53 protein-coding genes (1 of these 53 only partly in view) are annotated in these 56,051 nt (G+C 71.6%); 31 read left to right on the top strand and 22 right to left on the bottom strand.

The annotated features are described in order from the left end of the window. Nucleotides 1–176, top strand: the end of a protein-coding gene (locus tag ABD205_RS04090) for an ABC transporter ATP-binding protein (protein ID WP_344044453.1). It extends 817 nt beyond the left edge of the window; only the last 176 of its 993 coding nucleotides appear in the window; the start codon falls outside the window, past its left edge; its stop codon occupies nt 174–176. Next, complete coding sequence (locus ABD205_RS04085) at nt 173–982, top strand: ABC transporter ATP-binding protein (RefSeq protein ID WP_344042673.1); 810 nt, start codon at nt 173–175, stop codon at nt 980–982. The genes ABD205_RS04090 and ABD205_RS04085 overlap by 4 nt, the downstream gene beginning before the upstream one ends. Nucleotides 983–1,223: 241 nt before the next feature. Here the strand turns inward: ABD205_RS04085 and ABD205_RS04080 are convergent, their stop codons facing one another. Together ABD205_RS04080 and ABD205_RS04075 are read right to left on the bottom strand one after the other, a co-directional pair. Continuing rightward, entirely contained in the window at nt 1,224–1,904 is a 681-nt protein-coding gene (locus tag ABD205_RS04080; protein WP_344042671.1) for an enoyl-CoA hydratase-related protein, read from the bottom strand. Nucleotides 1,905–2,086: 182 nt separating this feature from the next. Beyond that, on the bottom strand, nt 2,087–3,001 hold the full coding sequence (locus tag ABD205_RS04075; RefSeq protein WP_344042669.1) for a LysR family transcriptional regulator: 915 nt from the start codon (nt 2,999–3,001) through the stop codon (nt 2,087–2,089). Nucleotides 3,002–3,142: 141 nt separating this feature from the next. On the opposite strand from ABD205_RS04075, the gene ABD205_RS04070 reads away from it, so the two are divergent. Continuing rightward, nucleotides 3,143–4,261: a diaminopropionate ammonia-lyase gene (locus tag ABD205_RS04070; protein WP_344042667.1), complete on the top strand. Its 1,119-nt coding sequence runs from the start codon at nt 3,143–3,145 to the stop codon at nt 4,259–4,261. A gap of 100 nt (nt 4,262–4,361) precedes the next feature. Here the strand turns inward: ABD205_RS04070 and ABD205_RS04065 are convergent, their stop codons facing one another. Together ABD205_RS04065 and ABD205_RS04060 are read right to left on the bottom strand one after the other, a co-directional pair. Beyond that, complete coding sequence (locus tag ABD205_RS04065) at nt 4,362–5,075, bottom strand: hypothetical protein (protein ID WP_344042665.1); 714 nt, start codon at nt 5,073–5,075, stop codon at nt 4,362–4,364. 486 nt (nt 5,076–5,561) lie between these two features. Then, on the bottom strand, nt 5,562–6,182 hold the full coding sequence (locus ABD205_RS04060) for an ATP-grasp domain-containing protein (RefSeq protein ID WP_344042663.1): 621 nt from the start codon (nt 6,180–6,182) through the stop codon (nt 5,562–5,564). 116 nt (nt 6,183–6,298) lie between these two features. Here ABD205_RS04060 and ABD205_RS04055 point away from each other — a divergent pair, with 116 nt between their 5' ends. Next, a complete protein-coding gene (locus ABD205_RS04055) occupies nt 6,299–6,511 on the top strand; it encodes a hypothetical protein (RefSeq protein ID WP_344042661.1) in 213 nt (70 codons plus the stop codon). Nucleotides 6,512–6,517: 6 nt separating this feature from the next. Here ABD205_RS04055 and ABD205_RS04050 read toward each other — a convergent pair whose 3' ends face one another. Continuing rightward, a complete protein-coding gene (locus ABD205_RS04050; RefSeq protein ID WP_344042659.1) occupies nt 6,518–7,963 on the bottom strand; it encodes a sialidase family protein in 1,446 nt (481 codons plus the stop codon). Between the two features lie 327 nt (nt 7,964–8,290). After that, entirely contained in the window at nt 8,291–9,412 is a 1,122-nt protein-coding gene (locus ABD205_RS04045) for a flavin-containing monooxygenase (protein ID WP_344042657.1), read from the bottom strand. 315 nt (nt 9,413–9,727) lie between these two features. Between ABD205_RS04045 and ABD205_RS04040 the strand changes: the two genes are divergently transcribed. The 8 genes from ABD205_RS04040 to ABD205_RS04005 all read left to right on the top strand — a co-directional run bounded on the left by ABD205_RS04040 (nt 9,728) and on the right by ABD205_RS04005 (nt 22,086). Continuing rightward, nucleotides 9,728–11,209 (top strand): MFS transporter, encoded by a 1,482-nt coding sequence (locus tag ABD205_RS04040; RefSeq protein WP_344042655.1) that lies wholly within the window; start codon nt 9,728–9,730, stop codon nt 11,207–11,209. Between the two features lie 229 nt (nt 11,210–11,438). After that, nucleotides 11,439–14,678, top strand: a complete 3,240-nt coding sequence (locus ABD205_RS04035; protein ID WP_344042653.1) for an AfsR/SARP family transcriptional regulator — start codon at nt 11,439–11,441, stop codon at nt 14,676–14,678. Nucleotides 14,679–14,840: 162 nt separating this feature from the next. Next, on the top strand, nt 14,841–14,969 hold the full coding sequence (locus tag ABD205_RS04030) for a hypothetical protein (RefSeq protein WP_344042651.1): 129 nt from the start codon (nt 14,841–14,843) through the stop codon (nt 14,967–14,969). A gap of 110 nt (nt 14,970–15,079) precedes the next feature. After that, complete coding sequence (locus tag ABD205_RS04025; RefSeq protein ID WP_344042649.1) at nt 15,080–15,283, top strand: heavy-metal-associated domain-containing protein; 204 nt, start codon at nt 15,080–15,082, stop codon at nt 15,281–15,283. A 93-nt stretch (nt 15,284–15,376) separates the two neighbouring features. Beyond that, on the top strand, nt 15,377–16,840 hold the full coding sequence (locus tag ABD205_RS04020) for an MFS transporter (protein ID WP_344042648.1): 1,464 nt from the start codon (nt 15,377–15,379) through the stop codon (nt 16,838–16,840). Nucleotides 16,841–16,946: 106 nt separating this feature from the next. Beyond that, complete coding sequence (locus tag ABD205_RS04015; RefSeq protein ID WP_344042646.1) at nt 16,947–17,159, top strand: heavy-metal-associated domain-containing protein; 213 nt, start codon at nt 16,947–16,949, stop codon at nt 17,157–17,159. Nucleotides 17,160–17,193: 34 nt separating this feature from the next. After that, nucleotides 17,194–20,592 carry a heavy metal translocating P-type ATPase gene (locus tag ABD205_RS04010; RefSeq protein WP_344042644.1) on the top strand — a complete coding sequence of 1,133 codons (3,399 nt, stop codon included), beginning with the start codon at nt 17,194–17,196 and terminating at the stop codon, nt 20,590–20,592. A gap of 51 nt (nt 20,593–20,643) precedes the next feature. Continuing rightward, nucleotides 20,644–22,086, top strand: coding sequence for an alpha/beta fold hydrolase (locus tag ABD205_RS04005; protein WP_344042642.1), 1,443 nt, complete (start codon nt 20,644–20,646; stop codon nt 22,084–22,086). Nucleotides 22,087–22,221: 135 nt separating this feature from the next. Here ABD205_RS04005 and ABD205_RS04000 read toward each other — a convergent pair whose 3' ends face one another. The 3 genes from ABD205_RS04000 to ABD205_RS03990 all read right to left on the bottom strand — a co-directional run bounded on the left by ABD205_RS04000 (nt 22,222) and on the right by ABD205_RS03990 (nt 26,455). Next, nucleotides 22,222–23,202, bottom strand: a complete 981-nt coding sequence (locus ABD205_RS04000) for an NAD(P)-dependent alcohol dehydrogenase (protein ID WP_344042640.1) — start codon at nt 23,200–23,202, stop codon at nt 22,222–22,224. A 549-nt stretch (nt 23,203–23,751) separates the two neighbouring features. Then, nucleotides 23,752–25,044, bottom strand: a complete 1,293-nt coding sequence (locus ABD205_RS03995) for an MFS transporter (RefSeq protein WP_344042638.1) — start codon at nt 25,042–25,044, stop codon at nt 23,752–23,754. A gap of 37 nt (nt 25,045–25,081) precedes the next feature. Continuing rightward, nucleotides 25,082–26,455, bottom strand: a complete 1,374-nt coding sequence (locus ABD205_RS03990) for an NAD(P)-binding domain-containing protein (RefSeq protein ID WP_344042636.1) — start codon at nt 26,453–26,455, stop codon at nt 25,082–25,084. A 97-nt stretch (nt 26,456–26,552) separates the two neighbouring features. Between ABD205_RS03990 and ABD205_RS03985 the strand changes: the two genes are divergently transcribed. Genes ABD205_RS03985 through ABD205_RS03975 form a run of 3 tightly spaced genes read left to right on the top strand, consistent with a single transcriptional unit; the run spans nt 26,553 to nt 28,560 of the window. Continuing rightward, complete coding sequence (locus ABD205_RS03985) at nt 26,553–26,921, top strand: ArsR/SmtB family transcription factor (protein ID WP_344042634.1); 369 nt, start codon at nt 26,553–26,555, stop codon at nt 26,919–26,921. Continuing rightward, nucleotides 26,918–27,424, top strand: coding sequence for a GNAT family N-acetyltransferase (locus ABD205_RS03980; RefSeq protein ID WP_344042632.1), 507 nt, complete (start codon nt 26,918–26,920; stop codon nt 27,422–27,424). Before ABD205_RS03985 ends, ABD205_RS03980 begins: the two co-directional genes overlap by 4 nt. Nucleotides 27,425–27,459: 35 nt before the next feature. Then, the gene (locus ABD205_RS03975) at nt 27,460–28,560 is read left to right on the top strand and encodes an ArsO family NAD(P)H-dependent flavin-containing monooxygenase (protein WP_344042630.1); all 1,101 of its coding nucleotides are present in this window, start codon (nt 27,460–27,462) and stop codon (nt 28,558–28,560) included. A gap of 42 nt (nt 28,561–28,602) precedes the next feature. Here the strand turns inward: ABD205_RS03975 and ABD205_RS03970 are convergent, their stop codons facing one another. Further along, the gene (locus tag ABD205_RS03970) at nt 28,603–31,020 is read right to left on the bottom strand and encodes a heavy metal translocating P-type ATPase (RefSeq protein WP_344042628.1); all 2,418 of its coding nucleotides are present in this window, start codon (nt 31,018–31,020) and stop codon (nt 28,603–28,605) included. 116 nt (nt 31,021–31,136) lie between these two features. On the opposite strand from ABD205_RS03970, the gene ABD205_RS03965 reads away from it, so the two are divergent. After that, on the top strand, nt 31,137–31,559 hold the full coding sequence (locus ABD205_RS03965) for a pyridoxamine 5'-phosphate oxidase family protein (protein ID WP_344042626.1): 423 nt from the start codon (nt 31,137–31,139) through the stop codon (nt 31,557–31,559). A gap of 147 nt (nt 31,560–31,706) precedes the next feature. Further along, nucleotides 31,707–32,954, top strand: a complete 1,248-nt coding sequence (locus ABD205_RS03960; protein WP_344042624.1) for an MFS transporter — start codon at nt 31,707–31,709, stop codon at nt 32,952–32,954. A gap of 133 nt (nt 32,955–33,087) precedes the next feature. On the opposite strand, the gene ABD205_RS03955 is transcribed toward ABD205_RS03960, so the two are convergent. From ABD205_RS03955 to ABD205_RS03935, 5 genes are all read right to left on the bottom strand, one after another. Further along, on the bottom strand, nt 33,088–33,972 hold the full coding sequence (locus ABD205_RS03955; protein WP_344042622.1) for an alpha/beta fold hydrolase: 885 nt from the start codon (nt 33,970–33,972) through the stop codon (nt 33,088–33,090). Then, nucleotides 33,969–34,574 (bottom strand): TetR/AcrR family transcriptional regulator, encoded by a 606-nt coding sequence (locus ABD205_RS03950; protein WP_344042620.1) that lies wholly within the window; start codon nt 34,572–34,574, stop codon nt 33,969–33,971. Before ABD205_RS03950 ends, ABD205_RS03955 begins: the two co-directional genes overlap by 4 nt. A gap of 87 nt (nt 34,575–34,661) precedes the next feature. Continuing rightward, nucleotides 34,662–35,180 carry a hypothetical protein gene (locus ABD205_RS03945; RefSeq protein ID WP_344042618.1) on the bottom strand — a complete coding sequence of 173 codons (519 nt, stop codon included), beginning with the start codon at nt 35,178–35,180 and terminating at the stop codon, nt 34,662–34,664. A gap of 205 nt (nt 35,181–35,385) precedes the next feature. Next, entirely contained in the window at nt 35,386–36,672 is a 1,287-nt protein-coding gene (locus ABD205_RS03940; RefSeq protein ID WP_344042616.1) for an APC family permease, read from the bottom strand. 88 nt (nt 36,673–36,760) lie between these two features. Further along, nucleotides 36,761–36,976 carry a hypothetical protein gene (locus ABD205_RS03935; RefSeq protein ID WP_344042614.1) on the bottom strand — a complete coding sequence of 72 codons (216 nt, stop codon included), beginning with the start codon at nt 36,974–36,976 and terminating at the stop codon, nt 36,761–36,763. A 1,018-nt stretch (nt 36,977–37,994) separates the two neighbouring features. Here ABD205_RS03935 and ABD205_RS03930 point away from each other — a divergent pair. From ABD205_RS03930 to ABD205_RS03915, 4 genes are all read left to right on the top strand, one after another. Beyond that, the gene (locus ABD205_RS03930; protein WP_344042612.1) at nt 37,995–38,723 is read left to right on the top strand and encodes a gamma-glutamyl-gamma-aminobutyrate hydrolase family protein; all 729 of its coding nucleotides are present in this window, start codon (nt 37,995–37,997) and stop codon (nt 38,721–38,723) included. A gap of 60 nt (nt 38,724–38,783) precedes the next feature. Continuing rightward, on the top strand, nt 38,784–39,794 hold the full coding sequence (locus ABD205_RS03925; protein ID WP_344042610.1) for a phosphotransferase family protein: 1,011 nt from the start codon (nt 38,784–38,786) through the stop codon (nt 39,792–39,794). Between the two features lie 10 nt (nt 39,795–39,804). Further along, on the top strand, nt 39,805–40,713 hold the full coding sequence (locus tag ABD205_RS03920) for a TIGR03086 family metal-binding protein (protein WP_344042608.1): 909 nt from the start codon (nt 39,805–39,807) through the stop codon (nt 40,711–40,713). Nucleotides 40,714–40,789: 76 nt separating this feature from the next. Then, the gene (locus ABD205_RS03915; RefSeq protein ID WP_344042606.1) at nt 40,790–41,572 is read left to right on the top strand and encodes an alpha/beta fold hydrolase; all 783 of its coding nucleotides are present in this window, start codon (nt 40,790–40,792) and stop codon (nt 41,570–41,572) included. 14 nt (nt 41,573–41,586) lie between these two features. Here ABD205_RS03915 and ABD205_RS03910 read toward each other — a convergent pair whose 3' ends face one another. Further along, entirely contained in the window at nt 41,587–42,003 is a 417-nt protein-coding gene (locus tag ABD205_RS03910; RefSeq protein ID WP_344042604.1) for a hypothetical protein, read from the bottom strand. 56 nt (nt 42,004–42,059) lie between these two features. Beyond that, nucleotides 42,060–42,947: a LysR family transcriptional regulator gene (locus ABD205_RS03905; RefSeq protein ID WP_344044451.1), complete on the bottom strand. Its 888-nt coding sequence runs from the start codon at nt 42,945–42,947 to the stop codon at nt 42,060–42,062. Between the two features lie 70 nt (nt 42,948–43,017). Here ABD205_RS03905 and gabT point away from each other — a divergent pair, with 70 nt between their 5' ends. The 3 genes from gabT to ABD205_RS03890 are packed head-to-tail and all read left to right on the top strand — an operon-like array spanning nt 43,018 to nt 47,086. Then, entirely contained in the window at nt 43,018–44,361 is a 1,344-nt protein-coding gene (gene gabT / locus ABD205_RS03900; RefSeq protein WP_344042602.1) for a 4-aminobutyrate--2-oxoglutarate transaminase, read from the top strand. Continuing rightward, nucleotides 44,358–45,620: a Glu/Leu/Phe/Val family dehydrogenase gene (locus tag ABD205_RS03895; RefSeq protein ID WP_344042600.1), complete on the top strand. Its 1,263-nt coding sequence runs from the start codon at nt 44,358–44,360 to the stop codon at nt 45,618–45,620. The genes gabT and ABD205_RS03895 overlap by 4 nt, the downstream gene beginning before the upstream one ends. Continuing rightward, complete coding sequence (locus tag ABD205_RS03890; protein WP_344042598.1) at nt 45,617–47,086, top strand: NAD-dependent succinate-semialdehyde dehydrogenase; 1,470 nt, start codon at nt 45,617–45,619, stop codon at nt 47,084–47,086. Before ABD205_RS03895 ends, ABD205_RS03890 begins: the two co-directional genes overlap by 4 nt. A gap of 99 nt (nt 47,087–47,185) precedes the next feature. Here ABD205_RS03890 and ABD205_RS03885 read toward each other — a convergent pair whose 3' ends face one another. Beyond that, nucleotides 47,186–47,770, bottom strand: a complete 585-nt coding sequence (locus tag ABD205_RS03885; RefSeq protein ID WP_344042596.1) for an NUDIX hydrolase — start codon at nt 47,768–47,770, stop codon at nt 47,186–47,188. After that, entirely contained in the window at nt 47,767–48,300 is a 534-nt protein-coding gene (locus tag ABD205_RS03880) for a GNAT family N-acetyltransferase (protein ID WP_344042594.1), read from the bottom strand. Before ABD205_RS03880 ends, ABD205_RS03885 begins: the two co-directional genes overlap by 4 nt. Before the next feature lie 93 nt (nt 48,301–48,393). Here ABD205_RS03880 and ABD205_RS03875 point away from each other — a divergent pair, with 93 nt between their 5' ends. Together ABD205_RS03875 and ABD205_RS03870 are read left to right on the top strand one after the other, a co-directional pair. Further along, entirely contained in the window at nt 48,394–49,017 is a 624-nt protein-coding gene (locus tag ABD205_RS03875) for an ATP-dependent Clp protease proteolytic subunit (protein ID WP_344042592.1), read from the top strand. After that, the gene (locus tag ABD205_RS03870; RefSeq protein WP_344042590.1) at nt 49,014–49,616 is read left to right on the top strand and encodes a ClpP family protease; all 603 of its coding nucleotides are present in this window, start codon (nt 49,014–49,016) and stop codon (nt 49,614–49,616) included. Before ABD205_RS03875 ends, ABD205_RS03870 begins: the two co-directional genes overlap by 4 nt. Before the next feature lie 10 nt (nt 49,617–49,626). On the opposite strand, the gene ABD205_RS03865 is transcribed toward ABD205_RS03870, so the two are convergent. Further along, nucleotides 49,627–49,950 (bottom strand): helix-turn-helix domain-containing protein, encoded by a 324-nt coding sequence (locus ABD205_RS03865; RefSeq protein ID WP_344042588.1) that lies wholly within the window; start codon nt 49,948–49,950, stop codon nt 49,627–49,629. Between the two features lie 140 nt (nt 49,951–50,090). Between ABD205_RS03865 and ABD205_RS03860 the strand changes: the two genes are divergently transcribed. After that, complete coding sequence (locus tag ABD205_RS03860; RefSeq protein WP_344042586.1) at nt 50,091–50,435, top strand: VOC family protein; 345 nt, start codon at nt 50,091–50,093, stop codon at nt 50,433–50,435. Nucleotides 50,436–50,453: 18 nt separating this feature from the next. Here ABD205_RS03860 and ABD205_RS03855 read toward each other — a convergent pair whose 3' ends face one another. Next, on the bottom strand, nt 50,454–51,023 hold the full coding sequence (locus tag ABD205_RS03855; RefSeq protein WP_344042584.1) for a TetR/AcrR family transcriptional regulator: 570 nt from the start codon (nt 51,021–51,023) through the stop codon (nt 50,454–50,456). A gap of 106 nt (nt 51,024–51,129) precedes the next feature. Here ABD205_RS03855 and ABD205_RS03850 point away from each other — a divergent pair, with 106 nt between their 5' ends. Together ABD205_RS03850 and ABD205_RS03845 are read left to right on the top strand one after the other, a co-directional pair. After that, complete coding sequence (locus ABD205_RS03850; RefSeq protein WP_344042582.1) at nt 51,130–52,356, top strand: MFS transporter; 1,227 nt, start codon at nt 51,130–51,132, stop codon at nt 52,354–52,356. Nucleotides 52,357–52,376: 20 nt separating this feature from the next. After that, a complete protein-coding gene (locus tag ABD205_RS03845) occupies nt 52,377–53,264 on the top strand; it encodes an LLM class flavin-dependent oxidoreductase (protein ID WP_344042580.1) in 888 nt (295 codons plus the stop codon). A gap of 60 nt (nt 53,265–53,324) precedes the next feature. On the opposite strand, the gene ABD205_RS03840 is transcribed toward ABD205_RS03845, so the two are convergent. After that, the gene (locus ABD205_RS03840) at nt 53,325–54,263 is read right to left on the bottom strand and encodes an EamA family transporter (protein ID WP_344042578.1); all 939 of its coding nucleotides are present in this window, start codon (nt 54,261–54,263) and stop codon (nt 53,325–53,327) included. 41 nt (nt 54,264–54,304) lie between these two features. Between ABD205_RS03840 and ABD205_RS03835 the strand changes: the two genes are divergently transcribed. Next, complete coding sequence (locus ABD205_RS03835) at nt 54,305–54,793, top strand: MarR family winged helix-turn-helix transcriptional regulator (RefSeq protein ID WP_344042576.1); 489 nt, start codon at nt 54,305–54,307, stop codon at nt 54,791–54,793. Nucleotides 54,794–54,992: 199 nt separating this feature from the next. Continuing rightward, complete coding sequence (locus tag ABD205_RS03830; RefSeq protein WP_344042574.1) at nt 54,993–55,997, top strand: adenosine deaminase; 1,005 nt, start codon at nt 54,993–54,995, stop codon at nt 55,995–55,997. Nucleotides 55,998–56,051 lie beyond the last annotated feature (54 nt).

The following is a 56,051-nucleotide window of genomic DNA, read 5'->3' as shown; positions in this document are numbered from 1 at the left end:
TCTCGATTCCCGGCGCTCCGCCCAGCTTGGCGCTGGCCCACACGGGTTGCCCGTTCGAACCGCGCTGTCCGGAACGCTTCGGTGAGTGCGCCGACCGCGTTCCACCGCTCGACCAGATCGGAGCCGACCACCACGTCGGTTGCTTCGCGAGGCACACGAAAGGCGACTTGGCATGAGGCCGATGGGGCTGAACATCAGGGACTTGGTGATCGACTACCCCGCCAGGCGCGGCAGTGGGGCGACTCGCGCCGTCGATGGCGTGAACCTGCACCTCGACCGCGGTGAGTTCGTCGGCATCGTCGGAGAGTCAGGCTCAGGGAAGTCCTCGATCGCCAATGCGATCATGGGCCTCGCGCCGGTGACATCCGGTGAGATCTCGCTTGGTGACACCAACCTCGCCGCGCTCCGGGGCAAGCGGGCCCGACACGCCCGCCGTCCTCTCCAGCTCGTCATGCAGGACCCATTCGAGGCTCTCGACCCCCACCTGAGTGTTCACCGCCTGGTCGAGGAGCCGCTCGTCGTCCACAAGCTGGGCCGATCGAGAGAAGAGCGACGCACCCGCGTACGCGAGGCCCTCGAACAGGTGGGCTTGTCGCCTGCGGAGGACTTCGAGGGGCGCCGCCCGCACGAGCTGTCCGGCGGTCAGCGCCAGCGCGTCTGCGTGGCGGCCGCCCTCATCGTGGACCCGCACGTCGTGATCGCGGACGAGCCTGTCTCGATGCTCGACGTCTCGGTCCGCGCGGGTGTGCTTCACATGCTCGACGCCTCCCGCCGTCGGGGGAACGCCGTGTTGATGATCACCCACGACCTGCCGACAGCGGCGGCGTTCTGCGACCGGCTGATCGTCATGCACCAGGGCCGGATCGTCGAACAGGGGACGTCGCTGCAGGTGGTCGGGAACCCCAGCCATCACTACACGCGGGAGCTCCTCGACGCAACGCCCGCCCTCGGCCGTCAGAGCGCCTCCGTTCCGGGGAGTTGACGCACGCACGAGTTGGCGCGCCAGCGGGCCCTCCCGCCCGCCATCCTGAGAAGTCGAGTCCTCCCGGAGCAGTTCTCCGGGAGGACTCGACTGCGGTGTAGCGGAGGCCTCCTCGGCTACGTGCAAACAGGCCGCGTCAAGGGGCGAGCTTTGTCGACGGCGACCGATCTGATCGGAGCTACGAGCGCATCGCCGACGCTTCGAGGACCGGCCAGAACGGCCATGGGTCCGTCGCGCTGAACTAAGCCCGGCCCACGGGTTCTGCAGCGGTCCCGGCGGAGGTGAGTCGTTCGACGACTGCGGCGTACATCGTTGCCTTGATCGTGCCGAGGGTCTCCGGGTCCTTGCCGGCGAGCGGCCTCAGCCGTGCGACCGCAGCTCCGAGCAGATCCGTCGACGAAGCGACGTCGTCGACGATTCCTGCGTCGAGGGCCGCCGCGCCGGGGAAGCGATGCCCGGTCGTCATCATGGCGATGGCAGTGCGAGATTCGAACTTGGCCTGAACGAGGGCGGCCATACCTGGCGAGAAGGCGACGTTGAGATCGACCTCCGGAAGACAGAAGTAGCCGCGGTCTGCTCGCATCACCCGCCAGTCGTGCGCGGCGGCAAGCATGGCTCCCGCGCCGAAGGCGTGTCCGGAGACTGCTGCGACGGTCGGCACCGGAAGCGTGAGCACGCGCGCCAGCAGCGCTTCGAGGCGTCTGGTCTGCGCAGGGCGTTGGTCAGGGTTGGCCTTCACCCATTCGATGTCCAGGCCGGTGGAGTAGAACTTGTCCCCTCCGATCGTGGCCAACGGGGCCGGCGTCTTGATGACCTGGTCGAGCGCATCGTTGACAGAATCGATCCAGTCCGGGGAGAAGCGGTTCTCGTCGTCGCCGAGGTGCAGGATGTGTACACCGTCTCGGTTTGCCAGCGTGGGCATGAATCGTTGTCTCCTTCGTCGGTTTCGCCACGGCCTACGCCGCGTGGCCGCGACGAGTGTCTGCTGACGATGCGCGCCACGAAAAGCGCGAGAATATGGCCGGAATCGTGAAGGAGAAGCGTGTCGACGGTCTCGTTCAGCAGATCACCGTTCGCTGACGACCGACGGCGCTCCGGACAGCGTCAGCTCGATGTGAAGGATTCGGCTGCCTGCTCGAGAGCGGCCCGCATCGCGACGACCGCGGTTCGGTTACGCGCCGCTTCGCGATACGCCACGAGCACTTGACGGCTTTCCATCTCCGATGACGCGGGCAGTGTTCGCAGACTGGAGGTCGCCAGTTCAAGGGCGAGCCTCGGCAGGACCGCGACGGCCAAGCCCGCCTCGACGAAGCGCAATTGCACGGCGAGGTCCTCCGAGGAGCACACGATGCGTGGCTCGAATCCTTGCTGGCGGCATTGGTTGACGACCCAGGCACGAGGCACGGAGTCTGCAGCTTCCGCCGCCCAGCCGGCTTCGGCCAGCTGCGCGAAGACGTTGCGTCCCGGGTCGACCGAGGTGAACGTAGCCTCGTCCATCGCCAGCCACAACGGGTCGTCAAGCAGATGTTCGAATCTGAGGCCGGGGGTGGCAGGGACCGGAATCCCCGGATATGCCTCGGCAATCACGAGATCGAGGTCCGCTGCCTGCAGGGCCGAGAGTGTCTGCTCCGGCTCACCCTGTTGGAACTCGACCGTCAGCTCAGGATGTTGCTCGCGGAGGATCGAAACGGCTCGCGGAACCAGGCTTATCGCGGCCGACTGGAACGCGGCAAGGCGTACGGTCCCACGCGGCCGCTCGAGCGACATCGAGATGTCGGCCTCCGCCTGTTCGACGAGATCGAGTATCCGAGTCGCGTGCTCGACGAGTATCAGGCCTTGCGGCGTCAGGTGCAGCCGGCGCCCGACCGGTTCGACCAACGACACGCCCACTTCGCGTTCGAGCTGGCGAATCTGCTGGGACACGGCTGATGTGCTGTAGCACAGGTTCTCGGCGACGGCCGAGAGCGTGCCCCGACGGTGCAGCTCGCGGAGCACCTTGAGTCGCGTGATGTTGATCATCGGTCTCCTCGGTTCGCAGCGAAAAGCCTCGGGTCATGCGGCTCCACTCGCCCGCCTGCGGGCGATTGTGAAGCGGTGGTGGACGGAACTCTCACAGAAGTATCGCTTTCTCTTCAAGGTTATGACGAGCATCATGTGGCCATGGCGCATCACTGGTACGTGAACCCCCAGGCACGGGAGTGGCGGACACCGCCGCCGCGATCTGCGCGAGCCTTCCACCAGACGTTGCCCGGCTACCGGCCCACGCCGCTGGTGTCACTGCCGGCCCTGGCGGCCGAACTCGGTGTCGGGCACGTCGTGCTGAAGGATGAGTCGCACCGTCTGGGACTTCCAGCTTTCAAGATCCTCGGAGCTTCGTGGGCTGCATGCCGCGCACTTGTCGACTCCTATGAGCTGGACGTCGAGGCGATCAGCGTCGACGCACTGAAGGACCACATCGAGACGGAAGTCTCGCCCGACGAGCGTCCGGTGCTGGTCACTGCGACCGACGGCAATCACGGCAGGGCGGTCGCACGGATCGCGGCGATGCTGGGCCTCGCTGCCCGTGTGTACGTGCCGTGGGGCGTCAGCGAGGCGGCTGTCCGAGCCATTCGCCAGGAGGGCGCCCAACTTGTTCAGTTGTCCACGGACTACGACGAAGCGGTGGCGTTCGCGGCACGTTCCACCGAGAACAGCAGCGTCGACGTACTCGTGCAGGACACGTCGTGGGAGGGCTACACCGACGTTCCGCGTTGGGTCGTCGATGGCTACACCACGTTGTTCCAGGAAGTTGATGAGGCACTCCTCGAGCGAGGCCTTCCCAGCCCGGGTCTGGTCGCCTGTCCAGTAGGCGTCGGGGCGTTCGCTCATGCGATGGTCGACCATTACCGCTCAGGCAGCGCCGCTCCCTCGCTCCTGAGCGTCGAGCCGGACGTCGCGGCTTGTCTCGCACAGTCCCTCCTGGCCGGCGAGCTCATGACCATCAAGACGGATCTCACCGTCATGGCGGGCATGAATTGTGGGACTCCGTCCAGGTTGGCTTGGCCGACACTGGCCGCGGGGATCGATTCGGCAGTCAGCGTGTCCGACGACGAATGTCGACGAGCCGTCGCGGACCTCGACGATCTCGGGCAGGACGTCGGACCCTGTGGGGCCTCCACCCTCGCTGGTGTTCGCCAGGCCGTTGCCTCACGCGATCGCCGCGACCTCCTGGGGCTCGATGAGGAATCTGTCGTCGTGCTGATCAGCACCGAAGGCTCCCGCGCGAATCCGTTGCACTGATTCAGGGCCCTGGTTCGGGTCGCGTGCTGGGTGGCTTCGTACGGCGCCACCCAGCCGCGCGACTCGGAGCCGGATATCCGACGAGCGAGGCCGAGCGAGGTCACTGCCAACGCGTTGAGCTCCGGGTGATCATGACCAGCCATGTCATCCAGGCCAGGCTGAGAGCCCAGGACGCAACAATCAGGACGGAGTGCGCCGAGTTGAAGCCGTCGGACCCCGCGACCCAACCTTCGGCGAGGTAGGCGAGACCGGACAGGCCCATGAGGGCGGCGATCATGCGGGGCGCCGTGGGCATGGCCCCTGCCACGCCCGCGGCGACCACGAGCAGCGCGAGCCCCATGGCATAGGCGTGATAGCTGCTCATCCCCCACTCGAGCCAGCGCATCGCTTCGGCGCTGGCGAATCGTGCCGACTTGTCCGCCCCTGCCGTCGTCCACGCGTGATCGACCTGCTTGTTGCCGATGCCGTCGACTGCCTGCAGCACTCCGTAGAGCGCAAGCGAGACGACCGCGAGGACCGCCCCGACGCGTGCGACGGCGACCGAGGTCGGTGTCCGGGCGTCGAGTGCTGCGCACAGGATGACGAGACCGGCGACGATGATGGCCACGGTCAGAAACTGCAGAGCGTGGACGCCCTTCCAGTCTCCGCTGTGCGCATAGCGAGCGAAGATCGACTGATGGTCGTTGGCATCGCCGCCGGCATGGAACTGAGTGATCAGGATGAAGAGAACCTGGCCGGCGAGGAGTAGGCGTGCCGCCAGGCGGAGGGAGGCGCCGGCAAGAGCCGTGCCGGGGACGCTCGTGGCTGTGGTCATGGTGGGGTCTCCTTCGTCGTTGTCGGAGGGGAGGGACGTGATGCCGCCGATCTGGGCGGCGGTGGACTGACGGAGCGACCGTGCGCGGCCAGCTCCGGTGAGCTCCTCAGGAAGCCAGGTCACAGGCCTGAGAGGCCGTCTCGATGCCACCGCTGTGGGTGCCGCCGCGGCAGGCATCGAGAGCGAGTCTCAGCGCTCAGGAGTGCGGAGCCGTTGTCGTGGCGAGCCAGGCGGCGCCTGCGCTGGTCGTCGGCGTCGCGAAGCCGCTGGCGGATCTCGTAACGGGCGATGTCGGCGTGGATGGTGGTGTGCATGGCGATCTCCAGAGGGTGCGCGGACATGTGCGGTGGAGTGCCATCGTCTGATTCGCGGAGGAGTGGTCGCGCCGGTGATTTCGCCGGGTTCGCCGGGTTCGTGGGCTCGAACAGGAGCGCCGAGCAGGATCCGGAACATGCCTCTCGTCAGCGGCTGACCCGGGGTGGCGACCTACAGGCGAGTGCGCAGCATGTCCGCGAATGCTTCAGCGTTCTCTGGAATCTCGGCCAGGTAGAGCGACGGCTCGATCAACTCGATCTCGCTGACGACCAGACGACCCTGGTGATGAAGCATGTCGACCCGCCCGTAGGCGAGGTTGGTGCCGACGACTTCGCCGGCCGAAGCGATCGTCCGGGTCGCGAGCGCAGCCGCCGCCGGGTCGAGTGGGGTCGGATGGGAGGCGCCGCCGTGGTGCTCGTGAACGCGGATGTCGTCGTTGCCGGCCACCTTGCGCAGTTGACTGGTGGCACGCCCGTCGAACACGAACACAGACTGCTCACCATCGGTCCGAACCGACTCGACCAACGGCTGAACCAGCCACGGGCCCTGCGAAACGCGCGTCAGCGCCTCTCGGTCGCGCACGACGACAACGCCCCGGCCGTCTGCACCGGTCCGCGGCTTGACCACGGCCGGACACCCGAACTCGTCCACAGCTGCGGGAAGGGTTGAGGAATTCAGGGAGGCGAATGTCGTAGTCCCAGGTGGATCTGACCGCGACCAGGTCAGCGTCGGTCCAACCGACGTGTGGGTCGTCCCAGGTGACCCAGCGGCTCGACACTCCTCGCGTCGCAAGAGCTTGGTCGATCGCCAGGTGCCCAGGCTCGCCTTCGGGCCAGTCCTCTGATGTGACGAGCAAGACCCGTGGCTTGCTCGCCGTTCGTCGCGTGGATCGCTCGTAGGACATCTGCGTGGATGTGGTGCTCGGTACGGAGCGCCCGCTGGACTGGGTCAGGTCGGGCTGTGAAGCGTCGGTCGGCATCCGTTGCCTGCTCTCTCCTCGGTTCTCGCCACCAGTACGTCCTGAGCAGCTCCAGTTCGATCTCGACGCGCTCCTCGATGAAGCCGCCATGGCGGACCGCGCCGACACGGAGGAGTCGGGCGGTCCGCCGGCCAAGGCCTAGGCTCGTCTACTGCTCGTAAGCGAGCACGATCTGCGGCAGTCGCCGGGTGACGCCGCCGAGCGTCCAGGTGTCGACCGTGGTGTCGGTGTAGATCACCGCAGCCTTGCCGCTGGCGGGGTCCTCGGCGACCTCGAACAGGTCGAGCAGCTCGCGGTCGCTGGTGCAGTCCTCGCCGCTGAGGCAGACCCTGCCGACGTGGTTGGGCCCGTTGCTGACGAGTCCATTCGACCAGACGCCGCCCTGGAGATGCGCGTCGTAGACGTTCCAGACCGCGCTGGCGTCGTCGATCGAGGTGGCGGTCGAGCCGTAGTAGACGACGTCGACCTTGCCGTTCCGCGCAGCGACCGAAGGCATCACGGTCGTGTTCAGCTGAGCGTTAGAGACCTGAAGCGGCATGCTCCAGTCCTCGCCCTCGTCGGACGAGGAGCTGGCCCAGATCCCGTGCTGGTCGGTCCAGGCCGTCCAGAGCACCCCCGTCGCGGGATCGACGGCGAGCGTCGGCCAGAAGTTCGACAGGTTGGTGAGCGGGGGTGCGTGGTGGACGAGGTGCGCCGTCCACGACTTCCCGCCGTTGGTCGAGCGGGAGACGTAGACGTTGTTGAAGTCCTCGCTCGTCCCCTTCTCGACGCGGGCCTCGCCGGTCATGAAGACCTGGTAGACATCGCCGCTCTTCGGGTCGGCCACGATCGGCCCGACGCGGTTGTTCGCCGTTGCGTCGCCGGTCACCGCACCCTGACCCGGGATCGGGCTGGCCACCTTCGTCCACGTCCGGCCGTCATCGGTCGAGCGCCGTACCCGGATCAACTCGCTGTTGGCGGCGTCGTGGTAGGACAGCCAGGCGCTCGTGCCGTTGGTCGTGATCCACTGGCGGTCGGCACCGGCAACGTCGATCGGGATGGATGTGCACCCGGCCGGCTCCGACACCTCCGCCGGGCAGCGGGTCACTGAGACGCCGAACCGCGCGGAATCGAGCGGGGCATGTCCTCCGAGCACCCCGCGGTTGACGATGGTGTCGAGGTCGGCCAGCAAGACGGTCCCCGCCGAAGTCACCTCCACGTCAGCGTCGCCGTCGCCGACGTTGACCCGGCCGGCGCCGTTCGTCGGCAGGAGCGTGTCCATCGCGCCGAAGTAGGACAGCGGCTCTTCACCGAAGTGGCCCTTCCAGAGGTTGACCTGGACCGACATCTGGCCCAATCCGTCGACCACCATCGCGTTGTCCGGCCCGCCGAAGGCGATCGCGGGCTCGCTGTTGCCCGACTGGCCGGAATGCGGCGCGGTCGTCGCGCCCGGCACCAGCGGGAACGCAGCTGGCGAGGTCGGCGAGTACAGGGTCGTGTTCGAGAACCCCGGTCCGACGGGTGCGGCAGTCGGTGCGACCTGGGCTGCGGCACCGAGTGGTATTGCTGCGAGCGCGGACACTGTGACTCCGACGAGCAAGTGACGCATGTTCATCGTGTTCTTCCTTTCGAGGCGTCGTCGGTGCATCGGCGTTCTGCCTTGCGTACTCGACGGCGCTGGGGCCTGGGAGCAGACGGGGAGGCGACCTGGGCACCCTGCGTCCCCCGCCAGGACCCGTCCGGGGCGCCCGGCGGTAATCGTGGCGGGCTCCTGAACCGAACAAAAGCGCAAACGTGTGGCCGAGAACGTCAAGCAAATGTGTCCGGATCTGCAGTGAAGGAGAGCACCCGACGTGCCGGTCACTGCTTGGTCATCGCTGAGCCCGCAAGCGCGAGGTCCGTTCTATTGGCACCTCGTGTCGATCGAGTCAGCCTGCGCCGGCTAGAGGTGGGCGGTGGCGTGGACCGCGACCTGGCCGGCGAGCCAGCTGGCGTCGTCGCCGACGAAGCCCAGGAGCGCCGAGCCGCGCGAGTGTTGCCACGGCAGGCCGATGAACCACAGGCCGGGCACGGAGGTGGCACCACGCTGGTGAGTGATCTGACGGCCGTCCCATACGCCCGGCACGTCGAGCCAGCTGTAGTCGGGCCTGAAGCCGGTTGCCCAGATCACGACTGACACGTCGTCGAGGGAGGACTCATCTGCGAATCGCGCGGCGTGCCCGGCTGCAGCAGTGAGGCGGGGGCGGACGTCGATGCCGGCGCCGTCGACGTCGTCCCACGTGGTGCCGATGACGAGGTCTCCGCCGCGTCTACGGAACCAGGCTGCGACTGGCGAGGACGCGGGACGGGAGACGAGCCGCGTCTTGGTCAGCCACCAGAACAGATCGCGGCCGAGGGGCCGCTGCGGCACGGTCGTCTGACGGGATCCGGCCGCTAGGTGGACCGCGTGCGTCCGTGCGACCTCGAGGGCTACCTGGAGGCCTGAGTTGCCGGCGCCGACGACGAGGACCCTCCCGGCGTCCGCGGCAGGCAGGTCGGTCGGGTTGCGATAGGTCGAGGTGTGCAGCTGGGTGACCGCTGGCGCGAACCCGGCGGCAAGGCCAGGGATGGCGGGCTGCTGGAACGGGCCGGTCGCGACGATGACCTGCCGGGCCGACAGCGTCCCCTGGCTGGTGGCGACCTGGAACATGCCGTCGCGCTGCACGACGTGCTGGACGCAGGTGTTCAGCATGACCGGGAGGTCGAACCGGTCGACGTACGCCTTCAGATAGGCGGCGACCTCGTCCTTGCCCGGGTAGGTGCCGCGGGCCGAGGGGAACCCCATGCCGGGGAGGGAGGAGTACTCGGCGGGGGTGAACAGTCGCAGCGAGTCCCATCGACTGGCCCAGCTGTGCCCGATCTCGGGGGCTGCATCGACCAGCAGGAACCGCAGACCTCGCTGGGCGAGGTGGTATCCGACCGCGAGGCCGGCCTGCCCGGCGCCGATCACGAGCACATCGAGCGGAGTGTTCGCAGGAGTCTCTGCGGTGGGCCGTGAGGCGGTGGGGTCGGTGGCGGCGGACATGGGGCTGCTCCTCGGTGGCTGGGCCGGATGGCTGTCTGGATGAGTGGTGGTTGCGTCTGACGTTAGGTACGGGCTGCCGGTGGCCGCGCCGGCGGAATCGCCGGGATGCCACGCAGGTGACTGCTGCACGCGAGGCCGGGACGGGCGAGCGCGAGGCACGCGGACGCTCTGGGTCGGACGCGAGGCCCGCGGCCGACTCGTCGGGCACGAGGACAGGAACTGCCGAACCTGGCGATCTCACCGGCGCGACCAGGTGGCCCTCGAGGAGACCGTGGACCCGCGCTTCAACCGGACCTCGACCCCAGGCAGGCCACCATGACGACCACACTCGACCGCACTCGGCCGGCAGCCCAGCAGGCGGCCCGTTCGACACGCCGCAGGGCCGATCGACCGAAGGAACGCGGGGGCGCCGACCGTCGCCACACCCTTGCCCTGGGGTTGCTGGTCTCCGCCCAGTTCACAGTCATGCTCGATACCTCGATCGTGAACGTCGCACTGCCCTCCATCCAGTCCGATCTCGGCCTCCGTCCGGCCGGTGTCGCCTGGATCGTCAACGCCTACGTCCTCGCTTTCGGCGCCCTGCTCGTGCTGTCCGGACGAGTCGCGGACCTGTTCGGCCGGCGCCGCATGTTCATCGGGGGCTCGGCGATGTTCACCGTCGGCACCCTTCTGGCCGCCGCTGCCTCGAACGAGGGGTTGCTGCTGGGCGGCCGCATCATCCAAGGTGCCGGCGCAGCCGCCCTCAGCCCGGCCGCGATGTCCCTGCTTCTCCTCACCTTCCCCGGACCGGCCCGCGCTCGCGCGATGAGCCTCTGGGGCGCCGCCTCCGCCGTCGGCGGCGCGACCGGGGTGTTCCTCGGCGGCCTGCTCACCGGCGCCTTTGGCTGGCAAGCCGTCTTCCTCGTCACCGTCCCGGTGTCGATGACTGCCGTGGTCCTGGCGCGGCGCGTTCTCGAGGAAGGGGTCCTCGGGGTCCGGCACCGGTTCGACACGCTCGGCGCTGTCACCGTCACCGGCGCCGTGGTCGCGCTCGTCCACGGAGCCCTCGGCCTCGCCGAGTCCGGGCTGACGGTCTCGACGGTCACCAGCCTGGCCGCCTCCGTGGCGCTCATCGGCGCGTTCATCCGGATCGAGCGACGCGCCGCCGAACCCCTGGTGCCGCTGGACCTGTTCGCAGACCGTGTCGTGAGCACCGGGGTCGGACTCGCCGTCCTCGGCGGGTCGGCCCGCGCATCCAGCTTCGTGCTGGTCGCCCTGTACCTCCAGCAGGACCTCGGGCTGGACCCTCAGCACGCAGGCCTGGCGATGGTTCCCACGTCGGTCACCGGGTTCGTCGTCTCCCTCACGCTCCTGCCCCGTGTGCTGCGGGTGCTCGGCCCGCGACTCAGCCTGGTGACCGGAATGGTGGTGCTCGCCTCTGGTCACCTGTGGCTGGCGTACGCACCGTCCAGTGCCGGGTATGCCGTCGCCGTGCTGCCAGGCCTGCTGCTGGTCGCCACCGGGGTCGCCTTCAGCTTCACCCCGACCACGATCGTCATCGCCGGCGCACTGCCGGACGCCCACGCCGGACTCGCGTCGGGTCTTGCCGGCTCGGCGACGCAGGTCGGCTCGGCGCTCGGCACCTCGGTCTTCACCGCCATCGGGATCGCGGTCGGCGGAACGTCCGCCGGTGCGCTGGGGTCGTCGGGGTTCACTGCCGCCTTCACCGCGGCTGCGATGGTCTCCCTGGCGACGGCCGCCTGGGGATGCTCCCTGGTCGGAAGGCGTCGGGAGTCCTCTGTGGCGCGTCTTGGATGAACGGAGCGCGGTTGCCGTGGCTGGATATCTGCAAGAGCCGGCCGCCACCGCGGACCTGCTCGCCCAGGCGCGATCAGCTCAGGGAGGAGCCCTCGTGCTGGACCCGGGTGAGCTCTCGTGACCCGCTCGTCGGCCTGGAGCTCGGCTGGCCGGTCGGCCGCCGCCGACAATGCGCGAGACTGCGGTCGTCGGTGATGGCGATTGAACAGGCGAGGAGGGGCGCGAGACGATGACCGCATCTACGGGGGGATCGGCCATCGACGACATACGTTTCCAGCTGCTCGGACCGATGGCCATCCTTGTCGACGGGACACCCGCGAAGCTGCCGGGAGTGGCCGAACGTGCCCTGCTGGCCCAGCTCCTGCTCGCCCCGGGCCGGACCATCCCGGCCACCTTGCTGGTCGACCGGCTCTGGTCTGAGACGACGCTGCCGGTCGACCCGATGAACGCCCTGCAGATCCGGGTCTCGAAGCTTCGCCGGGCGCTCAAGGCGATGGGTGCCGACGATCTGGTCGTGCGCGAAGGCGTCGGGTACCGCGCGAACCTCGGCACATCGGACGTCGATGCCTCCGACTTCACCGACAGGCTCCGGTCAGCTCGAGCCGCGACGGGCTCGGCGGCGGCGACAGGTGGGTACGAGCTGCGTCACCTGCGTGCCTACGACGACGCGCTGGCGCTGTGGCGGGGGGAGCCTCTCAGCGACTTCGTGACCGAGCAGTGGGCGACAGCGGAGGCCACGAGGCTCCACGAGCTTCGCCTGGCCGCCATCATCGAGCGCGCCCAAGTGGCCTTGGCGCTCGGACGGCACCTGGAGGTCGTCGGCGACCTGGAGCCGCTGGTGTCGGACGACCCGACGCTCGAGTCCCTCGCCGGTCTGTTGATGCTGGCGCTGTACCGCGGCGGACGCCAGGCCGACGCGCTCGAGGTCTACACCCGGACTCGGACCACGCTCGACGAGACGCTCGGGCTCGAGCCATCGGTCTCGCTCCGCTCGCTTCACGAGCGAGTGCTGCGGCAGGACGAGTCGCTCGGAGGCGGCTCGAACGAGGGCCCGGCGAACGCGGTCGCCTCGGTCCGCACTCGAGGCGCCGAGGACCGTGCTGCTGCCACGAACCTCCCGACCTCGCTCCGCCCGCTCATCGGCCGCGACGAGCAGCTGGAGTCCGTGTCCGTGATGCTCGGCGGGGTCCGGCTCCTGTCCCTCATCGGGCCCGGCGGGGCAGGGAAGACCTCCTTGGCACTCGCGGCCGCGGTCCGGGCCTCCGACGCCTACCCCGACGGAGCGTTCGGAGTCCGGCTCTCATCAGTGGTGAGCGGGGAGCAGGTTCCGCTGGCGGTCGCCGACGCCTTGGGTGTCCCCTTGGACGGGAGCGGCGCCGAGCGGGATGTGCGCCAACGACTCACCTCCTTCCTGGCGCGGCGTCGGATGCTGTTGCTCATCGACAACTGCGAGCACGTCGTGGACGCTGCAGCCAGCCTCATCGACGAAGTCCTCGGCCGGTGCCCCGACGTCACCGTTCTCGTCACCAGTCGAGAAGCCCTCGCGATACCGGACGAGGTCCAGGTGACGGTCGGCCCGCTCCCGACGCCGCCCGAGGACGCTCCGGACAGCCAGGTGCTGGACTACCCGGCCGCCCAGTTGTTCGCCGAGCGCGCCCGCGCCGTACGCCCGGGCCTGGTCTTCGACGCCGAGGACCTGTCCGCGGTCGGCCACATCTGCCGAGCGCTCGACGGCATCCCACTGGCGGTGGAGCTCGCCGCCGCCAGGATCGCGTCGATGTCACCCGGGGAGATCGCGGACAGGCTCGCCGCACGCTTCTCCTTCCTGACATCGGGCACTCGCACCGCCGAAGCCCGCCAGCAGACGCTGCGGGCGACCGTGGAGTGGAGCTACGCGCTCCTGACCGAGGTCGAGCGACTGGTCTTCAACCGGCTGTCAGTGTTCCGGGGCGGCTGGTCGTTGACGGCCGCAGAAGCCGTCCTCAGCGACGACGCGCTGTCTGCGGCCGTCATCCTCGACACCATCGGTCGGCTCGTCGAACAGTCCATGGTGTGGGTGGAACGCGGCCGCACCACTCGTTACCGCATGCTGGAGACACTGCGGCAGTACGCCGCCGAGCAGCTCGCCGCCTCGGGCGATGCCGAGACGTTCGCGGGTCGGCACGCGACCTACTTCCGCGCCGTCGCCGAGCGGGCCGAGGTCGAACTACGTGGACACGGTCAACGTGAGACCCTGCGGCTGCTCCGAGACGAGCAACCGAACATCCGGGCCGCCATCGACTGGCTCTCACGCCCCGGAGGCGGCATCGACGACTTCGACTCCGCCCTGGTGACCGCGGGCGCCCTGGGCATGTTCTGGCATCTCGGCCGTCATCTCGAGGGCCGTGAGGTCCTCGGTCGCCTGGTGGGCAACAGCGAAGCCTCGGCATCGGCCCGCGCGAGGGCCCTGCAGGCGGTGTCCATCGTCGAGCGGCCACGCGGATGCCTGGTGCACCCCCACCCCCGTTGCGCGGAGACCGCGGAGGAGAGCCTGTCCATCTTCACCAGCCTCGACGACCCCTGGCATGCCGCGCTGTCGAAGGTGCTGGTGTCGGTGGAGGGGGTGACCGGTTCGGCCCGCGAACGCTCCGACACCTTCCTGCAGGAGGCCGACGAGGAGTTCTCGCGGGAAGGGGACGCCTGGGGACAGGCGGTCGTCGGCTTCGTGCGCCTGGAGACGGCCCTCAAGGCCGGAGACGTGGCCACTGCTCTGCGTCTGGGCCCGGCGACCTCCGCCGCGTTCCGGCAACTCGGCGACCTGTGGGGTCTGTCGGCGACGCTGTACCACTTCGGCTGGGGGCTGCGGCAGTTCGGCATGTTGGACGACAGCGCCCGCACCTTGGAGCAGGCCATCGACGTGGCTGCCTCCGCGGGGCTGTGGAACACCGTGCAGTGGGCCTATGCGGACCTTGGCATCGAGAAGGTCCACATCGGCGAACCCGGGACCGCCCGCGACCTCTTCGACCGGGCAGCGAAGGCCTCCCAGGAGGTCGGCGACGGGGCGGGCGAGGTGCTGGCCGTCCACGGCTATGCGCTGCTCGCCGAGGTGAGCGGGGACTGGTCGATGGCCAGACAGCACTACGACGAGGCGGTCCGCGGCTTCGAGCGCCTTGGCACCCCGGTGTGGGCTGGCATCGCCCTGGCCGGGCTAGGGCGTTGCGATGAGGCGCTCGGCGACCTCGCCGAAGCCGGCGGACTCTACGAGAAGGCCCTCGCCGTCGGACGCACGCTCGGCGAGCCCAGTGTGACCGCGTCCTCGCTCGAGGGACTGGGAAGGCTGGCTCGGGCGCAGGGGCGGCCCGTGGACGGCGAACGGTTGGCGGGCGAGGCCGCCGAGATCCGAGAGCGGTTCGTGCGCCCGGCGCCGCCGCATGAGCGACGTACGCCCGGCGCGGGGACTCCGGTGTCCCCGAGGGGCGACGCGAGCTGAGAAGCAGCCCGGCATCACACGGCCGGGAGGAAGAAGCCCGGCCGTGTCTCGGGGCCCGTCGCGCGACCGCACCGCGGACAGAAGGGTGACCGCGTGCGCGCCAGCTCCTGACCGCACCAACAGGCACGCGGTCGGGAGTCGACTCGAGGACGAACGTGTGCCGTGGAGTCTGTCCGGGTCGTCGCCGTGTTCATGGTCCTGCCGCCCTTCCGTGCCGTGGTCCTGTCCGGCCATGTCGTGGTCCTGCCGTGCGACGACTCTCCGGCGGCCCGCTTGCGCTGGGCTGTCTGACGACTGTTCGCGCCCGGCAGTCCGACCCCGACAGGCACGGACAGTCACCGGACAGACCGCCGGCCGACAGTGACCTCCTCACGTCACCGAACCGTCGAGAGCGAGCAACGATGCGCGAGCTGACCCTGTACGTCGGCGGCATGGGCTGCCGGCGCTGCGTCCGGGAGGTCACCGCCAGGCTGCGAGACATCCCTGGCGTGCGGACGGTCGTCGCCGACGCCGCCACGTCGACCGTCCGTCTCGGAGGGTCGATGACCGTCGAGGACGTGCTCGACGCCTTCACCGGGACGACCTACCGCCCCGAGCTCGACTGAACAGCGCCACGACAGCGACCGGACAGTGGCCGCTGTGACGCTCACCGAACCCGAAGCCGAGGCAGCTGCTTCGACACCCAGAAAGGGCTCACCATGCCGTCCACACCGTCTTCCGCATCACCCTCCGCGGCGCCAGGCAGCAGGCGCTGGCTCGCTCTCGGGCTGATCGCCGCGGCTCAGTTCATGGTCATCATGGACACCTCCATCATCGGGGTCGCGCTCCCCGAGATCCAGCGGGACCTCGGCTTCACAGCCCAGGGCCTCAGCTGGGTCTTCAACGCGTACGTCGTCGCCTTCGGCGGCCTGTTGCTCCTCGGTGGCCGACTCTCCGACCTGCTCGGCGCACGCCGCGTGTTCACCACCGGCTGGATCGTGCTCGCGGTCGGGTCGTTGGTGGCAGGGGCCGCCGGAAGCCCCGCCGTCGAACTGGTCGGCCGAGCCGTCCAAGGCGCTGGCTCGGCGCTCATCGCTCCGGCAGCCCTCACCCTGCTGTTCACCATCTTCGGCGCGACCCCGAAGGAGCTGACCAAGGCGCTCGCCGTCTACGGTGCCGCGGCCCCCGCCGGTGGCACCGCCGGCGTGTTCCTCGGCGGCGTCCTGACGCAGTTCGCGTCCTGGCCGTGGGTGTTCTTCATCAACCTGCCGCTCGCCGCAGCCGTCGTCGCGCTGGCACCGTCGGTGATGCCGGCCGGCGCCGCTCACCGCGGTTCGGTCGACGTCGCCGGAGCCACCACCGTCACCCTCGGCCTCGGCTCCGTCGTGTTCGCGGTCGTCCGCGCCCCGCAGGTCGGTTGGACCGCGCCGTCCACCGTGGTCGCAGGCCTGGTCGGACTGGTCCTGGTCGCCGGCTTCGTCGTCCGCCAGGCGAAGGCCCGCCAGCCGCTGGTCCGGCTCGGGATCTTCAAGGCGCCCAACCTGGCGGCTGCCAACGCTGCCCAGTTCCTGCTCGGCGCGGCCTGGATCCCGATGTTCTTCTTCGTCAACCTCTACCTGCAGAAGGTGCTCGGGCTCGGGGCCTTCGCCAGCGGCGCTGCCCTCCTCCCGCTGACGGTCACGATCATGGTCGGGATGGTCGCGGTCGCACCCCGCCTCATCGCCCGTTTCGGCCCGAAGGCCCTGACCGTCGCGGGCCTGGTCACCCTGGCCGCCGGGTTGGCCTGGCTGTCCTTCATCCCGGCCGACGGCAGCTTCTGGTCCGACGTGCTGCCGGCCAGCCTGGTCACCGCCGCCGGCATGGCGATGGCCTTCATCCCCTCGCTCGGCCTGGCACTGTCCTCGGCCGCTCCGCAGGAGGCCGGCCTCGCCGCGGGCCTGGTCAACACGAACTACCAGATCGGCTCCGCCCTCGGCCTCGCCGCGATGACCGCAGTCGCCGCGGCGTTCGGGGCCGACGGGTCGGCCGCCGACCTGGCCGGGCTCACCGATGGCTACTCCGCGGCCCTCATCGGCGCCGCCGCCATCGCAGCTGTCGGAGCAGTGGTGGCGGCTGCCTGGCTGCGCACCCCGGCCACGCCGACCTCCGCCCCAGACGTCTCGAAGGAGCAGGTGGTCGCGTGACCTGACCCGTCCGCCACCAACCTGGCGATTTCACCGGCGCGACCTGGTGACCCCACCAGCGAACCTCGAACCAGCCCATCAACCGCACCAACACGAGGAGAACCCGATGTCCACGTTCCAGCAGACCTTCCAGGTCAACGGCATGACCTGCGGCCACTGCGTGACCGCCGTGACGGAGGAGGTCGGCGCCATCGCCGGCGTCACCGACGTCGCCGTCGACCTGGCCAGCGGTCGCGTCACGGTCGGCAGCGGCCGCGAGGTCACCACTGCCGAGGTGGCCGCCGCCATCGACGAGGCCGGCTACCAGCTCGCCTCCTGACCAGCACGCCCACCACCAGGACCGAGGAACCGAGATGACCGCGACCACCACACCCACACCCAGCGCCGACCTGGCCGCCCAGCAGACCGCCGAGTGTGTCGAGACCAGCCTCAACATCGGGGGCATGACCTGCGCCTCGTGCGTGCGGCGGGTCGAGAAGACGCTCACCCGCGTCGACGGGGTGGTCGCGGCCTCGGTCAACCTCGCCAACGAGACCGCCACCGTCTCCTACGACCCCGCCTTCACCTCCCTCGAGGCGCTGACTGCCGCGGTCGCCAAGTCCGGCTACACGGCCGCCCCGCGCACCGCGCCGCGCACCACCGCCTCCGAGGAGTCGGGGGCGCCGGGGGAGGCCGCCCCGGCATCGGCCCCGGTCGACGAGCTCGACGCCCGCCGCGACACCGAGATCGCCCACCTCAAGCGCCGCTGGCAGGTCGCCCTGACCACCGGTCTGGCGCTGATGGGCGTGATGTACCTGCCGCTCTACATCGACACGATGGACTGGCTGATGCCGCTGATCCTGGTCATCGCGACCGGCGTCCAGCTGTGGGCCGGGGCCGACATCTACCGGCAGGCGTGGACCGCGGCGAAGCACCGGGCCACCACCATGGACACGCTCGTGGCCATGGGGACCGGGGTCGCCTTCCTCTACAGCGCCTTCGTCACCCTCTGGCCCGCCCAGGCCCAGTCCTGGGGCCTACCAGTCCACCTGTACTTCGAGACCGCGCTCATCGTGGTCGCCCTGGTCCTGATGGGCCGCTGGCTGGAGCTCAAGGCCAAGAAGCGGACCGCCGCCTCCATCAAGACCCTGGTCGGTCTCGCCCCCACGACCGCGCGTGTGCTCCGCGACGGGCCCGACGGCAGCATCGAGGTCGACGTCCCCCTCGACCAGGTCACCGTCGGCGACCTCGTCCGCATCCGACCCGGCGAGAACGTCCCCGTCGACGGCTCCGTCGTCGACGGCTCCTCCTCCGTCGATGAGTCGATGCTCACCGGCGAGTCCGTCCCCGTCGACAAGCGGCCCGGCGACCAGGTCATCGGCGCCACCGCGAACCGCACCGGCACCCTGGTGGTCCGCGCCGACGCGGTCGGCGCCGACAGCACCCTCGCCCAGATCATCCGACTGGTCGAGGACGCCCAGGGCTCCCAGGCCCCGATGCAGCGGCTGGCCGACCGGGTCTCCGCGTGGTTCGTGCCCGCGGTCCTGCTCACCGCTCTCGCCACGTTCATCGGCTGGATGAGCTTCGGACCCGACGCCGACCGGCTGGTCCTGGCCATCGGGACCACCGTGGCCGTCCTCATCATCGCCTGCCCCTGCGCCCTCGGTCTGGCCACCCCGACCGCGGTCATGGTCGGCACCGGCAAGGCGGCTGAGCTCGGCATCCTCATCAGCGACGGCCAGGCCTTGGAGACCGCGTGCCGACTCACCGCCGTCGTCCTGGACAAGACCGGCACCATCACCCACGGCCGACCCACCCTCGAGCACGTCCGAGCGCTTCCCGGACACGACTCTGACGAGCTACTGGCCCTGGTCGCGTCGGCCGAGGTCGGAAGCGAGCACCCGGTCGGTGAGGCCATCGTGACCGCGGCTCGCAACCGCGGCCTGACCCTGCAACCCGTCACCGACTTCGCCGCCCACCCCGGACACGGCATCAGCGCCACCCTCACCCCGGCCGGCCCGAGCAACCGAGCCGACATCGCGGTCGGCAACCAGGCACACATGGCCGCCCTCGGCGTCGACACCGCCTCGCTCGCCGGTCATGCCGCCCAGGCGGCCGCCGCCGGCGGCACCCCGATGTACGTCGCCCTCGACGGCGCCCTGGCAGGCCTCGTCACCGTCGCCGACACCATCAAGCCGGACGCCGCAGAGGCTGTTGCTCAACTGAAGGCCCTCGGCCTGCAGGTGTGGATGGTGACCGGCGACAACGCCGCCACCGCCCACGCCGTCGCCGACCAGGTCGGCATCGACCTCGTCATCGCCGAGGTGCTCCCGGCCGACAAGGCCGACCGGGTCGCCGCCCTCCAGGCCGCCGGGCACGTCGTCGCCATGGTCGGCGACGGCATCAACGACGCCCCCGCCCTGGCCACCGCAGACCTCGGCATCGCCATCGGCACCGGCACCGACGTCGCCATCGCCGCCTCCGACATCACCCTGGTCGGCGGCAACCTGCGCGGCATCGTCTCCGCCGTGGCCCTCTCGCGGCGCACCGTGACGACCATCAAGCAGGGCCTCGCCTGGGCGTTCGCGTACAACGTCCTGCTCATCCCGGTGGCCGCCGGCGCCCTCTACTGGTGGCACCACCTGCTCCTCGACCCCGTGCTCGCCTCTGCGGCGATGGCGATGAGCTCGGTCAGCGTGGTCACCAACGCCCTGCGGCTGCGCCGCTTCAGCGCCCCGGCGACCGTCCGCGACATCACCCATCGGCCGCTGCGTGCCCGGGTGGCGGACTCCGCCTACCTGGTCGCCGTCGCTCTGGTCGCCGTCGCGTTGGGGTCGGTCTTCACCTGGGCCAGCCGCACGGATCAGGCCGAGCGCGGCATGAACGGGGTCCTGTCCTGGTCCGAGGGCATGGGGATGCCGATGCGGCCCGCGATGAGCGTCATGGAGGAGGCCGACGTCGCACCGGTCGCCCCGGCCGAGGCCGGCCTGAAGGTGAGCCTCATCGCCCCCCGCGTGGTCGAAGCCGGCCAGCCGGCACGGCTGAGCGTCGAGGTCCGCGACGCCGGGTCCGGCGAGCGCATCAGCGACCTGGTCCGCACGCACCAGGTGTGGATGCACATGATCCTGACCCGCACCGACCTGGGCACGTTCGCGCACATCCACCCCGAGCCGACCGGCACCCCCGGGGTGTTCACGGTCGAGGCGACGTTCCCCACAGCCGGTGAGTACCTGGTCCACACCGAGTTCCGCCGCAACGGAGAGATGGGCGACGTCCTCGACACCCACACCGTCACGGTCACCGGCCGCCAGCCGGCCACGGCCGCCGTACCGGCCCGCGATGTCCGCTCGTGGACCGGCCACGGCGTGCGCATCAGCATCGAGGGCGACGCGACCGTGGGCGCCACCAGCGACCTCGCCCTGAGGTTCGCGCACGTCGACGCCGCGGGCCAGGAGACCGGCCCGGTCACCGACCTGCAGCCCTACCTCGGCGCGGCCGGCCACGTCGTGGTGATGCACGCCGACGGCACGACGTTCGCCCACCGGCACGCTGAGACGTTCGACCGGGCAGGCCGGCCCGTCCTGGCCCTGCCCGGCACCCGGTTCGGTCCCGACCTGGGCCTCCACGTCCGATTCGACCGGCCCGGCGCCTACCACCTCTGGGCGCAGTTCGAGCTCGCCGACGGCACGGTCGTCACCGCCCCCTTCCTCCTCCACCCCCAGCTGCCCGCCAGCCCCCCGGCGGCGCAGACCGCCGCAGACGCCGGCCGCTGACGCGACGGCAGCTCCGACAGCAGTCCCGACACCGAGCCAGGAGACACCGCGATGGACACGCACACCCGGTCGACTGACGAGAGCCCCGGCCAACAGGAGCGCCGAGGCCGGGGCCAGGACGACCCGCAGCACGTGCCACCGTCCAGCGGTCCCATCGCGCGTACGGTCGCCGCCTCCGTGACCGTCGGCCTCGTCGCCGCAGTCGTCCTCGTCGGCGTCGTCTTCCCCGGCGCCGGCGAGGCCACCATCACCGGGTCCCTGCTCGTGGCGTTCGGCCTCGGGTGGGCGGTGATGGGTTGGGCGAGCACGCGTTTCGCACCACGACCGCTGCGCTGGACCCGCGTTCCCGCCGCCGCGATGACCGCGACTGGCACAGCGCTGGTGGTGTTGTCCCCGCAGGACGCCGCGATGCGCACCTTGGGCTGGATGTGGCCGGCCCCGACCGCGGCCCTGGCGGCCTACGTCTGGGTCCACGCACGCCGAAGCGTGCCCTGGCGCGGGCGGTGGATGCTCACGCCCATCTCGGCCGTCCTCGCGCTCGCTGCCGTCGGCGCCACCTACGAGAACATCGCCGTGGTGCGTGACCAGCACGCCTACGCCGCGCCCGGCAGCACCCATGACGTCGACGGTCACGAGCTCTACCTGGACTGCCGCGGACACGGCGGCCCCACCGTCGTGCTGTTCAACGGCATGGGCGAGGTCTCCACCAACTGGGCCCGCATCGTCGACCGGGCCGACACGCACACCCGGGTCTGCTCCTACGACCGCGCCGGCCAAGGCTGGAGCGGCGACGTCGACCGGCCCCAGGACGGCATCGTCGCCGCCCACGACCTGCACGCCCTCCTCCAGCAGGCGGGCGAGCACGGCCCCTACGTGCTGGCCGGGCATTCCATCGGCGGCACCTACGCCCTGACCTACGCCGCGCAGTACTCCGACGAAGTCGCGGGCATGGTCCTGCTCGACAGCTCGAGCCCGTACCAGTTCACCGCCCTGCCCGCGTTCCGTGGGCAGTACGCGATGATGCGGCGCGGCCTGGCGGTGATGCCGACGCTGGCCCGGCTCGGAGTCGGCCGGCTGCTGAACGGCGTGCAGCCTTCGCACCTGCCCGAGCGTGCCGCGGACGTGGCGGGCTCCCTCGTCGGCACCGCGCGCGGGGCCCGCAACGGGCGGGACGAGGTCTCGATGTTGCCCGCCCTCTTCGCCCAGGCCCAGGCGCTCACCACGCTGCACGACCGACCACTGGTGGTCCTGACCGCGAGCGAGACTCGCGAGGGCACGGCGGGCTGGACCGGAGCCCAGGCCCGGCTCGCCGCGCTCTCGACCGATGCGGTGCAGCAGGTCGTCGACTCCACCCACGCCGGGATGCTCGAGGACGAGGGCCCGGCTGGGGTCTCGGCAAGCGCTATCGGCGATGTCGTCAACGCCGTCCGCACCGGCAGCGCCGTCAACGCCGTCAACGCCGTCAACGCCGTCAACGCCGTCAACGCGAGGTGACGACAGGCCGGTCCGAAGAGCGCCGAGGCTCACCCTGGCGCGAGGCCGCACCGCTTCCCCAAGACCGGCCCCGCCGCTCCCCACCCCCGAGAGCGGCGGGGCCTTCATCCATACGGGCCCGGGGTGAGTGCGCGCTCAGGAGTCGCCGAAAGTGACGACGACCTTCCCCCGCGCCGCACCGGCCTCGAGCCGCGCGATGGCCCGGGCGACCTCGTCGAACGGGTACGGGCCGTCGATCACCGACCTGACCCGTCCGGCGTCGGCCAGCTCACCCAGGGTTGCCAGGTCGCGGCCGTTCTCGCGGGCGACGTACATCGCCAGCCGGTGGTGCACCAGAGGCGAGAGTGCCGCGGCTCCCAGCTGGCGGTGCATGCCACCGAACCACCGGCCGCCACCCTCACCACCCACGAACACCAGCGTGCCGCGCGGGGTCAGCAGGCGTCGCAGGGTGGCCACGGGGCGGTTCCCGGCGATGTCGAGCACCAGGTCCCAGCGGCGGCCGTCGACACCCGGCTCGCTCCGGGTGTAGTCGATGACGTCGTCGGCGCCCAGCGAGCGGACCAGATCGGCCTTGGCGCCGCTGCAGACCGCGTCGACGCGGGCTGCGCCGAGCGCACGGGCCAGCTGGACGGCATAGGTGCCGACGCCACCGGACGCGCCGATGACCAGCACCGACTGGCCGGCCTCGATCTTGCCGATGTCACGGAGCCCTTGCAGCGCGGTGACGGCCGAGACGGGCATGGCGGCGGCGGCCGCGAAGTCGAGGCTCGCGGGCTTGGGCGCGAGCTTGTCCTCACGCGCCACGGTGAGCTCTGCGAGGGACCCCGACGCGGTGCCGAACACGGCGTCACCGGCCGAGAATCGGGTCACGTGCTCGCCGACGGCCTCCACGACGCCTGCGAATGCGCGGCCGGGGACGTGCTTGCGGGGCGCGCGGAGCCCGGTGCCGAGCCGCACGGCCAGCGGCAGGCCGGCCATCAGGTGACGGGTGCCGAGGTCGATGCTGGCCGCCCTGACTCGGACGAGGACCTCGCCGTTGCCCGCGGTCGGGGTCGGCGCGTCGCGGACGGTGACGGTCTCGGCGCCGCCGTACTGCTCCTGCCACAGTGCCTTCACGGTGTTCTCCTGTCTGCCTGTCCCAGTCATGACACCCGCGCCCCCGTCACGCAAGTGGTGGCTCGCGCGGATTCGAGCCAGCGGGGCCCACGCCCTCCTCGTCCTTGACGAGCGCGGAGTTGCCGCAGACGCTGGTCGGACGACCCGGATGCGGGAGGCAGGAGGCGGGCGGCGACATGGCCGACGCAGCGGACGGGGGCGACCGACCGGTCGACACGGCCACCGTCCACGCCGAGCTCGGACGCGCACGCGCTGATCTCCGCGCGCTCGTCGAGGGCGCGTCGGCGGCCGAGTGTCGGGCCCTCACGGCGGGGACGCGCTGGACCAACGGGCAGCTGCTGTTCCACATGTTCCTGGGCTACGCGGTCGTGCGTACGCTGCTCCCGCTGGTGCGGACGATGTCTCGTCTGCCGGATCCCGTGGGCCGAGCGTTCGCCTGGACGCTCAACGTCGGGGCTCGGCCGTTCCACGTCGTGAACTACCTCGGTCCGTGCCTCGCCGTCAGGCTCATCCACGGCAGGCGCCTCGAACGACTCATGGACCGTGTGGTCACGTCTCTCGACCACAGCCTGGATGCGGAGACCGAAGCATCACTGCGACGGAGCATGCGGTTCCCGGTGCGGTGGCAGCGTCGGGGACCGAGATCGACCGCCGGCTCGCCGGCTGAGCGCTTCGGACTGCCAGGGCGGCAGCGGCAGCGGCCAGGCCGGCCAGCACGAGGAACAGGGCACCGTATCCGTTGAAGGCGGCCGCCAGTCCGGCGCCGAGGGCCGGGGCGAGTGCCGCGGCGACCGAGACCGGTGCGTTGTAGACGCCGCTGAGCGCCGCGTACCGCTCGGGTCCCCAATGGTCGGTCACCAGTGTTGCGCCGACGAGCGTGAACAGGCCGCGGGCCGCGCCGCTGAGCACCGCCACCCCGACGAGGAGACTGGCGGGGCCTGGGATGACGGCGAGGGCGGCGAGGGTCGCGGCCAGGAGCCCGATGACCGCGGCCGCCCGGGTTGTCGGGGCGAGCCGGCGGCTCAGCGCCGGGTAGGCGAGGCGGCCGGCGACTTGGCCGGCGCCGCCGATGCCGAGTGCCCACGCGGCGAGGCTGGTGCTCAACCCGCGGGAGGTGAGCAGCGGCACCAGGTTGACCAGCGAGGCGTACATCGCCAGCGCGGTCAGCGTGCCGGCGGCGGTGAGCATCACGAACGGGCGGCCGGTCAAGATCTGGCGGTCCGCGCTCGTGCGAGACCCGGCGGCACTCCGGGCGGCATCGGCAGGCCGGGTCGCGCCGGTCCACGAGTGCCGGAGCCCGAGTGCGTGGGCGGGCAGCGTGGCAAGCACGACCAGGCCGAGGAGCAGGTACGTACGCCGCCATCCGACGGCGCCGTCGAGGGCGCTGGTCAGCGGCGCGAAGATCGTGGAGGCGAACCCGGCGACCAGGGTCACGGTGGTGATGGCCTGGACCCGGCGCTCACCGAACCACTCGGTCAGCGTGGCGAACGCCGGCGGGTAGAACAGTCCCGTGCTCGCAACGCCGGCAAGCACCCAGCCGGCCACGAACACCGGATAGGTCGGCGCGAGCGCCACGACGGCGACGGCCGCGGTGCCGAGCAGGCTGCCCAACGTCATCACCGTCCGCGGGCCATGTGCCTGGATGACCCGGCCGACCGGGACTCCGCCGACTCCTCCGACGATGCTGCCCACCGAGAACGCGGCCACAACAGCGGTGTGAGACCAGCCGGTGTCCTCCGAGATGGCCGGGGCAAGGACGGTGAAGGCGTAGTAGAGCACTCCGTAGCCGACGGTGACGGTCACGCACAGGGTGACAAGCACGCCGCGCCGGGAGCCGGGCACGGTTGCCCGGCTCCTGCGGTCCGTGTCGACGGCCCGGTCAGCCACAACCGCCGCTCGAGGTCCCGCAGCTCGACGCCTCGACGCTTGCCGAGCCACCGATGCTGAGCAGGGCCGGGGCCGCCGGCCCGCAGCAGCCGCCCGCCGAGGCAGCCTCGGGGTCGTCGTACAGGCCGGAACCGCCGCACACACCCGTGTCCGGAAGGACCAGCTCGATGCGTTCGGCCGCCTCGACGTCACCGGCGAGCATGGCGACGATGCTGCGGACCTGCTCGTAGCCGGTCATCGCCAGGAAGGTCGGGGCGCGGCCGTAGGACTTCATGCCCACGAGGTAGAGGTTCGGCTCCTGGGCGTGGGCGAGGTCGCGGGCGCCGGTCGCCTGCACCGAGCCGCAGGAGTGGATGTTGGGATCGATGTCGGCCGCGATCTTGCGTGGTGCCTCCAGCGTCGGGTCGAGGTCGAGACGCAGCTCGGACAGGAACGACAGGTCGGGCCGGAACCCGGTCAGCACGACCACGGAATCGGCAGGCGCCAGCTCGCGTCCGTCCTCGGAGACCACCACGGCGCGGTCAGTGGCACCGTCGCTGGCGCGACGGATCCGAGCAGTACGGAAGCCGGTGACGACCTGGATGCGACCGGCCTCGACCGCGGCCCGAGCACGCAGGCCGAGCGCGCCGCGCTGGGGCAGCTGGTCGGCCTCGCCGCCGCCGTAGGTGTTCGCGGTGGTTCCGCGACGCAGCACCCAGGTGATGGTGGTGCCGGGGTGAGCCTGGGCGATGCGGTCGAGCTCGATGATCGCGTTCAGTGACGACGCTCCGGCGCCGAGCAGCACTGTGTGCTTGCCGGCGTAGCGTCCGGGTGCCTGGCTGTCGGGGACGGAGTAGGTGATCAGGTCTGCGTTCGCCGCCTCGCCCAGGGCGGGCAGTCCGTCCGCGCCGGCCGGGTTCGGCTTGCGCCAGGTGCCGGAGGCGTCGATGACCGCGCGGGCCTCGATCCGGGTCTCGTGGCCGGCCGCGGTCGCCAGGTGGACGGTGAAGGACTGCTCGCCGCGGTCGGCGTCGACCAGGCGGTCGCGGCCCTTGCGGGAGACGCCGGTGACGCGGGCGTCGTACCGGACCTTCTCACCCAGCGCCTTGGCCAGCGGGGCGAGGTACTCCTCGACCCACTCAGCCCCGGTCGGGTAGCCGCTCGTCGGCGCCTCCCAGCCGGTCGGCTCGAGCAGCCGGGCCGCGGCCGGGTCCACCAGCTCGGACCACTCCGAGAACAGGCGGACATGGCCCCACTCGGCCACGGCCGCTCCGGGCCTGTCGCCCGACTCGAGCACCAGGGGCTCGAGGCCGCGCTCCCGCAGGTGTGCCGCAGCGGCCAGGCCCTGCGGACCGGCGCCGATCACCACGACAGGCAGGTCAGACATTCCAGCTCCTCGCACTTCTCACGTATCGACGTTCGTCGATGCCTCTACCGTGCCTCGTCCATCGACAGATGTCAATGGATCTGGGACGATGTCTTCCATGGCCACCACGCTTCCCCTGCTCGAGCCGACCGGGTCCTCCGCGCTGGCCGCTTGCTGCTCGCCGGTCACCGGCGGCGTCGTCAGCGACGAGACCGCGACGACGCTCGCCCGGATGTTCAAGGCACTCGGCGACCCGACCCGGGTCAAGCTGCTCTCGATGATCGCGGCGGCCGAGGACGGCGAGGCATGCATCTGCGACATGACCGAGCCCGTCGGTCTCAGCCAGCCGACCGTGTCCCACCACATGAAGCTCCTGGTCGAAGCCGGCCTGGCCACTCGCGAGCAGCGTGGCCGGTGGGCGTACTACCGCGTCGTGCCGGAGGTGCTGCGCTCGCTCGCCGGCGCCCTGGCACCGACTGCCGGATGACAGCAGCCGCTGTGCCCGTCACGGCGCCGGTGGTCCGCGCGATGGAGGCGGGTGACTGGGATGACGTGCGACGCATCTACGCCCTCGGCATCGAGACCCGCAACGCGACCTTCGAGACCGAGGTTCCCCCGGCTGACGCCCTGGACGCCAGGTGGGTGCCCGGCCAGCGCTGGGTCATCACCACCGAAGACGAGGTCGCGGGCTGGGCGGCCATGACGCCGACCTCGGCCCGGGACTGCTACCGCGGCGTCGCCGAGACCTCGATCTACATCGACACCGCCCTAGCCGGCGGAGGCCTCGGCACGCAGCTCCTCACGCACCAGGTCGATGCCGCGCTCGGGGCAGGCTTCTGGACGCTCCAGACCTCCATCTTCCCGGAGAACGAGGCCAGTCTCGCCATCCACCGCAAGGCGGGCTTCCGTGACGTCGGCCGCCGTGAACGCATCGCGCAGCTCGACGGCATCTGGCGCGACACCGTCATCCTCGAGCTGCGGCGCCGATGATGCTGGCGGCGGGCCCGGCGTCAGCGTCCGGGTCCGTGTCGGGCGCCCCGCGTCAGGTGGAGGCGGCCATCATCGGCGGCGGCCAAGCCGGGCTTGCCACCGGCTTCTACCTGCGCCGCGCCGGGCTCACCCCAGGTGAGGACTTCGTCATCCTCGACGCCGGCGACCGGCCCGGGGGTGCCTGGACGCGGATGTGGGACGGCCTGCGGCTCTTTTCGCCCTCGTCGTTCTCCTCGCTGCCGGGCTGGATGATGCCGCCCTGGGACGACGCCCACCACGGCTACCCACCCCGCTCGCACGTCGTCGACTACCTGACCCGCTACGAGGACCGGTACGACCTGCGAGTCGAGCGGCCCTGCACCGTGCGCGACGTCGTGCCAGAGAGCGACGACCCAGCAGGCCGGCTGGTCGTGAGGACCGACCGAGGCGACTTCGCTGCCCGTGCCGTCGTCTCCGCGACCGGCATCTGGGACCGGCCGTTCTGGCCGGCCTACCCCGGCGCCGGGGACTTCACCGGGCGCCAGCTTCACGCTGCCCAGTACCGCAACGCCGCCGAGTTCGCCGGCAGGCGGGTGGTCATCGTCGGCGGCGGCAACTCCGCAGCTCAGATTCTCGCCGAGGTCTCCACGGTCGCGCAGACGACCTGGGTGACCCAGCGCCCGCCCCGATTCCTGCCGGACGACGTCGACGGCCGCGCACTCTTCGCGACCGCCCGCGCACGCATCCGCGCGCTCGAAGTGGGCCGCGAGCACGAAGGGATCGCCGGACTCGGCGACATCGTCATGGTGGCCTCGGTGCGCGACGCCCGCGACCGTGGCGTGCTCGTCGCGGAGGCGATGTTCGAGCGCCTCTTGCCGGCCGGTGTGGCATGGGCGGACGGGACGCTCCGCGATGCCGATGCCGTCATCTGGTGCACGGGCTTCCGTCCCGCGCTGCCGCACCTGCGCCGGCTGCGCCTGCGGACCGACGCCGGACACGTCCCGGTGAGCGGCCCCTCGGGAACCCAGGCCATCAGCGAGCCGCGTCTGTTCCTGGTGGGCTACGGCGACTGGACGGGGCCGGCGTCAGCGACGCTCGCTGGGGTCGGACCGTCGGCGAAGGCGACGGCTTCGGCCATCGTCGATGCTGATTCCTGATCTCCATCATGTCGCTGCGGGCCCGCGGTGGCGCTGGTGCGTTCAGTCCAGTCGGGCCGTGCGAAGCCGCAGCGCGTTGGTGATGACGCTGACCGAGGACAGGGCCATCGCCGCGGCGGCGATGACCGGGGACAACAGCCACCCGAAGGCCGGGTAGAGCACGCCGGCGGCGATCGGAATGCCGATGGTGTTGTAGCCGAAGGCGAGCCAGAGGTTGCTTCGGATGTTGCCCATGGTGGCCTGGGAGAGGCGCCGGGCGCGAGCGATGCCGGTGAGGTCGCCGTGGAGCAGGGTGACGCCGGCGGACTCGATGGCGACGTCGGTGCCGGTGGACATGGCGAGGCCGACATCCGCGGCCGCGAGTGCCGGGGCATCGTTGGTGCCGTCGCCGGCGAAGGCGACGACGCGCCCCTCGGCACGGAGGCGGGCGACGACGTCTGCCTTGTGGTCGGGGAGCACTTCGGCTTCGACGCGGGAGATGCCGAGTCGGTCGGCGACGGCCCGGGCGGTCACGGGGTTGTCGCCGGTGACCATGACGACGTCGATGCCGGCTTCTCGGAGGTCGGCCAGCGCCTGGGCGGTGCTGGGCTTGACGGGGTCGGCGATGGCGAGCACTCCGGCGAGCCGGCCGTCGACGGCGATGAAGACGGCGGTGGCGCCTTCGCGTCGTACGTCGTCCGCCTGCTGTTCGAGGCCTGCGGTGTCGACGCCGAGCGAGCGGAGGAAGCCGCCGCTGCCGACCGCGACCTGACGGCGGTCGACGGTGCCGGTGACGCCCTTGCCGGCGGGTGCGTCGAAGTCTTCGACCGGCCGGATGGGGCCTGTGCCGTCGTTGCTCGCGGCGTTGACGATGGCGCGGGCCAGCGGGTGCTCGGAGGGCTGTTCGACGGTGCCGGCCAGGCGCAGGAGATCGGTGTCCGTGAACCCGTCCGCGGGCACGACCCGGGTGACGGCCGGCTTTCCGACCGTGAGTGTGCCGGTCTTGTCGACGGCGATGGTGTCGACCTTCTCGAGCCGCTCGAGGGCGGCGGCGTTCTTGATGAGGACGCCTGCGCGGGCGCCACGGCCCACGCCGACCATGATGGACATGGGCGTCGCCAGGCCGAGGGCGCAGGGGCACGCGATGATGAGGACGCTGACCGCGACGACGAGGGCGTGGGCGAGCTTGGGGTCGGGTCCGACGAGTGCCCAGACCACGAAGGCGAGCACGGCGACGCCGATGACTGCGGGCACGAACCACGCCGAGACCTTGTCGGCGAGCCGCTGGATGGGCGCCTGGGAACGCTGGGCGTCGGCGACCATCTGGACGATGCGGGCGAGCATGGTGTCCCGACCGACGGCGCGGGCCTCGATGAGCAGGCTCCCGCCGGCGGTGAGGGTGCCCCCGATGACGGTGTCGCCGGTGGTCTTGGTGACCGGCATGGATTCGCCCGTCACCATCGACTCATCGACCGCGGAGCGGCCGTCGGCGACGACTCCGTCGACGGGGACCTGCTCCCCGGGTCGGACGCGGAGCCGGTCGCCGGCATGGACCTCGTCCAGGGGCACGTCGATCTCGGTGCCGTCGGACCGGACGAGGTGGGCGGTCTTCGGGGTGAGGTCGAGCAGCGCGCGGATGGCGCCGGAGGTGCGTTCACGGGCGCGGAGCTCGAGGACCTGGCCGAGAAGCACGAGGGTGGTGATGACGGCGGCAGCCTCGAAGTAGACCGGGACGGTGTCGTCCATGGTGCGGAACGAGGCAGGGAAGATGCCGGGTGCGAGCGTGGCGACCACGCTGAACAGCCAGGCGACGCCGGTGCCCATGGCGATGAGCGTGAACATGTTCAGCTTCATCGTGCGGACCGAGGTCCAGCCGCGGGTGAAGAAGGACCAGCCGGCCCACCACACGACCGGGGTGGCGAACGCCAGCTGGAGCCAGGCGTTGACGCGGCCCGGGATGGTGTCGGCGACGACGTCGAACAGCTCCGACCCCATCCCGAGGACGACGGTCGGGACGGAGAGCGCGACGGCCACCCAGAAGCGGCGGGTCATGTCGACCAGCTCGGCGCTCGGGCCGGTGTCGGCCGCGACCGTGACCGGCTCGAGGGCCATTCCGCAGATCGGGCACGATCCGGGCCCGAGCTGCCGGATCTGCGGGTGCATGGGGCACGTGTACTCCACCTGCTCGTCCGCACCGCTGGTTGCCGGCGCGGCGAGCGCCGGCTCGTGGCCGGGTGCCTCGGCACGGGTGAGGTGGCCGGCGGGGTCGGCGGCGAACCTGTCGCGGCAGCCGCTCGAGCAGAAGTGGAAGGTGTGTCCTTCGTGCTCGGCCTGAGGGCCGCCGGCATCCGGGTCGACGTCCATGCCGCACACCGGGTCCTTCACGCGGGCCGCCTGAGCGTGGCCGTCGCCGCCGTGCTGGTGATCGCCGTGCAGGAGGTGTGCGTGCTTCCCGTGGTGTCGGTCCTGGGTGCCGTCCATCTGTACGACAATACCCCCTAGGGGTATCAAAGGCTAGAGGTGCCCGGGTTCGGTGAGCCGAGGCGTCCTGGACGTGGGTCTCCGGGCATGTGGACGGCCACGGGAGAATCCTCTGCATGACTTCCTGGACGCCCGGCTGGGACGCGTTCCCGCCCGCACTGCGAGAGTTCTGGTCGGAGCGTCACCTCTGCACCTTCGCGACGGTGCGCGCGGACGGCAGGCCGCACGCGGTGCCGGTCGGGGTCGCACTCGACCCGGAGGAGCAGTGCGCGTGGGTGATCACGTCGGGCGCTTCGGCCAAGGCTCGGCGCATCGCCGGCGGTCCACCGGCCGGGCTGCCCATCGCCGCGTGCCAGGTCGACGGCAGGCGCTGGTCGACGCTCGAGGGTCGGGCCCGCGTCCTGACGACGCCGGACGCCGTACGCCGGGCCGAGGAGCGCTATGCCGAGCGCTACCGCGTGCCGGGGCCGAACCCGCGACGCGTCGCGATACGGATCGAGGTCGACAGGTTCCTGCTCTCGAGCACTCTCGAGTCCTGACCTCTGGCCTGACCTCGAGCCGACCTCAGCGGCCCGGCGGCGAATAGGCGGCGACGCGGAGCGCCCCTAGAATTGGCGGAGCAGAGGGTTTCACGCGTCTTGGAGGTGGGTTCGGCGCGTCGTTCAGACGCACCCGAAAGGCCCCCCGTGTCACCCCTCGCCTCGTATCGCCGGCTGTTCGAGCTCGCCGGCACGACGTACGTCGTCGTCGCGTTCCTCGCCCGGCTCCCGCTCGCGATGAGCCAGCTCGGCACCCTTCTCCTCGTCTCGCAGGCGACCGGCAGCTACGGCCTCGGCGGTCTCGCCGCGGGCGCGCTCGCCGTCGCCAACGCCATCGGCGCGCCGTTCGCCGGCTCGCTGGCCGATCGGCTGGGGCAGCGCCACGTCGTGCTCGTCCAGTCCATCGCTGGCGCGGTGTCCCTCGTCGGCCTGGTCGCGCTCGTGCACCTCGGCGCCCCCAACGCGGCCGTGGTCGGCGTCGCGGCTCTGGCCGGGCTCACCATGCCGCAGGTCGGTCCCCTCGCCCGTGTCCGCTGGCGACCGATCACCTCCCGCACCGGCGCCCAGCAGCGCCGCCTGGTGGACATCGCGTTCTCGTACGAGGGCGCCGCCGACGAGGCGTCGTTCGCGATCGGCCCCGCCCTGATCGGGCTCGGCGTCGTGATGATCTCGCCGGGTGGCGCACTGCTGCTCGCAGCCGCCCTCCTCGCCGTCTTCGGCACGTGGTTCGCGCTGCACCGGACCGCCCACACCGGCCGCCGCGACAGCGCGGTCGCCCACGCCGGCCGCCTGGTCACGCCGGTGCTCGTCATCCTGGTCCTCGCGCAGCTGCTCATCGGCACGCTCTTCGGCGCCACCCAGACCGGCACCACGGTGCTCGCGACCGACGCCGGCCAGCCCGGCATCGCGGGCCTCGTGCACGCCACCCTCGGGCTCGGCAGCGCCCTGGCGGGGGTGGCCACCGCGTTCATCCCCGAGCGGATCGGGCTGGAGCGGCGGATCCTCACGGCCGTCGCCGCACTGCTCCTGCTCTCCCTGCCGCTGCTGCTGGTCGACGGGCTGCCGGCGCTGGTCCCCGCCGTGGCCTTCCTGGGCTGCGCGGTCGCCCCGTTCATGATCGGCGTGTTCACGGTCGCCGAGCGGGTCGTCGTCCCGACCCGCGTGGCGACGGCGATGACGGTGCTGGCCAGCGCGACCGGGCTCGGGTACGCCCTCGGCTCCTCCGTCGCCGGTCGGCTGGCCGACCAGCACGGCTACACCGCCGCCTTCGCGGTGACGGTCTCGGCGATGACCCTGGCGCTGGTGCTCGTGGCGGCGTCCCAGCGGCGGCTCCGCGCCGCGCTGGCGACGCCCGGGCCGGTCCGCGAGCTGCCGCGGGAGCCGGTCACCGTCTGACCGGGCCCGCCGCAACGTCATACGAGGTGGTTGCTCTGGCGACCACCCCGTATGACGTCCGCGACCGCGCCCGCCGCAACGTCATACGAGGTGGCTGCTCTGGCGACCACCCCGTATGACGTCCGCGACCGTCCTACAGACCGGCCAGCGCCTTCAGGTCGGTGAGGATGTCGTCGAGCCGGGCGAACAGCGAGACGTGGCCCTCGTCCTCGAGGAGATGCGCGCGGGCGCCGGGCACGTTGGCGGCGAGCCACTCACCGTGGGCGTAGGGCACCATCGCGTCCTGGCGACCCTGCCAGACCGCCACGGGGACGCGGATGTCGGCCAGGTCGAAGCCCCACGGGGCGACCGCGGCGATGCCGTCGTCGCGGACGCCGACCGCGCCCTGGACGCCGGCACGGTGGAACATGCGGCTCATCCAGTCGGCGAAGTCATCGGTGATCATCGCCTTGTCGACCGGCGTGACCAGCCCGCCCATGGCGTCGGCGATCTGGCTCGGCGTCGCCTCGAGCATCGGCAGGATCTGCTCGACGACGAGCGCCCCGTAGACCTCGGGCCCCTGCTCGGCGGCGTGGTACTCGGCCAGGTTCTCCTCGGCCATGCCGTCGAACCAGTCCAGGCCCTCGGCGCGGTACGGCGCGACCCCGGCCAGCGTCGCCGCGGCACGGCACCGGCCCGGGAGCGCCGCGGCGCAGGCGAGCGCGCGAGGGCCGCCGCCGGACCAGCCGAGCGTGACGAACTCGTCGATGCCCAGGTGGTCGAGTACGACGACGCTCTCGGCGACGTCGTCGCCGTACCGTCCGGGAGCCGGGCGCGGTGTGGACCCGCCGTAACCGGGCCGGGAGAACGACACGAGCCGCAGGCCCGCCGCAGCGACGACGCGGTCGATCATGGGGTTGAAAGCGACCGCCGAGGGCGAGCCGGCGTGGAAGAGCAGGGGGAAGCCGTCGGGGGTGCCGCCGGTGAGCACCTCGATGGTGCGACCGTCGGGCCCGCCGATCTCGAAGACGTCGTTCATGTGCCCATCGTCGCTTCCTGCAGGCCGAGGGCGGAACGCGCGTACTCCCACATCATCGTGCGACCCCACGATCCGTCCTTGCGCGCGCCGACCACGACGTAGAGGTCGTGGGCGTCCTCGAGTGCGACGAAGTTGGCCGCGATCGACTCCGTCGCGGCGGACGGACGGAAGTCGCCCCGGGCCACGCCCTCGCGGATGACGTCCGCGTAGATCGCCACCTGCCCCTCGATGTGCTCCGCCGCCGCCCGAGCGGTCTCCGCGTGACCGCGCATCGCCTGGATCGCGGTGTACATGATCACGAGCGCGGGCGTCGGCACGTCCGGCACGCCGAGCTCGATCAGCCTCCGCATCTTGGCGACGGGGTCGGGCAGGTCCTGGATGGCGCTCGCACGGCCCTCGGACATCTCGGCCGACGCGCGCCCCATCGCTGCGATCACCAGGCCCTGCCGGTCGCCGAAGTGGTAGTGGACGGTGGCGGGTGAGACGCCGGCGGCCTGCGCGACGTCGGCGATCTGGATCGACTCGGCCGGATCGTCGACCAGCAGCTGCAGGGCGGCGTCCAGGATCCGGTCCCGCCGCCACGGTTCGGGTCGCCTCGGCATGCCGGTCCTTCCGTCGGTCGGGGGGACGCCCCGCATGATAGGCCGCGCTCACGGCTCACCGTCCGGGAAGCCCCGCCCGTTCGGGTGTCAGGACGTCGCGCGGACGAAGGTCCGGATGACGCGGCAGCTCACGGCCCGCGTCCTGGCCGCGGTCGTGTAGCCGGCGCAACGGGCCTGGTTGAAGGCCCAGATCTCGGCCGGCGTGGTCGCCCACGACGTACCCGTCGAGAAGCTGCGTGAGCCCATCCTCCTCGTGAACCTGCTCCGGAGGCCCGGCGACATCCGGTCCAGGGAGAAGGCGTGCGCGAGCTCGTGGGCCAGCGTGGTCAGCGGGTCGCCGCGGTGGGCGTCCACGAGGATCAGGTGGCTCCGGGAGAGGGTGAGGCCGATCACGTTGCTCAATCCCGACACGTGGATCGACGAGACGCAGCGGACGTGCCAGCCCCGCGCGGGGTAGATCCTGACCCGGAGCTGGCGGTCGTGGACGGCCGACAGGCATCGGCCGGAGCGATCCGGGGCCGAGGCGTCCGCGCGGTCCAGGTCCGCGGAGAAGGCGAGGAGGCTCGCCAGGCAGGCGGTGCAGATGAGAAGTCGACGAAGGGACATCGGTGTCGGCCCACTTCCGTTGATGAGCACGCCGGTGCTCGCGGCTGTCGGATGGCAGCCGCTCCGTGCCGACCGCCCGAACGGCGCCCGCGACGGTCCGGATGTGGCATCGATCGATGGATGTCCGGCCTCGTGGTGCACCGCTGTGACCATTTCCTGATGCATCATCAAAGAATGTGGTGAGGGGCCCTGTCAAGGGGTCCGTTCAGGGGGCTGGCCACGCGGTGGGGGAGGAACCCCGCGAGCCCTGCGAGCGGCGGAGCAGCACGCTGGCGGCAGCGGCGCCGACCCCGACCGCGACGAACGCGACGCTCGACGCCGCCTGCCAGGGCTCGGTCCGTGCGACTTGCACGAGCAGCGCGATCGTGAGGAGGACGAGCGCGCCAGAGGTCAGCCGGGCCCGCACGGTGCGGGCGAGGGAGAGGGCGACGCACGCGACCGCGGCGTAGATGACGATCAGCGCTGCGCCCGTCGACGTGACGAGCAGGGTCGGTGAGATCGTCGCGAGGCAGATCGAGGCGCAGCCCGCCACGGCCGTGCCGACGACGTGGGTACGCCGGCCTGGCCAGACGTCGGCCGTCGGGCGTCGGGCACGGGTCCGGTCCGGCGGCCTCAGTCGCCCGCCGAGCTGGAAGAGCGTGATCGACGCGTTCGCCAGTGCGGCCCCCAGCCCGACCTGGACCGTGAGCAGGACCCGGTCGCCGGCACCGTGTGCTGCCAGCACCTCGAGGAGCGGGAAGTCGCCGCCCAGCCCGGCGCCGGCCCGCCGGCTCGCCAGGGCCACGACCGGCACCCCCTCCACGACCACCGTCAGGACGAGGGTGGCGTAGATGATCCTGGCGAAACGTCTCGGGCCGCCCACGTAGTCGGCACGCAGGTAGGCCGTCTGCCCATAGCCGTTGAACGCCAGCAGGATGATCGGAAGCGCCGCGAGCGACGCCGTGCTGGCGCCGGGGCTCGACACCGGCGGTGCGGCGGCCGCCGTCGGCAGGTCGCCGCCGAGGAGCACGAGCGTCGTCACGGCCAGCGCCGCGACCTCGAGCGCCAGGAACGCCAGGACGACGGGCATGGAGCGGCGTACGCCGGTGCAGGCGAGCGCCAGGGCGGCTCCCCCGACGAGGAACAGTCGACCGCCGTCGGCCCCGACCACCTCGGCGAGCGCCCGGAGCATCAGCGCGGCGGCCAGCACGATCGTCGAGTAGGTCAGCGTGAAGGTGCCGGCGGCCGGGACGGCTCCGAACACGTGCGCGACCCAGTCGGGCTCTCCGGTCCCGTGCGGTACGCCGGTGGAGGCCACGGCGTACGCGAAGGCGACCAACGCCGCGACGCAGACGGCGATGGCCAGCACCGGTCGAGCCGCCGCGCCGCCGGTGACCGCGACGGGGGCGAGGATCGCGAACACGCTCGAGGCCGGGGACACGGCGGCGAGTCCGAACGCGACCACGTGGAAGGCGCGCAGGCGCGGGTGCCGCGGCCCGGCCGCCGTCGGCATCAGGCGACCTGCGATGCGCAGGTCTTCACATCGGTGATGACACGTCCGGACCGTGTTGCTTACGGCCGCGGCCGCAGATCACGCCCCTCTAGCGTGGACGAGGTATCCGGAGCTGGTGGTCGCGGAGGAAGCCGCCGACGTCCGACCAGGTCGCTCCCAGCGAGATGGCGCGCTGGATGGAGGCGAGCGCGCGGGCCCGGTGGACCGCCGCGAGGCGCAACTCGAAGATGGCCTGGTCCAACGTCTCGTGCCAGGCCTGTTGCTCGGCCACATCCGCGTGCGGCGACCGCACCGCCACGTCCACGATGTTCCTCCGGAAACGCGGGGCTGTCGACATCGAATTCCGGCAGGGCGTTGGCGGTCGGTGGGGCCGGGCCCGCCGCGCAAACTGTCACCGTGACAGTTGGCGCTGTGGGTGACAGTTGGCAGGTGTCACTGATCGCGTGAAGTGTCACGGTGATGGTTTGGGTGTGGACCGAAGTGTCACGGTGACAGTTGGCGCTGTGGGTGACAGTTGGCAGGTGTCACTGATCGCGTGAAGTGTCACGGTGATGGTTTGGGTGTGGACCGAAGTGTCACGGTGACAGTTGGCGCTGTGGGTGACAGATAGCAGGTGTCACTGATCGCGTGAAGTGTCACGGTGATGGTTTGGGTGTGGACCGAAGTGTCACGGTGACAGTTGGCGCTGTGGGTGACAGTTGGCAGGTGTCACTGATCGCCTGAAGTGTCACGGTGATGGTTTGGGCGCCGACCGAAGTGTCACGGTGACAGTTGCGCGGCCGGACGGTGCGGCGCGGCCGTCCACGTGTGGACGCCGCACGAAGGGGCCAAGGATGCACCCTCCGTGCGGCGTCACAGATAAGGACGCAGGCCGGGCGGGTGCATTACGCCGGTCCGGTGGATGAATCCGAAGAACATCTCGCGTCCGGCGTAAGCAGATGCCCTCGTCGCGTGTCTTCCTGGTGACACCTTCGCTCGAAGGCCCCGAACCGTGCACGGGACGACTGCTCGTGTCCCCGTCCCGTGGCGAGCGCAGGTGTGGAGGCTCCGGCCCCCCGCAAGGGACCGGAGCCTCCGTCCTTTTCGAAACGTCTTGCCTCGACTCGCGTCATGGAACCCCCATTCGGCGTGTCTACTCTGCGAGGGGCCGTCCTTCAGTGGGGGTCGGGCGGCCCCTCTCCCACGTCGCGACGTCGCGTCGACCGACCCGGTCGGCGACCTGGGCGTACCGTTCGGCGGTGTGAAGCTCTCCGGCTTCGGTCGCGGCACGTCGCCCCACGCCCTCGACGAGTACGGCGACCTCGAGACCACCTGGATCAACCATGGCTGAGCACGGACGCCCTCGGATCGTCATCCCGGCCCGCTTCTCCGCGAGCGCCTCGGCGCTGCGCTACGCCGCCGAGGTCACCTCACGCAACCTGGTCGAGGCCGTGTTCGCGGCAGGTGGTGAGCCGCTCGTCCTGCATCCGCACGCGCCCGACGGCGTGGTCGGCGACGACGAGGTCGCCGCAAGGATCGCGGTCGCGGACGGCGTACTCCTTCCGGGAGGCGGCGACCTCGGCGCGCACTGGACGGGCCAGGGTGCCCATCGGACGCTCTACGACGTCGACGACGAGCAGGACGCCTTCGACCTGGCGGTTGCCCGCGTCTGCCTCGCGGGCGGGATCCCGCTGCTCGCGGTGTGCCGGGGCCTGCAGGTGGTGAACGCCGTGCTCGGCGGCACGGTCGTGCAGGACATGGACGAGACGTTCGGCGAGATGCGCCACCACCGGCACCACGTCCACACCATCGCCGTCGACGACGGGTCGGCGCTCGCGTCGGTCGTCGGCACCAAGATCGAGTCCTCCTGCTACCACCACCAGTGCCTCGATCGTCTCGGCTCCGGCATGGAGGTCGTCGCTCGTGCTGAGGAGGGTGTCGTCGAGGCTGTTGAGATCCCGGCGGCCCGCGGGTGGTTCCTGGGCGTGCAGTGGCATCCCGAGGACACCTGGACGACCGACCCGCAGCAGCTCGCGGTCTTCGAGGCGCTCGTCGCCGCATCGACCCGTTGAGGCCGGGTCAGCCCGCATTCGGGTGATGCAGCGATCCGGATCCGGGGGCACGATGGAGCCATGGACCGCGCGCTCCTCGCGACCCCACTCGAGCGCACCCCGGTCAACGACGACGGCCGTTCCGGAGCGACGCTGGAGCGCGTCGTCCTGGCCGACGGCTCGCGCGTGGTCGTGAAGAGGTTCGATCCCACCGTCGACCTGGTGATGCGCCTGTCGAGGGACACCCGTGGCCGCGAGGTGGACTTCTTCGTCCGCGGCGTCCTCGACCGGTTGCCGGCGAACGTGCTCCATCCCGTCCTGGACGGCTGGTACGACGACGGCCGCGGCGTCCTGGTCATGCGCGACCTCGGCGAGGCCGTGCTGAGCTGGCACTCCATCGTCACCAGGCAGCAGGCCGAGACGATCTTCCGGGCGGTGGCCGACCTGCACGCGGCGTTCCTCGCGTCGGCGCCGGGCGACCTCACCCCGCTCGGATCGCTCCTGAGCATGTTCGAGCCCGGCCGGATCCGACCGTACGCCGGCGCCGCCCTCGTCGATTACGCCCTGCGCGGCTGGGAGTACTGGCCCGAGGTCGCCCCGGGCGAGGTCGGGGAGCGGGTGCTCGCCCTGGCCCAGGATGCCGCGCCGCTCACGGCGGCCTGCCTGGCCCTGCCGCAGACCCTCCTGCACGGCGACCTCGCCACCGTGAACATGGCGTTCGAACCCGACCGTCCCGGGTGCCTGACCCTGATCGACTGGGGTCTGGCAGCGGCCGGGCCCGCCGAGCTGGACATCGGCCGGCTCCTGGCGGGGTGCGCGCACCTGTTCGGTCCGGTCGACGCGAGCGCCGGGAGCCGCACGATCGTCGCGCGGCTCGATGATCTGGTGAGCCTGCACCGCCAGGCGGCCGGCCCGGCGTACGACACCGATGCCCTGCTTCTCGGCCTGCTCGCCGGGCTCACGTGGCTGGGCTGGAACAAGGCGCTCGACATCGTCGAGCACCCCGACCCGGGCATCCGCGAACGGGAGCGCGCTGCGCTGCCGTGGTGGTTGCACCAGGCCGAGAAGGCGCTCGAGACCGGCCTCGTCTGAGGAGAGCACGATGGATGTGAACACGATCTACCACCGCACGGTCGAGTTCTTCGCCGACCGTGTCAACGCGGTCAAGGCGGACCAATGGGACGACCCGACCCCGTGCACCGACTGGACGGTGCGCGACCTGACCAACCACGTGACCTACGAGGACCTGTGGACGGTGCCGCTCATGTCGGGCTCCACCATCGACCAGGTCGGTGACAGGTTCGAGGGGGACGTGCTCGGCGCGGATCCGATCGGATCGACGCTCACCGCAGCCCGGGCCGCGATCGCCGCGGTCGCCGGCGAGCTGCCCCGAGAGGGCACGGTGCACCTCTCCTTCGGTGAGACCCCGAGCTCGGAGTACGTCATGCAGCTGGCCGCCGACCACCTGGTCCACGGCTGGGACCTCGCCGTCGCGACCGACGGAGACGCTCGGATGGACCCTCATCTCGTGCGAGCCGTCGCCGACTGGTTCGACGAGCGCGAGCAGGGCTACCGCGCCGCGGGCGCGATCTCGGCGCGTCGCGCGCTCACCGGGGACGGCCAGCACGACCTGCTCGCCCGGTTCGGCCGCGACGCGTCGTGGGGCCCCCACCACCGACTGCTGGCCCGGTTCAACGCGGCCTTCGGCTCCGGTGACCTTGCCGCCGCGCTCCTGCTCGTCACCGAGGACGTCGTCTTCGAGAGCACGTCCCCGGCGCCCGACGGCGAGCGACACGAGGGCCGTGACGCGGTCGGCGCCGCATGGTCAGCGGTGATGAACACCCCGGGGATGACCTTCACCGAGGAGGAGTCGTTCGTGTCGGGCGATCGCGCGGTCGTCCGCTGGAGCTACGGCTGGGGCGGGGCACAACCCGGTCACGTACGTGGCGTCGACGTCATCCGGTTCCGGGACGGACTCGTCTCGGAGAAGTTCTCCTACGTCAAGGGATGACGACCGTGTCGGTGCGCGACGCACCTCGCGCCGCACCTTCACACGCATCGATGCGGATCTGGTTCGGAGGGTGGCCATGCGGGAGGCCTGGGAGCTGTTGATCTCGGGGCCGGCGGATGCGGATCGCACCGTCCTGCTCCTGCCCGGCGGAGCCAACGCGGCGCGGTCGTTCGACCTGGTGATGGCTGAGCCCGTGCTCTCCGGTGTCCGCCTGGTGGCCACGACGCTGCCGGGCATGGCGGGTGCACCCGCATCCGGAGACGTGTCGATCCCGGCGCTGGCCCGCCGCGCCGGGGAGATGGCCGAGGAGCTCGGGTGCGATGTGGTCGCCGGGTTCTCCCACGGTGCGTCGGTCGCTCTGGAGATGGTGCTGGCCGGTCACTTCCACGGCCCGGTGGTCCTCCTCGGGATCAGCCTGACGACCGAGGACGAGGCCGCCTTCTTCCGTGCGGTGGTCCGGGGGTCCCAGAAGGTGGGCCGCTGGCCGTTGGCCGCCATGCTGCGGCTGATGCCCGTGATGGTCCGATCTGCCAAGACTCCTGACCGGCACAAGAGGGAGCTGGTCGAGGACCTCAAGCAGAACCGGACCCGCGACTCCCTCCGGGTCTGCGCCGACTACCTCGACTACATCGCTGCGGACCGCGACTTCGCCGCCGAGCTGGCCACGTCGGGCAGCCCGGCCTGGGTGGTCCATGCCGAGAAGGGGGACGGCGGCCTCACCGACGCCGAGCGCGCCACACTCCAGGCGGCCCCGAACGTCACTCTCGTGACGATCCCCGGTTCAGTGTTCCTGCTGCCCGACGAGGCTCCGCAGCACACCGCCGCCGCCATCGCCGACGCCCTGACGCACGCTGGATGACCGGGGCAGGCGCCTCACGCGCTCAGGCGCAGGCCCACCGCCTCGAGCTCGAACTCGACGTGCAGGCGCTCGCTGTCCCGCTCGGCCCCCGGCGGCATGCCGCTCAGGGTGTCCGGGACGTCGAGCGCACGGCACGCCTCGACCAGCAGGTCGTCGTACGCGCGCGCGATGCTCTCGCGGCGGGCCGCGGGGGTGCCCGACGAGAGGGTGGCCATCTCGGCGCGGAGGCGGCGGGCGTTGCGGGCGATCCGCTCGATCGGCATGTCAGCAGGAGCCTCGGGAGGAGGGGAGATGCGGCGCGCCAGCCGCCGCAGACCCCGCGCGAGCTGCGGCTCGTAGAGCACGCCGCCGACGGCCGCGCACATCCCTGCCGTGACCAGCGCCACAACGAGGAACCCGTACCACGGGCCGTCGGGGAGCCCGAACCCCATCCTCGGACGGTAGACCCGGCCCGCCGCAGTCACAAGACGCCGGACGGGCGCACCGCTCAGGGTGCGACCTCGGGCCCGTACCTCTCCACGCAGAACGCAGCGAGCCGCTCCGCGATGCCGGCCAGGGTGGCGGCCGCGTGGTGGCGCGGGTCCCAGGCGGCGTACAGGCGGATCCGGACCGGTCCGCCGGGGCCGTCGATGTGCAGCGGGACGAGGTCGAACCGTGGGTCGTCGGTGACGACGGCGACGCCTCGGCCGGCGGCCGCGATCGCCTGGGCGACCTGGGCGTTGGCGACCTCGACGTGCTCGCCGTAGCCGACTCCTGCGGCATCCATGGCCCCGTCGAGCAGCGCACGCGGGCGGAAGTCGGTGGTGAGCAGGACGAGCCGACGGCGCACGAGCTCGGCGACGCCGACGGTGCCCCTGTCGGCCCACGGGTCGTCCGCGCGGACGTAGGCCCAGACCGGCAGGACGGCGAGCAGGCGCGAGGCGAGTGAGCGCGACGGGGAGCGGGTCACCATGGCCAGGTCGGCGCCCGCCCGGAGCGCAGCGGTCGTGCCGAGCGGGTCGAGCTCGCGCACCATCGGCGTCGGGTCGTCGGCGTGCAGGGTCGCGAGGAAGGGCGCCAGTACGTCGGTCAGGGTCGTCGTCGGCGCGGCCAGGTGCAGCGCGGAGAGCCGGCCCGATGCGAGCGCCTCGGCCGCTCGCTCGACCTGGTCGGCCTGGCTGAGGAGGGCACGCGCCTCGGCGAGGAAGTCCTCCGCCGCGGTCGTGAGCCGGAGGCGGCGACCGTCCCGCTCGAAGAGGCGCAGACCGAGCTGCTGCTCGAGCTGGCGCAGCTGGCGCGACAGGACCGGCTGCGTCACGTGGAGCACCGTGGCCGCGCGCGTCGCGGAGCCTGCGTCAGCGGTGGCCACGAAGTAGCGCAGCAACCGCAGATCCATGCTCACAGGGCATGAGTCTAGTGCTGAACAAGTCTTGGACTTCAACTCCCGTGACCTGGACCCTGATCCCATGAGCAGTGATCTCGACCAGTCCCGCCATCTCGCCACCGCCATCCCCGGACCCCGCTCCGTCGAGCTGATGAAGCGCAAGCAGGCCGCCGTCAGCGCCGGCGTCGCGACCACGCTCCCGGTCTTCGCCGCGCGCGCCGCGGGCGGGATCGTCGAGGACGTGGACGGCAACCGCCTCATCGACCTCGGCTCCGGCATCGCCGTGACCACCGTCGGCAGCAGCGCCCCGCGGGTCGTCGAGGCGGTCAGCGAGCAGGTCGCCGCCTTCACCCACACGTGCTTCATGGTCACCCCCTACGAGGGCTACATCGCGGTCGCCGAGAGGCTCGCCGAGCTCACGCCCGGCGACCACGAGAAGCGGACGGCTCTCTTCAACACCGGCTCCGAGGCGGTCGAGAACGCGGTCAAGATCGCGCGTGTCGCGACCGGGCGCGACGCGATCGTGGTCTTCGACCACGCCTACCACGGACGCACCAACCTCACGATGGCGATGACGGCGAAGAACATGCCGTACAAGAAGGGCTTCGGCCCGTTCGCCGGCGAGGTCTACCGCGCTCCCATGTCGTACCCGTTCCACGATGCCGCCGAGATCGACGGCAAGCTCGCCGCCGAGCGTGCCATCGCGATGATCGAGGCCCAGGTCGGCGCCGACCAGGTCGCAGCGCTCGTCATCGAGCCGATCCAGGGCGAGGGCGGCTTCATCGTGCCCGCGCCGGGCTTCCTCGCCGCCCTGGCCGAGTGGTGCCAGACGAACGGCGCGCTCTTCGTCGCCGACGAGGTGCAGTCGGGCTTCGGCCGCACCGGCACCTGGTTCGCGGTCGAGCACGAGGGCGTCGTGCCCGACCTGCTGGTCAGCGCGAAGGGCATCGCGGGCGGCCTGCCGCTCGCGGCGGTGACCGGCCGCGCCGAGATCATGGACAGCGTCCACCCCGGCGGCCTCGGTGGCACGTACGGCGGCAACCCGCTCGCCTGCGCGGCCGCCCTCGCCGTCATCGAGACCATCGAGTCCGACGGTCTGCTGGAGCGCGCCCGCCAGATCGAGGACATCCTCGTCGGCCGGCTGCGCGAGCTGCAGCAGTCCGACCCGCGGATCGGCGACGTGCGTGGCCGCGGCGCCATGGTGGCCGCCGAGTTCGTGGACCCGGTGACCGGCAAGCCCGACGGCGCGCTGGCCCGGGCCGTGGCCGCGCACGCCCACCGATGCGGCGTCATCGCGCTGACCTGCGGCACCTGGGGCAACGTCATCCGCTTCCTCCCGCCGCTGAGCATCTCCGACGAGCTGCTCGACGAGGCGTTCACGATCATCGCCCAGGGTCTGGCTCAGGGTCTGGCAGGCACCAAGTGACCCTGACCGCGGCTCCCGAGCGGAGCGTGCTGGACGACGCCCGCGAACAGCTCGCCCAGGCCGTCGAGACCCTCGGTCTCGGGCCCGCCGTGTTCGCCATGCTGGCCGCGCCCCGCCGCGAGATCAGCGTCAGCATCCCGCTGCGCCGCGACGACGGCACCACCGAGGTGCTGCGCGGCTACCGGGTGCAGCACAACTACTCGCGCGGTCCCGGCAAGGGCGGCGTCCGGTTCGACGCCCGGGTCGACATCGAGGAGGTGCGCGCCCTGGCGATGTGGATGACCTGGAAGTGCGCGCTCCTCGACGTGCCGTACGGCGGCGCAAAGGGCGGCGTCCGCGTCGACCCCCGCAAGTACAGCACCGCCGAGCTGGAGCGGATCACCCGCCGCTACACCTCGGAGATCGCCCCGATCATCGGTCCGAACCAGGACATCCCCGCTCCCGACATCGGCACCGACGAGCAGACGATGGCCTGGATGATGGACACCTACTCCGTCGGCCGCGGCCACACCGTCCTCGGCGTCGTGACCGGCAAGCCGATCGCGCTCGGCGGCTCGCAGGGCCGGGCCGCGTCGACCTCGCGTGGGGTCGTGGCGATCGCCGTCGAGGCGCTGCGTCACGTGGGCATCCCCGTCGCCGGCGCGCGCGCCGCCGTCCAGGGCTTCGGCAAGGTGGGTCGCGGCGCGGCCCGGTTCCTCGCCGACGAGGGCGTCTCGGTCGTGGCCGTCAGCGACGTGTACGGCGCCATCTTCGACGCGGCGGGTCTCGACATCGCCGCGCTGGAGCGCTTCGTCGACGAGACCGGCAGTGTCGTCGGCTTCCCGGGTGCGCAGGCGATCGACGGTGAGGACGTGCTCACCGCCGACGTCGACCTGCTCGTCCCGGCCGCGGTCGAGGGCGTCGTCCACGCGGGCAACGCGGAGGCCGTCCGGGCGCGCATCGTCGTCGAGGGGGCCAACGGTCCGCTCACCGCGGACGCCGACCGCATCCTCGAGGCGCGCGGCGTCCTCGTCGTGCCCGACATCCTCGCGAACGCGGGCGGCGTGGTCGTCTCCTACTTCGAGTGGGTGCAGGCCAACCAGTCGTACTGGTGGAGCGAGGACGAGGTGAACCAGCGCCTCGTCGACCGGATGACCCGCGCCTGGCACGACGTGCTCGGGTACGCCGCCCGCCGACAGCTCACCCTGCGACTGGCCGCCACCTGCATGGCCGTCGAGCGCGTCTTCCGAGCCCACGAGATGAGAGGCCTCTACCCGTGACCGACCTCAGCACCCGACCGGAGATCGAGCTGATCTCCGCCCTCGCCCCCGAGGCCGGCGTACTCGTCGGCGGCCTGTGGCGCCCCGGCGCCGCCGGTGTGTTCGACGTCGAGGACCCGGCCACCGGCGAGGTGATCGCCTCGGTCGCCGACGGCGACGCCACCGACGCCGTCGCCGCGGTCGACGCGGCGGCGGCGCGACTCCCCGCCTGGTCGGCCGTCCCTCCGCGGACGCGCAGCGAGCTGCTCAGCCGGGTCCGCGAGCTGATGCTGCGTGACGCCGACCGGCTCGCCGAGCTGATCGCCCTCGAGAACGGCAAGTCGCTCGTCGACGCGCGCGGCGAGGTGACGTACGCGGCCGAGTTCTTCCGGTGGTACGCCGAGGAGGCGGTCCGTCCCCACGGCGACTTCGGCTCCTCGCCGGCCGGCGGCACCCGCACGATCGTGACCCACAGGCCGGTCGGTGTCGCCGCGCTCGTCACGCCCTGGAACTTCCCGGCGGCGATGGCCACCCGGAAGATCGCGCCCGCCCTGGCGGCCGGCTGCACCGTCGTGCTCAAGCCCGCCTCGGAGACGCCGCTCACCGCGCTCGCCATCGCCCGCCTGATCGCCGAGGCGGGCGTGCCCGACGGCGTCGTCAACGTCGTGCCCGGCGTCGACGCGGCCGGCATCGTCACCGCCTGGCTGGAGGACCCGCGGGTCCGCAAGATCTCGTTCACGGGGTCGACCGGGGTCGGCCGGGTGCTGCTGCGCCAGGCCGCAGACCGGGTCGTGAACACCTCGATGGAGCTGGGCGGCAACGCGCCGTTCGTCGTGACCTCCACGGCCGACGTGGCCGCGGCGGTCGAGGGCGCCATGATCGCGAAGTTCCGCAACGGCGGTCAGGCGTGCACGGCCGCCAACCGGTTCTACGTCCACGCCGACGTGGCCGACGAGTTCACCGCGCGGTTCGGAGCGGCGGTCGAGGCGCTCCGCGTCGGGCCGGCCGAGTCGGGCAGCGACATCGGGCCGTTGATCTCGGCGAAGGCGCTCGCGGGCGTGACCAGGCTGGTCGACGAGGCGGTCGAACGCGGTGCCGTCATCGCGCATCGTGCTCCGGCGCCGACCGGGGCCGGTCACTTCTACCCGCCGGTCGTGCTCACCGGTCTCGGCGCGGACGACCCGCTGCTGGGCGAGGAGATCTTCGGTCCGGTCGCGCCGATCGTGGTCTGGCGCGACCGCGACGAGCTGCTCGCGGCGGTCAACGGGACGGAGTTCGGCCTCGCGGCGTACGTCTTCGGCGACCTCGGCGAGGCGCTCAGGATCGCCGAGTCGCTCGAGGCCGGCATGGTCGGCGTCAACCGCGGGCTCGTGTCCGACCCCTCGGCGCCGTTCGGCGGGGTCAAGCAGAGCGGCATCGGTCGTGAGGGTGCGCGCGCGGGGCTCGAGGAGTATCTCGAGACGCAGTACTTCAGCGTCGCCTGGTAGCCGCTCCGGCCCCTGCCCCGAGGGGTGACCGTCAGTTCGACACGCCTCCTGACCCTTGCCAGGCCTCAGGTGGTGTGTCGAACAGACGGTTACCCCCGGTCAGGCCGGGACGGTCGACTCGTCGACGCTGCCGCCGTCGAGCGGGGGTCGGGCCGCCCGGCCGCTCGCAGCCTCCTCACGGCGTACGTCGGCCTCGGCCCAGACGTCGAGGACGACCGCCGGCCAGATCTCCTCGTCGGTGTCGGCGAGCTGGGCGCGACTCCACCACCGATAGGCGGTCATCGTGATCCGCTCCTCCTCGGTGTGCCCGGCGTCGGAGACCTCGAAGGCCGCCACCCAGCAGGCGTAGAAGACGTCCTCCTGGTCGATGACGACATCGGTGTAGCCGTGCACGACGCGGCGCGTCAGCACGGGCCCGAGCAGGTCGTCGGCCCCGACCCGCAGGCCGGTCTCCTCCCGGAGCTCGCGCACCGCCGCCTCGAGCTCGGTCTCACCGGGGTCGATGCCGCCGCCCGGGGTGATCCACCAGCGCGTGCCGGGCAGCCCCGGGTCGGTGTCGGCGAAGAGCAGCAGCCGGTCGTGGTCGTCGACGACGAGGACCCGCACCGTGCGGCGGGTGCGCCGCGGTCGCTCCGCGGGCGGCACCGGCACCAGGGTGCGTACGGGTTCGGGCTCGGGGGTCACCCGGCCATTGTGCCGAGAGGGTCGACGAGCCCGCCGACGAGACGGCTGCGACGTTCGACGAGGACGACGTCGCGCCAGCGACCGGCGTACGGACCGTGCGTCATCAGCCCGACCCGCTCACGGGTCCCGACGGCACGGAACCCGGCCGCGGCGTGCAGGGCGAGGCTGGCGGTGTTCTCCGGGAAGACGCCCGACTGGATCGTCCAGATCCCGGCCTCCTCCGTCGAGGCGACGAGTGCGTCGAGGAGGGCACGTCCGACGCCGCGGCCTCGCGCCGCCGGGTCGACGTACACGGCGTGCTCGACGACGCCGGCGTAGACGCAGCGGTCGGAGACGGGTGAGACGGCCACCCACCCCAGCACCTGGTCGCCGTCGACGGCGACCCAGCGGTGCTCGGGCAGCTTGGCGGCGTCGAACTGCTCCCACGTCGCCGCCCCGGTCTCGAACGTGGCGTTGCCGGTCGCAATCCCTGCCGCGAAGATCCTCGCGACCTCCGGGTAGTGGTCGGCCGTCATCGGCTCGATCGTCATGCCTCCATGATGGCGGCTCGTCCTCTGCTGAGGGCAGATCCGCTGACGGACGAATCGGTTGGGCGGCGACCCTCCCGGGGCCAGGCTCGGGACATGACCCAGAACCCTGACCGGCCCGACGGCCCCCTGGACGACCAGCTGACCGTCCGGCTGCAGCACCAGCGCATCATCGTCCTCGGCCAGGAGGTGGACGACCCGATCGCGAACCGGGTCTGCGCCCAGCTCCTGCTGCTCAGCGCCGAGGACCCGCACCGCGACATCAGCCTCTACATCAACTCCCCGGGCGGATCGGTGACGGCCGGGATGGCGATCTTCGACACCATGGAGCTGATCCCGAACGACGTCTCGACGCTGGCGATGGGCCTGGCGGCGAGCATGGGCCAGTTCCTGCTGACGGCCGGTACGCCGGGCAAGCGGTTCGTCCTCCCGAACGCCGAGGTCCTGCTCCACCAGGGGTCGGCCGGCTTCGGCGGCTCGGCGAGCGACATCGAGATCCAGGCCGCCCGTCTCGCCCGACTCAACGCGCGGATGCTCCAGATCACCGCCGAGCGCACCGGCCAGCCGGTCGACCGGGTGACGCAGGACTCCCTGCGCGACAAGTGGTTCACCGCCGCGGAGGCGTGCGACTACGGGCTCGCCGACGCGGTGCTGTCCGACGTGCACTCCGTGACGCCGGCACGGCGCTCCGCGTTCGGCCTGGCGGAGGTGGCCCGATGAGCAGCTACACCATCCCGTCGGTCGTCGAGAAGACCCGCAGCGGCGAGCGGGCCGTCGACGTCTACAGCCGGCTGCTGACCGACCGCATCGTGTACGTCGGCACGCCGATCGACGACGGCGTCGCCAACGTGGTCATCGCCCAGCTGCTGCACCTGGAGTCGGAGAGCCCCGACGCCGAGATCAACCTCTACCTCAACAGCCCCGGTGGCGAGCCGACGGCGATGCTGGCGATCTACGACACCGTCCAGTTCATCCGGGCGCCGGTCGCGACCACCTGCGTCGGCCAGGCGGCCAGCACGGCTTCGGTCCTGCTCGCGGCCGGCCAGCCCGGTCGGCGTACGGTCCTGCCGCACGCGCGGATCGTGCTCGACCAACCCTCCGCCGGGCGGCGCGGCACCCTGCCGGACCTGCAGGTCGAGGCAGCGGAGGTCGCGCGGCTGCGGACCGAGCTGGTCGAGCTGCTCGCCCGCCACACGGGGCGCTCGCTCGAGCAGGTCCGCGCCGACACCGAGCGCGACCTGGTCCTGGGCGCCGAGGACGCGGTGGCGTACGGCGTCGTCGACACGGTGCTGGAGAGCCGCAAGCTCGCCGCGGTCTGACGCGACGTTCTCAGGCGGCGAGGGCGAGCGGCCCGCGCAGGGACGTCGCCTGCAGCCGCCGGGTGACGCGGGCCGTGAGGTCGACCAGGCTGAGCCCGAGCGCGCCGCCGACCGCCTCGATCACCTCGGAGCTGGGCTCCTTGCGCCCGCGCTCGACCTCGGAGAGGTATTGGGTCGAGACACCCGCCACGCCCGCCACGTCGGAGAGCGTGCGGTCCTGGCCGGTCCGCTCCTCGCGGAGCTCGCGGCCGACCGCCTCGCGCCACAGCGGCGCCGGCTCGGTCGCGTGCACGGTGCGGACGCTGGGTCGCGGGAAGCGGATGACGTCGCCCATGGGGCCACCGTAGGCGCGTGCGGGCCGCCGGGGCGAGGGTCGTTCGCCCCAGGCGAACGGACGATGTCACATCCGCCCGCCGGGCGTCGTCATCACCGTGGAGCACCCACCTGAGGCTCGACACTGACGAGGAGAGGGACATGACCGAGGGAATCAAGACCGTGCTGCACCCCGTGACGGACCTGGCGGCGGCGAAGGCCGTCTACACCGCGCTGCTCGGCGCGGAGCCGACGGCCGACGCGCCCTACTACGTCGGGTACGACGTCGCGGGGCAGCACATCGGGCTGGTGCCGAACGGCGCCGAGCAGGGGATGACCGGTCCCGTCGCCTACTGGCACGTGGCCGACATCGAGGCGAAGCTCGCCGCGGTCACCGCCGCGGGCGGCACGGTCCAGGACAGCCCGCGCGACGTCGGCGGCGGCCGCCTGGTCGCCACGTTCACCGACCCGGACGGCAACGTGCTCGGCGTCCTCCAGGATCGGTGAGTCCCGCCCGGCGGGGACTCAGGTGCGGGGCGCGGCCTCGAGCACGAGCCGGGCCAGGTCCTTGGCCACCAGTGCCGCGGCAGGGTGGGCGTCGATGCGGGAGCTCGCCACGGCGCCGTCGTAGATCAGGCGCAGCCGCCCGGCGACGCCGGCCGGGTCGGCGTACCCCGCCTCGGTGGCCAGCTCGAGCAGCAGGTCGCTGAACCACACCCGGTAGGTCCGCTGCGCGACTGCCTCGACGCTGTCGGGGGCGGCCTCGGCGCTGGCGTTCGCGAAGGCGCAGCCGTTCCAGCCCGGCGAGGTGACCGCCTCGTGCAGCGCGTCGAAGATCGCGAGCAGCTTCTCGACGGGGTCGGTCAGGCCCTCGGTGTGACGCGCGATGCGGGCGCGGCGCCGCTCGTCGCGACCCGCGAGGTACGCCGCCACGAGGTCGTCCTTGCCGGAGAAGTTGTAGAACAGCGACCCCTTCGCGACCCCCGCCTCCTCGATCAGCCGGTCGATGCCGACGGTGTGCACGCCCTCGGCATAGAACAGCCGGTCGGCGGCGTCGAGCAGCCGCTCGCGGGCGGACGGGCGCTTCGTGGTCACGCCCACGAGCGTATCAGACAGATCTGTTCAAAAAAGCCTTGTGCTTGTTGGACAGGTCTGTCTAAGATCGGGCATCGATAGACAGACCTGTCTAAAGGAGCCTCCGATGTCCCGCACCCTCTCGCCGACCGCCGCCTTCGCGAGCGTCGCGGCCGTGTTCGCCGCCTTCTTCCTCGCCGCAGGCGCGCCGACGCCGCTGCTCGCGCTGCGCCAGCAGGAGTGGGGCTTCTCGGCCGGCGCGCTCACCCTCGCCTTCGCCGTCTACGCCCTCGCCCTGCTCGTCGCAGTGCTGATCGGCGGCTCGCTCTCCGACCACGTCGGGCGCCGCCCCGTCCTGCTCGGCGCCCTCGTCGGCGAGCTCGCCGCGATGGTCGTCTTCCTCGTCGCGCCCGACATCACGTGGGTCGTGATCGCCCGCATCGTCCAGGGCGTCGCGACGGGCTTCGGCGCCAGCGCGTTCAGCGCCGCGATCGTCGAGCACGCCCCCGACCACCTCAAGCGCCTCGGCAGCAGCTTCGCCGGGACGGCCGCTGCCGGTGGGCTCGGCATCGGCGCCCTCCTCACCGGGGCGGCCGTGCAGTTCACCCCGGACGCGAACGCGCTCGTGTTCGGCGTCCTCGCCGTCGTGATGGTCGTCGGCTTCGGCGTCGTCGCTCGGACGGAGGAGACCTCGGGCCGCCGTCCGGGCGCGCTGCGCTCGCTCGACCCGCGGATCGCAGTGCCGGCGCGTGCGCGCCGCGAGTTCCTCGGCGGCCTCCCGGTGCACCTCCCCGGGTGGATGCTGGCGGCCTTCTTCATGGGCCTCTCCCCGGCGGTGCTGCGCGTGCAGTTCGGGCTGGACGGGGGGCTGGTCGCCGGGTTCACCGCGTTCCTGGGGCCGTTCTCGGCCGCGGTCGCGACGCTGGCGTTCGGTGCGCTCACCGCCCGGCGTACGACCCTGACCGGCGTGGTGCTCGTGCTGGTCGGGATGTCCGTGGTGCTGGTCGGCGTCACCGAGGCGTGGCTCCCGCTCGTCTGGCTCGGCGGGATCGTCGGCGGAGCCGGCTTCGGCGCGTCGTTCGCGGGGCACCTGCGCCTGCTGGGCCCGCACGTCGAGCCGCACCAGCGCGCCGGCGTCTTCGCGGGCGTCTACACCACGGCGTACCTCTCCTTCGGCATCCCGGCGATCATCGCCGGCCAGCTCGCCACTCGCATCGGGCTGCTGCCCACGGTCGAGGCGTACGGCGCCGTCGTGCTCGTGACGGCCCTCCTCGGCGCCGTCGTGCAGGCGACGATGGCGAGGACCGACCGCCGGCCGGAGCCTGTGCTGCACGTGCTGCGCGACGCCGCGTGATCGCTCGGTAGCGTCGGGGCGTGAAGTTCTCCCTGTGGCCGAACGCGAGCAGGCCCGCCACCGACATCGTGGCGGCGGCGCGGGCGGCGGACGATGCCGGCTGGTTCGGGGTGTGGATCGCGGACCACTACATGCCGAACACCGGTGACACGTCGTTCGCGCCGGGCGATACCCACGAGGCGTGGGGGCTGCTCCCGGCGATCGCGGTCACGACCCGACGGGTGCGGATCGGCACGCTGGTCTCGCCGACGTCGATCCACCACCCGGCCGTGCTGGCCAACCGCGCGGCGACGATCGACCACCTCTCGGGCGGTCGGATGGTGCTCGGTCTCGGGGCCGGGTGGCAGGTCAACGAGCACGCCGCCTACGGGATCGAGCTCGAGCCGCCGGGCCCCCGCGTGACCCGCTTCTCCGAGGCGATCCGGATCGTGCGGTCGCTGCTCACCGAGGATGCGACGACGTTCGCCGGCGACGTCTACACGATCACCGACGCTCCCTGCGACCCCAAGCCGATCCAGGAGCGGCTACCGATCCTGGTGGGCACGAGCAGCCCGCGGATGCTGCGGATCACCGCCCGCCACGCCGACGAGTGGAACACCTGGGGCACGCCGCAGTCAGCGGCCGGCGCCCGGGCCAGGCTCGTGGAGGCGTGCGAGAGGGTGGGTCGCGACCCCGCCACCGTGCGGTGCTCGGTGAACGCCATGGTCGACCTCGACGGTGAGACCCCGGCGCCCGGACGACCGCACGTGGCCGGCTCCGCGGAGCAGCTCGTCGAGGCGATGGCGGCGTACGCCGAGGCCGGCTTCGACGAGTTCAACCTGCCCGACGCGAACCTGGGCGACACCTTCGCCGAGCGCAGCGACCGGATCGCGCGGTTCAAGGCGGAGGTGGCCGACCGCCTGGGGTGACCGGCGTGCCCGGGGGGGGTAACTCAGTGTTCGCCGACGTGGACGTCCGTTGGAACGGACTCATACCTCGGCGAACGCTGAGTTACCCCGGGTTGACGCGCCGGTCGCGACGGGGGCGGCGGGGACCGGCCCGGCGGCGCGACGCCGGCGTACTGCCTCGATGACCGCGGGCTGCCCGAGGAGTGCGCCCCCGAGCACGAGCACCATGCCGATCAGCCGGGTCGACCCGAACGCCTCGCCGGCCAGTGCGACGCCGACGACGGTGCCGGTGACCGGGTTGAGCAGGCCGACGAGGGAGACGGCCGCGGCCGGGAGGCGCCTCAGTGCGGAGAACCAGGCGGCGTACGCCGCGTCCGTGCCGAGGAGGCCCAGGAACGCGAACCCGCCGACCGCGCGGGCGTCCAGGGCGGGCGGCGCGCCTTCGACGAGGAGCGCGATCGGCACGAGGAGCAGCCCGCCGAAGACCAGCTGCCATGCCGTGAAGGTGGCCAGCTCCACCGGCGGGCGCCACGTCTTGACCAGGACGAACCCGAGGGAGGAGACGACCACCGCGCCGAGCGAGGCGAGCACGCCGATCGGGTCGACGGCGACGCCACCCCGCAGCACCAGCAGCGCCACGCCGGCGACGCCGACGACCGCGGCGGCCAGTGACGCACGGTGCGGGCGCTCGCCGGCGAGCGCCCAGGCCATCAGCATGAGGGCGATCGGAGCGGTGGCCGTGATGGTGGAGGCGAGGCCGCCCGGCAGGCGGTAGGACGCGACGAAGATGAGGGTGAAGAACGCCGAGAAGTTGAGCGCGCCCAGCAGCGCGGTCCGCCACCACCAGGCGCCCCGGAGCAGCCCGGGCCGCACGGCCAGGAGGAGCAGCCCGAACGGCAGCGCGCGGACCGCCGCTCCGAACAGGGGGCGGTCGGGCGGCAGGAACGTCTCGGTGACGTAGTAGCCCGCGCCCCACGAGATCGGGGCGATCGCAGCGATTCCCAGCCACTTTGCTTCCATGGAAGACATAATATCTTCCGCGTCAGATATATTCCCGCTCCATGACCGACCACGTCGCACGCGTGATGGCCCAGTGGGCACAGGAGCGTCCGGACCTCGACGCGTCACCGCAGGGCGTCATCGGCCGGCTGCACAGGGTCGGGCTACGGCTGACCGACGAGCTCATCGCTGTCTACGCCGAGCACGGCCTGGGTGAGGGGGAGTTCGACATCCTCGCGACACTGCGTCGGCAGGGGGCGCCGTACGCACTGACGCCCGGCGACCTGGCGGGCCAGACCATGGTCACCACGGGCGCCGTCACCAAGCGGGTCGACCGGTGCCTGGCCCAGGGATGGGTGACCCGCCAGGTCAGCATGGACGACGGACGCGGCCGGGTCATCGCGCTCACCGACGCCGGCCGGGAGCTCATCGACCGTGCCTTCACCGCGCACATGAGCAACGAGCACCGGCTCCTCGAGGTCTTCACCCCCGACGAGCGTGAGGTGCTCGCCGGCCTGCTGCAGCGCTGGGCCGAGGAGCTCGGCGCCTGACGACCACCCCGAGACGTCAATCCCCACGGCCCGAGACGTCAATCCCCACGGCCCGAGACGTCAATCCCCACGGCCCGAGACGTCGATCGGTCACGCCCTATTGACGGCTCGCACCGTGGGGATCGACGTCTCGGCGGGCGAATGGAGGCGTCAGGCTGAGGATGTGGGTCGCCGTGCCCGGCGGTGGCACGATCCGGGTGTGCGTGACTTCATCCAGGGCCTGCCCAAGGCCGAGCTCCACGTCCATCACATCGGCTCCGTCTCCCCGCGGATCGTCTCCGAGCTGGCCGAGCGTCATCCGGGTGCCGTCCCGAGCGACCTGGAGGCGCTGCGGAAGTACTTCGAGTTCCGCGACTTCGCCCACTTCATCGACGTCTACCTCTCCGTCGTCGACCTGGTGCGCACGCCGGAGGACATCCGCTACCTGACCTACGAGATCGCGCGCGACATGGCGCGCGGCCAGTCGCTGCGGTACGCCGAGCTCACCTGCACGCCGTACACGTCAGTCATCCGGGGCATCCCGATCGAGGCCTACACCGAGGCGATCGAGGACGCCCGGGTGGCCGCCGAGCGCGACTTCGGGCTGGTGCTGCGGTGGATCTACGACATCCCCGGCGAGTCCGGCCTGCCGGCGGCCGACGCGACGCTGACCTACGCACTCGACCACGCGCCGGACGCGCTGGTCGGCTTCGGGCTAGGCGGCCCCGAGGTCGGGGTGCCGCGGCCGCAGTTCCAGCCGCACTTCGAAGCCGCGATCGCCGCCGGCCTCCACTCCGTCCCGCACAGCGGCGAGACCACGGGGCCCGAGACGGTCTGGGACGCCGTACGTCTGCTCGGCGCGGAGCGGATCGGCCACGGCACCTCGGCGGCGCAGGACTTCACGCTGCTCGAGCACCTCGCCGAGGAGGGCATCGCGCTCGAGGTCTGCCCGTCGTCGAACATCGCCACCCGCGCGGTCGCCGCGATCGAGGAGCACCCGTTGCGGACGTTCGTCGACGCGGGGGTGGCGGTCTCGATCGCGTCCGACGACCCGCCGATGTTCAACACGACGCTCAACCGGGAGTACGAGATCGCCGCCGAGCTGCTCGAGCTCGACCACGCCGGCATCGCGGACCTGGCGCGTACGTCGGTCGGCGTCTCCTTCGCCCCCGACGACGTCAAGCAGCGGATCCTCGGCGAGATCGACGCGTACGTCGCAGGCTGAGACCGCCGAGTCGGCGCGAACTGGCGCCCTCAGAGCGCCGAGTCGGCGCATCCT

This window comes from Nocardioides panacihumi (assembly GCF_039530925.1).
In the GTDB taxonomy this organism is placed as follows: Bacteria; Actinomycetota; Actinomycetes; order Propionibacteriales; family Nocardioidaceae; genus Nocardioides; species Nocardioides panacihumi.
The sequence above is the reverse complement of the archived record's forward strand: the minus strand, read 5'-3'. Positions and strand labels throughout refer to the sequence as shown.

What these genes read in the sequence shown, in the direction of transcription:
- ABD205_RS03860 (WP_344042586.1), top strand. Translation starts at nt 50,091, where the DNA reads ATGACCGAGGGAATCAAGACCGTGCTGCACCCCGTGACGGACCTGGCG.
- ABD205_RS03980 (WP_344042632.1), top strand. Translation starts at nt 26,918, where the DNA reads ATGACAGCAGCCGCTGTGCCCGTCACGGCGCCGGTGGTCCGCGCGATG.
- ABD205_RS03865 (WP_344042588.1), bottom strand. Translation starts at nt 49,950, where the DNA reads ATGGGCGACGTCATCCGCTTCCCGCGACCCAGCGTCCGCACCGTGCAC.
- ABD205_RS04065 (WP_344042665.1), bottom strand. Translation starts at nt 5,075, where the DNA reads ATGACCACAGCCACGAGCGTCCCCGGCACGGCTCTTGCCGGCGCCTCC.
- ABD205_RS04025 (WP_344042649.1), top strand. Translation starts at nt 15,080, where the DNA reads ATGCGCGAGCTGACCCTGTACGTCGGCGGCATGGGCTGCCGGCGCTGC.
- ABD205_RS03875 (WP_344042592.1), top strand. Translation starts at nt 48,394, where the DNA reads ATGACCCAGAACCCTGACCGGCCCGACGGCCCCCTGGACGACCAGCTG.
- ABD205_RS03990 (WP_344042636.1), bottom strand. Translation starts at nt 26,455, where the DNA reads ATGTCTGACCTGCCTGTCGTGGTGATCGGCGCCGGTCCGCAGGGCCTG.
- ABD205_RS03880 (WP_344042594.1), bottom strand. Translation starts at nt 48,300, where the DNA reads ATGACGATCGAGCCGATGACGGCCGACCACTACCCGGAGGTCGCGAGG.
- ABD205_RS04045 (WP_344042657.1), bottom strand. Translation starts at nt 9,412, where the DNA reads ATGTCCGCCGCCACCGACCCCACCGCCTCACGGCCCACCGCAGAGACT.
- ABD205_RS04070 (WP_344042667.1), top strand. Translation starts at nt 3,143, where the DNA reads ATGGCGCATCACTGGTACGTGAACCCCCAGGCACGGGAGTGGCGGACA.
- ABD205_RS04050 (WP_344042659.1), bottom strand. Translation starts at nt 7,963, where the DNA reads ATGAACATGCGTCACTTGCTCGTCGGAGTCACAGTGTCCGCGCTCGCA.
- ABD205_RS03910 (WP_344042604.1), bottom strand. Translation starts at nt 42,003, where the DNA reads ATGGGGTTCGGGCTCCCCGACGGCCCGTGGTACGGGTTCCTCGTTGTG.
- ABD205_RS03950 (WP_344042620.1), bottom strand. Translation starts at nt 34,574, where the DNA reads ATGCCGAGGCGACCCGAACCGTGGCGGCGGGACCGGATCCTGGACGCC.
- ABD205_RS03870 (WP_344042590.1), top strand. Translation starts at nt 49,014, where the DNA reads ATGAGCAGCTACACCATCCCGTCGGTCGTCGAGAAGACCCGCAGCGGC.
- ABD205_RS04085 (WP_344042673.1), top strand. Translation starts at nt 173, where the DNA reads ATGAGGCCGATGGGGCTGAACATCAGGGACTTGGTGATCGACTACCCC.
- ABD205_RS03985 (WP_344042634.1), top strand. Translation starts at nt 26,553, where the DNA reads ATGGCCACCACGCTTCCCCTGCTCGAGCCGACCGGGTCCTCCGCGCTG.
- ABD205_RS04080 (WP_344042671.1), bottom strand. Translation starts at nt 1,904, where the DNA reads ATGCCCACGCTGGCAAACCGAGACGGTGTACACATCCTGCACCTCGGC.
- ABD205_RS03955 (WP_344042622.1), bottom strand. Translation starts at nt 33,972, where the DNA reads ATGAACGACGTCTTCGAGATCGGCGGGCCCGACGGTCGCACCATCGAG.
- ABD205_RS03920 (WP_344042608.1), top strand. Translation starts at nt 39,805, where the DNA reads ATGGATGTGAACACGATCTACCACCGCACGGTCGAGTTCTTCGCCGAC.
- ABD205_RS03840 (WP_344042578.1), bottom strand. Translation starts at nt 54,263, where the DNA reads ATGGAAGCAAAGTGGCTGGGAATCGCTGCGATCGCCCCGATCTCGTGG.
- ABD205_RS03945 (WP_344042618.1), bottom strand. Translation starts at nt 35,180, where the DNA reads ATGTCCCTTCGTCGACTTCTCATCTGCACCGCCTGCCTGGCGAGCCTC.
- ABD205_RS03965 (WP_344042626.1), top strand. Translation starts at nt 31,137, where the DNA reads ATGACTTCCTGGACGCCCGGCTGGGACGCGTTCCCGCCCGCACTGCGA.
- ABD205_RS04010 (WP_344042644.1), top strand. Translation starts at nt 17,194, where the DNA reads ATGACCGCGACCACCACACCCACACCCAGCGCCGACCTGGCCGCCCAG.
- ABD205_RS04035 (WP_344042653.1), top strand. Translation starts at nt 11,439, where the DNA reads ATGACCGCATCTACGGGGGGATCGGCCATCGACGACATACGTTTCCAG.
- ABD205_RS03850 (WP_344042582.1), top strand. Translation starts at nt 51,130, where the DNA reads ATGTCCCGCACCCTCTCGCCGACCGCCGCCTTCGCGAGCGTCGCGGCC.
- ABD205_RS03970 (WP_344042628.1), bottom strand. Translation starts at nt 31,020, where the DNA reads ATGGACGGCACCCAGGACCGACACCACGGGAAGCACGCACACCTCCTG.
- ABD205_RS03835 (WP_344042576.1), top strand. Translation starts at nt 54,305, where the DNA reads ATGACCGACCACGTCGCACGCGTGATGGCCCAGTGGGCACAGGAGCGT.
- ABD205_RS03940 (WP_344042616.1), bottom strand. Translation starts at nt 36,672, where the DNA reads ATGCCGACGGCGGCCGGGCCGCGGCACCCGCGCCTGCGCGCCTTCCAC.
- ABD205_RS04040 (WP_344042655.1), top strand. Translation starts at nt 9,728, where the DNA reads ATGACGACCACACTCGACCGCACTCGGCCGGCAGCCCAGCAGGCGGCC.
- ABD205_RS03915 (WP_344042606.1), top strand. Translation starts at nt 40,790, where the DNA reads ATGCGGGAGGCCTGGGAGCTGTTGATCTCGGGGCCGGCGGATGCGGAT.
- ABD205_RS04005 (WP_344042642.1), top strand. Translation starts at nt 20,644, where the DNA reads ATGGACACGCACACCCGGTCGACTGACGAGAGCCCCGGCCAACAGGAG.
- ABD205_RS04075 (WP_344042669.1), bottom strand. Translation starts at nt 3,001, where the DNA reads ATGATCAACATCACGCGACTCAAGGTGCTCCGCGAGCTGCACCGTCGG.
- ABD205_RS04015 (WP_344042646.1), top strand. Translation starts at nt 16,947, where the DNA reads ATGTCCACGTTCCAGCAGACCTTCCAGGTCAACGGCATGACCTGCGGC.
- gabT (WP_344042602.1), top strand. Translation starts at nt 43,018, where the DNA reads ATGAGCAGTGATCTCGACCAGTCCCGCCATCTCGCCACCGCCATCCCC.
- ABD205_RS03905 (WP_344044451.1), bottom strand. Translation starts at nt 42,947, where the DNA reads ATGGATCTGCGGTTGCTGCGCTACTTCGTGGCCACCGCTGACGCAGGC.
- ABD205_RS04020 (WP_344042648.1), top strand. Translation starts at nt 15,377, where the DNA reads ATGCCGTCCACACCGTCTTCCGCATCACCCTCCGCGGCGCCAGGCAGC.
- ABD205_RS03925 (WP_344042610.1), top strand. Translation starts at nt 38,784, where the DNA reads ATGGACCGCGCGCTCCTCGCGACCCCACTCGAGCGCACCCCGGTCAAC.
- ABD205_RS03930 (WP_344042612.1), top strand. Translation starts at nt 37,995, where the DNA reads ATGGCTGAGCACGGACGCCCTCGGATCGTCATCCCGGCCCGCTTCTCC.